The sequence below is a fragment of the Pseudomonas sp. Sample_11 genome (assembly GCF_004307505.1).
GTDB lineage: Bacteria > Pseudomonadota > Gammaproteobacteria > Pseudomonadales > Pseudomonadaceae > Aquipseudomonas > Aquipseudomonas atacamensis.
The window spans coordinates 1-55,582 of the sequence record NZ_RCOD01000071.1; the positions used below are offsets into that span (position 1 = coordinate 1).

A 55,582-nucleotide genomic window follows, 5' to 3' on the forward strand; every position below is an offset into this window, starting at 1 on the left:
ATCCGCAAAGGGTAATTTCCTGGCCTTCCAGGCTTTCGTTCAGTTGGCCGCAATAGTGGCTGCGCATCATGGTGTGGTTCGCTTCTCGTAATTCGAAATTCGGTGGAGATCCCGCCGCCATCAAGCAAGGCGGAAACTCACGCGTGTCGTTCGTTCAGGGTTGGAACCCTAGTCAGCTTTGTCGCCACCGGCCAGATTCTTCTTGGCTCCGGTCTTGAAGTCGGTCTCGTACCAACCGTTGCCGCTGAGGCGAAAACCCGGCATGGACAGCTGCTTCTTCAGTTCGGGCGCCTGGCAGGCAGGGCAATCGACCAACGGTGCGTCGCTGATCTTCTGAATGGCTTCCAACTGATGACCACAGGAAGCACATTGGTAATCGTACATTGGCATGGAGGTGTCTCGGCGATCAGATTGCTGCCGCGCGCAGGGCTTTGCGGCGAAAGCGCGGGATTATATCGATTAAATGCAGGCTGTGCAGCCGTAACGCTGCACAGCCTGCAACCTCGTTGCAACCGCCGTTTCAGCGCGAAACGGCGGGTGCGAGATCTTTGATCCCGTTCATGACACAAACCACCCGCACCAGCGCACTGAAATTCTTCACCCCGCCATAACGCAGATGCACCTCGCGATCGACGTGGGATAACAGTGTGCTGACCGAACAATGATTGTCCTCGGCCATGCCGCCGAGAATATTCCAGTAGACCTGCTCCAGGCGCAGGCAGGTCGCAAAACCGTTGAGGCGAATCGATCGCGACAGCGGCCGGATCAGATTCATGTCGAACTCGCTGACGAACGGGTCGACTTTAATTACGTGCCGCGAAGCCGACATCCTGTCGCTTCGCCTGTCTCCTTCTACCATAGCGTTGACACTCCTTTGCCATGACTGCTGATTTATAAGGCAACATCCTGCGCCTTCATAAAAACCCAGTGACAAAGTTAGCGCCATACGACTTGTTGACCAGCCTCGTAGGATAAGCCAACGACAACGGTAAGAGTCTGGAGAGCATGCGGACGACCTCACGCCGTCCGCAGCGTCTGGATCATTCCTCGAGCAGTGCGCGCAGCATCCACGCAGTTTTCTCGTGCACTTGCATGCGCTGGGTCAGCAGATCGGCGGTCGGCTCGTCGCTGACCTTGTCCAGCAGCGGGAAAATGCCGCGCGCGGTACGGGTCACCGCTTCCTGGCCTTCGACCAATTGCTTGATCATGTCTTCGGCGCTCGGTACACCGACTTCTTCTTTAATAGAAGAAAGACGCGCGTAGGTCGCGTAGGCACCCGGCGCCGGGAAGCCCAACGCACGGATACGCTCGGCGATCGAATCGACAGCCAGCGCCAGCTCGTTGTATTGCTCTTCGAACATCAGGTGCAGCGTGCGAAACATCGGGCCGGTGACGTTCCAGTGGAAGTTATGGGTTTTCAGATACAGCACATAGGTGTCCGACAGCAGCCGCGACAGCCCTTCGACGATGGATTTGCGGTCTTCTTCACTGATACCGATATCAATTGCCATGCTTACCCCCTAACAGTGATTGAATTCATCCAGCAGGTTCAGCCCCACTTTAGCAAGGCAAGCGCCCGCTCGCAGCTATCAATCCGTGATTTGACTGCGACAAATCGACCGTTTCTCTGCCGCTGGCCGGGCTGATTTGAGTAGCCGCAGGCTTTGCTGTTAAATAGGCAGTGTGTCGCCATGCCCTATTTTCCGGGGCGTTGCGCATAGGCTGATGCCGTGTACGTGTCCACCGCCTCTTATTTTGTCCTGAAGCGAACCGTGCGCCTTCAGCTCTTCCTTGTGAGCCGTCATAACGTGAGCCAATCAAAATGTTGAAAATCGTCCACCTGCTAATGGGCGCAGCAGCCTTGCTGCTGTCGTTCATACCCAGCCTGAAAGCCGAAGCCGTTCCTTACCTGCAACAGCCCGATGCACTTTACCTGGCCTTTTTCGGCCTGCTGAACCTGGTCATCGCTCCAGTAATTCCCTACTGGAACAAAGGCCCGCGCCAGCATCTGCAAAATCTGGTCAGCGCCCTTCTGGTACTGACTGTCGTCCTGCAAACCTTGACCCTGATCGCGCCGATGCCGGTCATCGCTGGCCAGCCGGCGGTGTTGTTCAGCCTGGTGATCGCCCTGGTTGCCGTGCTGCTGCATTTGGCTGTCAGCTTCTACAAATCGTCACCGGCCGCTGCGCCGACTACCTATGACATGAGCAATCGCGATACCGGCACCGTGAAGTGGTTCAACACCTCCAAGGGTTTCGGGTTTATCTCCCGGGATTCCGGCGATGATATTTTCGTGCACTTTCGCGCCATTCGTGGCGAAGGCCACCGTGTTCTGGTCGAAGGCCAGCGCGTCGAGTTCTCGGTGATGAACCGCGACAAGGGCCTGCAAGCCGAGGACGTGATCGCCGCTCTGCCACGTCGCTGATCCAAAGCAAAAAAAAACCGCGAACAGCCTGGCTGTCCGCGGTTTTTTTATGCCTGCCGAATGGCTCAATAATGCGGCGGTGGCGCATCTTCTTCAAAAGCACCGAACTGCCCGACCATTTCTTCGTGACGCTTGATCAGCGCTTCCATCTGCAATTGCAGGCGCTCGATGACTCTCTGCTGGGCCACCAGCACATCGTTCAAAGCCTGAATGGTGTCATCTTGAAAGGCCAGACGGCTTTCCAGATCGGTAACGCGTTCTTCAAGGCTCATGACTCAGCCCTCCACAAAGGTGAATTCTTCGGTCAGCACCAGACGCAAGCGCTCGCGAATGGCTGCTACCTGTTCCGCGCTGTACGGCTTGGCCGGGTGCCTGCCCCAGACCGGCGCCGGCCAGGCGGCATCGTCACGCTTACGCACAATGACATGCATGTGTAACTGACTGACAACGTTACCCAGGGTTGCCACGTTCAGCTTGTCGGCGTCGAACGAATCCTTGAGTAACTCGGCAAGGGTGGTGGTTTCCCGCCATAGCTGTTGCTGATCGGCGACATCCAACTGAAACAACTCGCTGATATCCTCGCGACGAGGTACCAGGATGAACCAAGGGTAATTGCTGTCGTTGGACAGCAACAGCCGGCACAACGGAAAGTCGCCGATGACCAGGGCGTCCTGTTGAAGTCGTGAATCCAAAGCAAACACTGTGAGCACTCCCGCTGATCCTATGACTCAGCTTAGCGGCGGCGCCGTAAGAGCAGCGCGCCAAGCGACAGAACGGCAGCATACCTGCGAATGCAGCGGGCTTCACGCTTCCCTCCGACAGTAATTCAGTAAGCGCGCCGACATAAGACATTTATCTCGCCGACGCACCAATACAGCCCCGGACATGAGCCTTGACGTGAAGATCCGCATGAAAACCCCTGATCTGTCGACCCTCGAATCGGACGGCGCCAGTTTTACTCGGGCCCGATTGTGATTTTTTTGCACCAAAACTGCACAACACGTCTACGCTCAGTGGGTCGGGCATCCGCCAAATACTCAATGCGGGGTGAACCGGTAACGTTTTTGGTTGTCCTGCGCAGCTTTGGTGCGTTGCAACACCATTGGGGGATCGTCGTCAAGCCCGTAACAAAACAGCCCCGAGACCCCGTTTTCACAAGGTTTTCACATATCCGGACGCCCAGAAAAAAAATAACCGCAGCGATTTTGCGGTTTGTGCACGCTTGTTGCATTCGTAACGGTATGGACTATAAGCGCACCACTGGAAGTGGTCGCCTGAAGCCAATAAAAACAGTGGCAGGGTTGCCCGATGGAGATTCAAGTGTTTTGCCAGGGACTCTTTTTTAGCGATGCAAAAAGGCCCGGAAACAGCGATAAAGTTGTCAGCCCGGTTGCATCGGTACTGTGGATTTGCGACATCCAGCGCTCCTTCTGCGACAACGCCGTAAAGAAGCTGAAAGGTTGATTTCGCAAGTATCGCCAACAATGTCGGCGTGATATAAGTTTGCGCCGACACAAAAAGAAAGAGCCGCCCAGATAATAAAACAGGTGGGACGGCAGTACTCTTCTAAAAACCAAAGGAGCAAATCACGATGCGCGTGATGAAGTGGAGCATGATCGCCCTGGCTGTTGCAGCAGGCACCTCGCAGTTCGCAATGGCGTCTTCTCAGGATGAAGCCAAAGGTTTCCTGGAAGATCAGAGCCTGAAACTGAAGACTCGTTTCGAATACATGAACCGCGACTACAAAAATGGCGCGGGCAACGTTTCCAACGGTGACGGCACTTTCAAAAGTGGCTATCGCCAGGATAGCGGTCTCAGCCAACTGCTGACTTACGAGTCGGGCTTCACTCAAGGCACCGTAGGCTTCGGTCTCGACGCCATGGCCATGGGTTCGGTAAAACTGGACGGCGGTTCGGGTCGTCGTGGTAACGGCTTGTTCGCCAACGACAGCGATGGCAACCCTGAGAAATCCCAGGGCAAGGTCGGCGGCGCAGTCAAATTCCGTGTATCCGACACCGTTCTGAAATACGGTCAGCAATTCGTTGCCAGCCCGGTTTTCGCCACTGACGACAGCCGTCTGCTGCCAGAAGTCGCCACCGGTACCCTGATCACTTCCAAAGAGATCAAAGGCTTGGAACTGAGCGCAGGTCGCTTCACAGCGCTGAGCAAGCAGACCGGCATGGGCCGCGACAGCATCGGTGGTCTGCCGGATGAAGATGGCAATGGCGGCAAAGGCCTGACCAGCATCAACATTTTCGGCGCCAGCTACTCGTTCACCGACAATTTCACCGGTGCACTGGCCGCTTCCGACGCTGACGACTACTTCAAGAAGTACTACGTCAACCTGAACTACACCTTGCCGATCAACGACGAGCAGTCACTGAACTTCGACTTCAACGGCTACCACACCAAAGGCGACAGCCGCGGTGATCTGGTTGACGCAATTGGCGATGGCACCACCGGTGTAGACAACAACCTGTGGTCCTTGGCTGCTGCGTACAGCATCGGTGCCCACAAATTCACCCTCGCTCACCAGCGTTCCAGCGGTGACAACGCTTACTACTATGGCGTTGACGGCAACAGCACCATCTTCGTCGCCAACTCCATTCAGATCTCCGACTTCGTGGGCCGCGACGAGCGCTCTTGGCAAGCTCGCTACGACCTGAACATGAAAACTTACGGCGTACCTGGCCTGAGCTTCATGACCCGTTACGTAATGGGTGACCACATCACCACCAACGGTCTGGGTGAAGGTAAAGAGAACGAGTGGAACGCCGAGTCCAAGTACGTGGTTCAGGAAGGTCCGGCCAAAGACCTGTCGTTCCGTCTGCGTTACGCCATGTACCGCTCCAACGGTGCCTACAGCGGTTACTCGTCTGATAACAACGACACCCGTCTGATCATCGAGTACCCACTGAACATCCTCTAATAAGGATGCGAAGCTGACGTACTGTAGAGCTCTGCTCTAACAAAACCGCCCTCCTGAATCAGGAGGGCGGTTTTTTTATGGATGAATAACTGAGCAAACAGAAAAAACATTAGCCAGCTACTTATTAGCCAGCATAGTTTTATCCCGCCGATAAAAAACCCGAGAGTGTGCACACTGCTCGGGTTTTATATTTGTTGCTGACTGCCAAGCCAACTTCAAAGACGATTACTGCGTGGCAGATTCCTGCACTACGCGTATAACTCGCTGCGGAAACGGAATATCAATCCCGGCAGCCTTCAAACGATCTCGCGCCTGTTCATTGAACATGAACATCACATCCCAATAGTCCGCAGTTTTAACCCATACGCGCAGGGAAACAGTGATCGAACTGTCGCCCAATGTCGAAATCACTGCCTGTGGCTCCGGGTCCTGCATGACGCGGGGATCCTTTGCCAGATCCAGCAATACCTGACGGGCCTTCTGCAGATCCGCTTCGTAATCCACGCCTACGTCGAACACGACTTTGCGGGTTGGCTGACGGTTGGTGTTGGTGATGATGCCGTTCGACAGGTTGCCGTTGGGCAGGATGATGGTCTTGTTGTCGCCGGTACGCAGCACGGTGTGGAAAATCTGGATGCTGTCGACGGTACCCGCCACGCCTTGGGCTTCGATCCAGTCACCGATGCGGAACGGGCGGAACAGCAGAATCAGCACGCCGCCAGCGAAGTTCGCCAGGCTGCCCTGCAAGGCCAAGCCAATCGCCAGACCCGCAGCACCGATGGCCGCGACGAACGAGGTGGTTTCGACGCCGATCATCGACGCGACGCTGACAATCAGCAACACCTTGAGAATGATGTTGGCCAGGCTACTGATAAAGCCTTGCAGCGCGAGGTCGGCATTGCGCAGGGCGAGCAGACCGCCGAGTTTTTGCGTGACCTTGTTGATCAGCCACCAGCCGATCGCCAGGGTAATCACTGCCAGCAGTACGCGGCTGCCGTATTCCATGATCATCGGGATCCACGCCTGGGACGCCTTGACCAGGTGGTCCACTTCCGCATTCAAATCCATGTTCTATCTCCTGATTTCCGGCTTCCCCGGGTGTATTCAAAACAACTGTGGGAGCGAGCCTGCTCGCGAATGCGGCGTGTCAGTCAACTTTTCGCTGAATGAAACACCGCATTCGCGAGCAGGCTCGCTCCCACATAGCCTTCAGACCAAGCTTAGTCGCGGAAGTTGTTGAACTGCAGCGGCATGCCGAATTCCTTGGCACGCAGCGCCGCGATGGCTTCCTGCAAATCGTCGCGCTTCTTGCCGGTGACACGCACCTGCTCGCCCTGAATGGCGGCCTGGACCTTGAGCTTGGCTTCCTTGATGTGGCCGACGATCTTCTTCGCCAGCTCTTTGTCGATGCCTTCCTTGAGGATGGCGTCCTGCTTCATCAGCTTGCCCGAAGCGTAGGCGTCCTTGACCTCGAGGCATTGCACGTCGATCTTGCGCTTGGTCAGCGCCAGCTTGAGGATTTCGATCATCGCTTCGAGCTGGAAAGCGGCTTCGGCGGTGAGGCTGACGGTCAGGTCTTTTTCCTTGAACTCGAAGCTGCCTTTGCCTTTCAGGTCATAACGACGATCGAGTTCCTTCACGGCGTTCTCGACCGCGTTGGTGAGTTCGTGTTTGTCCAGTTCGGATACCACGTCGAACGACGGCATGTAATCTCTCCAATAAAAAGGCGCGCTCGATGTGGATGGAGCGCGCTTGGCTTGCGGTTAAAATCGGGCTCATTATAACGGGTCTTTTCCTACCGATACGGCGAGCCGCACATGCCTGCAAGCAATCGAGCAAAAAACTGATGTCGACCACCTGGCACGTACTTGGCGCCGGCAGCCTCGGCACGCTCTGGGCAACCCGTCTGGCCCGCGCCGGCTTGCCGGTGCGCCTGATCCTGCGTGATGCGGCGCGCTTGCAAAGCTACGAGGCAGTGGGCGGATTGACCCTGGTAGAAAACGGACAAGCTCATACCTATGCAGTTCCCGGCGAAACCCCGGACAGCCCCGAGCCGATTCGCCGATTGCTGGTTGCGTGCAAGGCCTATGACGCCGAAGAGGCCGTCGCCCGCCTCGCTTCCCGCCTCGCGCCGGACGCCGAACTGATCCTGCTGCAGAACGGCCTCGGCAGTCAGGACGCCGTCGCCGCGCGGGTGCCACAGGCGCGCTGCATCAGCGCCTCCAGCACCGAGGGCGCGTTCCGTGACGGCGATTGGCGCGTAGTGTTCGCCGGTCACGGGTTCAACTGGCTGGGCGATGGCGCAAATCCGCTGGCGCCGGTCTGGCTGGACGATCTGCAAGCGGCGAACATTCCCCATGAATGGAGCGCCGATATCCTTACTCGCCTGTGGCGCAAACTGGCGCTGAACTGCGCGATCAACCCGCTGACCGTGTTGCACAACTGCCGTAACGGCGGGCTGAGCGAGCATCACTGCGAAGTTGCCACACTCTGCGCCGAACTGGCGGAACTGCTCCAACATTGCGGCCAGCCGGCTGCGGCGGACAATCTGCAAGCGGAAGTCGAACGAGTGATCCACGCCACCGCCGCCAATTACTCTTCGATGTATCAGGACGTCGCCAACCAGCGCCGCACCGAGATCAGCTATCTGTTGGGCCACGCCTGCAAAGTTGCCGAGCGCCATCAGTTGCATCTGCCGCATCTGCACCAGTTGCAGCAACGTTTGGTGGCGCATCTGCGCAAGCGTGGATTGCCCAGTGACTGAGCAGCCGCTAGGCTGACGACTTGTTCCCCTGCTGCGATAAACCTGATGCCATTGCGCCAGCGCCTTGAAAACCTGCCAGTCGGCCAGAAACTGCTGGCCGCCCTGCTGGTGTTGTTGACCACGGTTCTGCTGGTCGCCAACCTGACCTTTATCAGCGCCGCCTACTACATTTCTCAGGAAAGCATGGCGCCTCAGGCCCTGCAGACCATCGGCCGGTTGATTGCCAATCCGAGTCTGGTCAGCGATGCGCTGGAGTCGCCGCGCAGCGCCGAGCGCCTGCTCAAGGAGCTCGACAGTTATTCACCGCTGCGCGCCGCCGCCCTGTACGACGGCAAAGGCGAACGCCTTGCGCAAGTGCAGCGCGGCGAAAAACTCAGCCTCCCCGAGCGCTACCGCCACGTCGAAGCCTGGCAACTCACCGAGTTTCGCAGCAATCAACTGATCACCCTGCCCCGCCCCGGTGCCGCGCCGGGGCATCTGTTGCTGGTCGCCAGCAGTGAACTGCCGATGGCGTTCTACACCGGTACCCTGACCGCCAGCCTCGGCATCCTGATCTTCAGCGTACTGCTGTGGCTGGTCATCGCCCGGCAGATCAAGCGCCTGATTACCCGGCCGATTCACCAGCTGGAGGAATTGTCCCGGCAGGTCACCCGCGAAGAGAACTACGCCCTGCGCGCCGCGCGCGGCAACCACGACGAAATCGGCAGTCTGGCCGAGGCGTTCAACACCATGCTTTCGCGCATCGAAGCCCGCGAGCAGCAGCTCAAACGCGCACGCGACGACTCACAGGCCGCCTACGATCAGGCGCAGGGGCTGGCCGAGGAAACCCGCCACACCAACCGCAAACTGGAGCTGGAAGTCCAGGTGCGCAGCAAGATCGAGAAGAAACTCACCGGCTTTCAGAATTACCTCAACAGCATCATCGACTCGATGCCCTCGGCGCTCATCGCTCTCGATGAGCAGCTTTACGTCACTCAATGGAATCAGGAAGCCAGCGCCCTCTCCGGCACACGCCTGGATGAGGCGCTGAACCAGCCGATCTTCCTCGCCTTCGAACCGCTGAAACCGTTTTTGCCGCAGCTCAAGGCCACCGTCGAACAGCACACCGTGGCCAAAGTCGACCGAGTGACGTGGTTCAAGGACGATGAACCCAAGCATTACGCGCTGACGTTTTATCCGCTGATGGGCGGTGCCGGGCGTGGCGTGGTGATCCGTATCGACGACATCACTCAGCGTCTGTCGCTGGAAGAAATGATGGTGCAGTCGGAGAAGATGCTCTCGGTCGGCGGCCTTGCGGCCGGCATGGCCCACGAAATCAACAACCCGCTCGGCGCGATCCTGCACAACGTGCAGAACATTCGTCGGCGTCTGTCGGCGGATCTGCCGAAGAACATCGAGACCGCCGAGCAACTGGGCATCGAACTGGACACGGTCAACCGCTACCTGCAAGGCCGCGAAGTGCCGCAACTGCTCGACGGCATTCAACAGGCCGGCGCCCGCGCGGCGAAGATCGTCACGCACATGCTCAGCTTCAGCCGCCGCAGCACCCGGCAAATGGCGCCGTGCGATCTGCCGGCGCTGATCGATCAAGCCGTGGAAATCGCCGGTAACGACTTCGATCTGGCCATCGGTTTCGACTTCAAGGGCCAGGCGATCATCCGCCAGTTCGACCCTGCCCTCGGTCCGGTGCCGGGCACCGCCAACGAGTTGGAACAGGTGTTGCTCAATCTGCTGAAAAACGCCGCGCAGGCCATTCATCAGCGCGAAGACGACAGCGAGCCGGGCCGGATCATTCTGCGCACCAGGCTCAATCCGCCGTGGGCCGAGATCCAGGTCGAAGACAACGGCATCGGCATGAGCGAGAACGTGCGCAAGCGTACCTTCGAGCCGTTCTTCACCACCAAAGAAATCGGCCAGGGCACGGGGCTTGGTCTGTCGGTGTCGTACTTCATCATCACCAACAATCACAAGGGCCAGATGGAAGTGCAGTCGGCGCCCGGCCAGGGCACTTGCTTCACCCTGCGTCTGCCGCTGGCGCAACCTGCGCCGCTGACCACCGAAACCAATCCACTACCGAGGTAACCCATGGGCTTTCGCTTGTCGAAGATCTACACCCGCACCGGTGACAAAGGCGAAACCGGCCTCGGTGACGGCCGTCGCGTCCCCAAGGATCACCCGCGCATCGAGGCGATCGGCGAGGTCGATACGCTGAACAGTCAGGTCGGCGTGCTGCTCGCCGGTTTGCTCGCCGAGCGCGCAGTGCATCCGGGGCTGAATGAGATCATCGAAGTGCTGGCGCCGTGTCAGCATCGCCTGTTCGACCTCGGCGGTGAACTGGCGATGCCGGAATATCAGGCGTTGAACGAGGCTGAAATCGAGCGGCTGGAAGCGGCGATCGATGTGTGGAATGAAGAGCTGGGGCCGCTGGAAAACTTCATCTTGCCGGGTGGTTCGATGCTGATTGCGCAGGCGCATGTCTGCCGCAGTCTGGCGCGCAGTGCCGAGCGCCGCTGTCAGCATTTGAACTCGGTTGAGCCATTGGCCGGGGTTGGCCTGGCGTATATCAATCGGTTGTCGGATTTGCTGTTTGTTGTGGCGCGGTTGATTGCGCGGCGGCAGGGGGTGGCGGAGATTTTGTGGCAGCCGGCTGCGAAACCTGGAGGAAAGTAGCGCCTGATATACCGCCATCGCTGGCAAGCCAGCTCCCACAGGGATCCAGATCGTTCACAAACGTTGTGTACACCCATAACCTGTGGGAGCTGGCTTGCCAGCGATGGGGCAAGCAGCCCTTACACTGGATCAGGCCAGAACGCCCGAATCCCCGCCACACCCTGAGCCCCAACACCCCAGGCTTTCTCGCGCTCCGCCGGGCCTACTCCACCGAGCAGAAACACCGGTTTACTGAAACCGTCGATCAACGCCTGCGCCTGCTCCCACCCCAACGGCTGTGCATCCGGGTGCGTCAGCGTAGGCTGTACCGGCGACAGGGTGACAAAGTCGACACCCATCTGCTCGGCCAGCGCCAGCTCTTCAGCGTTATGGCACGACGCCGCGAGCCAACGCTCCGCCGGCAACGGACGCCCAGCCGCCGCGTATTTACGCAGTTGTGCAGCAGTGATGTGCCAACCGGCAGACGGGAAATCACCGAGCCATTCGAAGGGCCCTTTGATCATCAACTGTGCCTTGCCGGCGCACAGGCCCACCGCATCCACCGCCAGATCACGGTATTTCGGGTCGTAGCCGTTGGGTGCGCGCAGCTGGATCAATTTGATGCCGCCGGCAATCGCTTTCTGGATGCCGCGCAACAAGGCCGGGCCTTCCAGATCTTCCGGAGTGATCAAGTATTCGGCAGGCAAGCGCGCCGCCGCGACGATCGGCTGATTGGCCGCCGGGAACTCATAGTTGATCAATTCCCTGGCAGTGACCCAAGCCAGTGGCTGGCCTTCAGCGCCGTGGGGTTCGCCGCTGAACGCCGAGACTTCCCAGACATCCAGCAAGACCTGTTTGTCCGGGTAATCGTGGCGAACCTTGATCAGCGGGCGAGCAGCATCAACGACGATGCCCAGCTCTTCATGCAGCTCGCGAGCCAGTGCCGATTGGACTGATTCGTCAGCCTCGACCTTGCCACCGGGGAATTCCCACAAGCCGCCTTGATGCTGGGTGTCGGCACGGCGGGCGATAAGAATTTTGCCGGCACCGTCACGGATGACGGCAGCGGCGACGTGGACGCGTTTCACGGATTCAATTCCTCCAGTCCAGCCTTTTGCCACGCTTTGAAGGCGGGCCATTGGTAGATGGTTTCAACATACGCTTCGTCGACTGCCGGCAACTTCACCTGATAGGTGCGCAAGCGCACGGCGATCGGCGCGAAAAACGCGTCGGCAAGACTGACACGACCGAACAGGTAAGGCCCCTCTTCCGTGGCTGCCGCGCGGCATTCGGCCCATAGCGCGAGCATGCGTTCGATATCGACCTTCACTTCTGGCGGCACCGGGTTCAGCGGTGCGTCCTGGCTCAGGTTGAACGGCATGTGGTTACGCATGGCGAAGAAGCCGCTGTGCATTTGTGCGCAGGCCGAGCGGGCCTGGGCGCGGGCAAAGGTATCGCTCGGCCAGAGTTGCTCGGACGGAAACTGTTCGGCGAGATATTCAGCGATGGCCAGCGAATCGGCGATGGTGCCACGGGTGGTTTGCAGCAGCGGCACCTTGCCGGTCGGCGAATGCTTGAGCAGGCGCTCGCGGGTGTCGGGCTTGCCGAGCTTGATCAGCTCTTCGCTGTAGGGTGCGCCGGTCAGGTCCAGCGCCAGTGCCGCACGCAGGGACCAGGAGGAAAGCAGTTTGTCGCCGATGATCAGGTGCAGGGACATGGTGTGGCGCCTTTTCGTCAGAGGAATGCTTCTGAATGGGTTGTGTCCGGATCGCCGCTTTCGCGAGCAGGCTCGCTCCCACAGAGAACCGAGCTGCAGCGAGAATACCCTGTGGGAGCGAGCCTGCTCGCGAATGGAGCGGCTCGGTCCCGGATCAGGTCAAGTACGGTATTCAGCGTTGATCTTCACGTACTCATGCGACAGGTCGGTGGTCCAGATGGTTTCGCTGCAATCGCCACGGCCCAGTTCGATGCGGATGGTGATTTCTTCCTGCTGCATCACTGCCGAGCCCTGGGCTTCAGTGTAGGTCGCGGCGCGGGCGCCACGGCTGGCGATGCACACGTCGCCGAGGAACACGTCGATCTTGCTCACGTCCAGGTCCGGAACACCCGCACGACCCACGGCAGCGAGGATACGGCCCCAGTTCGGGTCAGAGGCGAACAGCGCGGTCTTGATCAGCGGCGAGTGGGCCACGGTGTAACCGACGTCCAGGCATTCCTGGTGGTTGCCGCCGCCGTTCACTTCAACGGTGACGAACTTGGTCGCGCCTTCGCCGTCACGCACGATGGCCTGGGCGACGTCCATGCACACTTCGAATACCGCCTGTTTCAGCTTGGCGAACAGCTCGCCTTCAGCGCGGGTGATCTCAGGCAGCGCGGCCTTGCCAGTGGCGATCAGCATGCAGCAGTCGTTGGTCGAGGTGTCGCCGTCGATGGTGATGCGGTTGAACGACTTGTTCGCGCCATCGAGCATCAGGTTGTGCAGCACCTCGCGGGAGACTTTGGCGTCGGTGGCGATGTAACCCAGCATGGTCGCCATGTTCGGGCGAATCATGCCGGCGCCTTTGCTGATGCCGGTGACAGTGATGGTCACGCCGTCATGCTCGAACTGGCGGCTGGCGCCCTTGGGCAGCGTGTCAGTGGTCATGATGCCGGTGGCGGCGGCTTCCCAGTTGTTCTCCGACAGGTCGTCCAGCGCGGCTTGCAGTGCGCCTTCGATCTTCTCGACCGGCAGCGGCTCGCCGATCACGCCAGTGGAGTACGGCAGAATCTGGCTGGCATCGACGCCGGTCAGCTCGGCCAACTTAGCGGTGGTGCGCTCGGCAGCCGCCAAGCCAGGCTCGCCGGTGCCGGCGTTGGCATTGCCGGTGTTGGTCAACAAGTAACGCACGGCGTTCTGTACGCGTTTTTTCGCCAGGATAACCGGCGCGGCGCAGAACGCGTTCAGGGTGAACACGCCAGCCACGGTCGAACCTTCAGCACAGCGCATCACCACTACATCCTTGCGCCCCGGGCGCTTGATGCCGGCCGAGGCGATACCGAGTTCAAAACCGGCAACCGGGTGCAACGTTGGCAAAGGACCAAGACCAACAGCCATGAATGCGCTCCTTACTCAATGATGTCAGCACCGCCACGGGAAAGGACGGTGGGATAAATGGCAAAACGCCGCGACGGCAGGAGCCGGTCGCGGCGCGGGGTGTTCAGCGATTGAAACGGGTTTTACTGGATCTGCCCGTGGCAATGCTTGTATTTCTTGCCCGAACCGCAGTAGCACAGTTCGTTGCGGCCCAGCTTCTGCTCGTTGCGAACCGGGGCAGCGGCGGTGGCCAGTGCCACATCGACCTCTTCACCCAGCGCTTCCGGCTGATCCAGCCCAGGCGCTTCGGCGTGCTCGAACTGCATGCGCGCCGCCAGTGCTTCGGCTTCCTGACGCAGGCGTTGCTCTTCGGCTTCCGGATCTTCGCGGCGGACCTGAACGTGCGACAGCACGCGGATCGAGTCGCGTTTGATCGAGTCGAGCAGTTCGGAGAACAGCGTGAACGACTCGCGCTTGTATTCCTGCTTCGGGTTCTTCTGCGCATAGCCACGCAGGTGAATGCCGTGACGCAGGTGATCCATGGTCGACAGGTGGTCTTTCCACAGGTCGTCGAGTACGCGCAGGACGATCTGCTTCTCGAACGAGCGCAGCGCCTCGGCACCGGCCTGGTCTTCTTTCTCGTTGTACGCCGCCATCAGCTCGGTCATGAGCTTCTCGCGCAGGGTTTCTTCGTACAGGTGATCGTCTTCGTCGAGCCATTGCTGGATCGGCAGTTTCACGCCGAAATCGCTTTCGATCGACGCTTCCAGACCGGCCACGTCCCACTGCTCTGGCAGCGATTGCGGCGGAATGTGCGCGCTGACGGTAGCGTTGAGCACGTCCTGACGGAAATCGGCGATGGTTTCGCCGATGTTGTCAGCGGCCAGCAACGTGTTACGCATGTGATAGATCACTTTACGCTGCTCGTTGTTGACGTCGTCGAACTCGAGCAGTTGCTTGCGGATGTCGAAGTTGCGGCCTTCAACCTTGCGCTGCGCCTTCTCGATCGCGTTGGTCACCATGCGGTGCTCGATCGCTTCGCCCGGCTGCATGCCCAGGGCTTTCATGAAGTTCTTCACCCGGTCGGAGGCGAAGATGCGCATCAGGCTGTCTTCCAGCGACAGGTAGAAGCGGCTCGACCCGGCATCGCCCTGACGGCCGGCGCGGCCACGCAGCTGGTTGTCGATACGGCGCGATTCATGACGCTCGGAAGCGATCACCTGCAAGCCGCCGGACTCCAGCACTTGCTGGTGACGCTTCTGCCAGTCGGCCTTGATCTGGGCGATCTGCTCAGGGGTCGGGTTCTCCAGCGAAGCGACTTCCACTTCCCAGTTGCCGCCCAACAGGATGTCGGTACCACGACCGGCCATGTTGGTGGCGATGGTCAGCGCACCCGGACGACCGGCCTGAGCGATGATTTCAGCTTCTTTTTCGTGGAACTTGGCGTTGAGAACCTTGTGTTCGATGCCTTCTTTGACGAGCAATTCGGACATGTGCTCGGAAGTTTCGATGGTCGCGGTACCCACCAGCACCGGACGACCGGCGGCCATGCTTTCCTTGATGTCCGCGACGATCGCCGCGTATTTCTCTTCGGCGGTGAGGAACACCAGGTCGTTGTAGTCTTTACGCGCCAACGGCTTGTTCGGCGGGATGACCATGACTTCCAGACCATAGATCTGGTGGAATTCGAACGCTTCGGTGTCGGCGGTACCGGTCATGCCCGACAGCTTGGTGTACAGACGGAAGTAGTTCTGGAAGGTGGTAGAGGCCAGGGTCTGGCTCTCGGCCTGAATGTTCAGACCTTCCTTGGCTTCGATAGCCTGGTGCAGGCCTTCGGACAGACGACGACCCGGCATGGTACGACCGGTGTGTTCGTCGACCAGTACGACCTGACCGTCCTGCACGATGTATTCGATGTTGCGGTTGAACAGCTTGTGCGCACGCAGACCGGCGTAGACGTGGGTCAGCAGGCCAAGGTTGTGCGCCGAGTACAGGCTCTCGCCTTCGGCCAGCAGGCCGACGCGGGTGAGCATTTCTTCGATGAACTGGTGACCGGCTTCGTTGAGTTCGACCTGACGGGTCTTTTCGTCAACGGTGTAGTGACCGGCCTTGGTGACCTGGCCTTCAACTTCCTCGACGTGCAGTTCCAGCTGCGGGATCAGTTTGTTGATCTCCATGTACAGCTTGGAGCTGTCCTCGGCCTGACCGGAAATGATCAGCGGAGTACGCGCTTCGTCAATGAGGATGGAGTCGACTTCGTCGATCACGGCAAAGTTGAGTTCGCGCTGGAATTTTTCATCCATGCTGAACGCCATGTTGTCGCGCAGGTAGTCGAAACCGAATTCGTTGTTGGTGCCGTAGGTGATGTCGGCGGCGTAGGCGGCGCGCTTCTCTTCCGGCGGCTGGAACGGCGTTACGACGCCGACGGTCAGGCCGAGGAATTCATACAGCGGGCGCATCCAGTTGGCGTCACGGCGGGCCAGGTAGTCGTTCACGGTCACAACGTGCACGCCCTTGCCGGACAGTGCGTTGAGGTAAACACCCAGGGTGGCCACGAGGGTCTTGCCCTCACCGGTGCGCATTTCGGCAATCTTGCCTTCGTGCAGGGTCATGCCGCCGACGAGTTGCACGTCGAAGTGGCGCATGCCCATCACACGCTTGCCGGCCTCGCGGGCTACGGCGAAGGCTTCCGGCAACAGCTTGTCGAGGGTTTCCCCTTTGGCGATACGGGCCTTGAACTCGGCGGTCTTGGCGCGCAATTGATCGTCCGAAAGGGCCACCATTTGCTCTTCGAAGGCATTGACGAGCTGCACCGTCTTGAGCATGCGTTTGACTTCACGCTCGTTCTTGCTTCCAAAAAGTTTCTTTAACAAAGGCGCAAACATATCGGCAGGATCTTCCACACTAAAGGGATGGAGGGCGGCCCCGTGAGTCGCCCGTGCAGCCCTCATGGCCGCATGCGAACGAGCATTCTACCCGGAAACGGTGGTGAGGAAAGTGGCGATGTTCCACGATGCTGGCACTGCGCTTTGACGGGGCTCACTTAAAATAGGGGCGTTTTGCTCAACTTCAACCCGTCGGGGGAAAGAAGTCAGGCGTTGATTTAATGAGCAAATCAGGGACAAAAGCAATGGCCCAGAGGTTCCGCAGCTTTCTGCTACCATGGCGCCTCTGTTCCTTCAGGTGTTCGATCATGGCGTTTCGCCCTCTCACGGCCAGAGCACCCGCCGTTCTGTTACGCGAAGCCAAACCGCTGAAAGCCATCCTCGGCCATGCCCAGCGTCTGGAGCATTTGCAGCGCCTGCTCGAAAGTCAGCTGCAACCGGCTGCCCGCGAGCATTGCCGGGTGGCCAAGTGGCGCGAAGGCGAGCTGTCGCTGGTGGTCACTGACGGCCATTGGGCAACGCGCCTGCGCTATCAGCAGAAACGTCTGCAACGACAACTGCAATTGTTCGAAGAGTTCGCCAACCTGACGCGGATCAAATTCAGCGTGCGCCCGCCGATCATCCAGCACCGGGCGGTTGGGCACACGATGGATCTGTCGAGCAGTGCGGCGGAGACGATTCAGTCGACGGCCGACGGGATCAGCGATCCGGGATTGCGCGCGGCGCTGGAGCGGTTGGCGGCGCATGCCAAAGGTAAAGCCTGAAGCAAAAGCAAAAGCAAAAGATCGCAGCCTGCGGCAACTCCTACAGAATGAATGCATTTCAACTGTAGGAGCTGCCGAAGGCTGCGATCTTTGCTTTTTAGCGGCGCTTGCTGCCTCCGAGCAGAGACCCCATCAACCCGCGCACCAACTGCTTGCCAAGGTTATTGGCCGCCTGGCGCATCGCTGATTTCAGCGCCTGCCCTGCCGCCGTGCCGAGGAATTCGCCAGCGCGGTCAGCCAGGCTCGGCTCTTCGGCCGCAGCTTTGCCCGCTGGTGTTTCAGCCTCGGGCGCCAGCCCTTTGCGTCCCATCAAGATTTCATAGGCCGACTCGCGATCGATCGGCTTGTCATAACGGCCCTTGAACGGTGAGCCGGCGATCAGCGCGGTGCGCTCGGTTTCAGTCAGCGGACCGATCCGCGATTGCGGCGGTGCCACCAACACACGCTGGACCATTTCCGGCGTGCCCTTCTCGGTCAGCGTGCCGACCAACGCCTCACCAATACCTAACTCAGTCAGCACCGACAGACTGTCGAACGCCGGATTCGGCCGAAAGCCATCCGCCACGGCGCGCAGAGATTTCTGCTCTTTGGCAGTGAACGCACGCAGGCCGTGTTGAATGCGCAAGCCCAACTGCGCCAGCACGTCATCCGGCAGATCCGCCGGCGACTGGGTGACGAAATACACGCCAACACCCTTGGAACGAATCAAACGCACCACTTGCTCCAGGCGTTCCTGCAAAGCCTTGGGCGTGTCGCCGAACAACAAGTGCGCCTCATCGAAGAACAGCGCCAGCAGCGGCTTGTCAGCATCGCCGCGCTCGGGCAGTTGCTCGAACAACTCGGCCAGCAGCCACAGCAGGAACGTTGCGTAAACCTTCGGCGCCTCGTGCACCAGACGGCTGGCGTCGAGCAGATGGATGCGTCCCCGGCCATCGGCGCCCGGTTGCAGGATGTCTTCAAGTTGCAGCGCCGGCTCGCCGAACAGGGCTTCGGCGCCCTGCTGTTCCAGCGTCGCCAAACGGCGCAGCAGCGCCTGGCTGGAACCGGTGGTCATCAGCGCCGCGTCTTCGCCGAGCAACTGCGGGTTGTCCTTGAGGTGATTGAGCAGCGCTTTCAGATCCTTGAGATCCAGCAGCAACAGCCCTTCGCGATCCGCCACTTTGAAGGCCGCGTACAGCGCCGACTGCTGACTGTCGGTCAGCTCGAGCAGGCTGCCGATCAGTAGCGGACCCATTTCGCTCAGCGTGGTGCGCAGCGGATGACCGGATTCACCGTGGATGTCCCACAGCGTGACGGGATAAGCCTGCGGCGTGTGACCGAGCCAGGGCATGCCGGCGATGCGCTCGGCCACTTTGCCCTGCGGGTTGCCGGCAGCACCGAGGCCGCACAGGTCGCCCTTGATGTCGGCGGCGAACACCGCCACACCGGCGTCGCTGAACGCTTCGGCCAGACGCTGCAAGGTCACGGTCTTACCGGTGCCGGTGGCGCCAGCGATCAGCCCGTGGCGGTTGGCCAGGCGCATGGCCTGAGCGATGGGTTGCGCGGCCGGATCAGCGCCGATAACGAGTTGCGAAGAGTCAGGCATTTTCTCACCCAATGGTTAATCTTTGATGACACATGGCCGATACATAAATTGGATAGACCCATCAGAAAATCGGGTCGGACATTTCCCTAAGGAGAGCCGGAAATATCAGTTTTTCAACCTTGCCCATAGTGCGCGTCTCTATCAAAGCACGCCCAGGACATTAAGACCTTAGCGGAACCCCAAGCCATGAACAAAAACCTGCGCTTCAGCCATAAGATTTTGCTTGCCGCCGCTCTCATCGTCGTTGCCGCTTTTGCCTCGTTCACGTTGTACAACGACTGGCTGCAGCGCAATGCGATCCGCGATGATCTGAACAACTACCTCAATGAAATGGGCGAGGTCACCGCCGGCAACATCCAGACCTGGCTCAGCGGGCGCATTCTGCTGATCGAGAACGCCGCGCAGAACATCGCCATCAACCCGGAACCTGCCACGGTCGCCAGCCTGCTGGAACAGAAAAGCCTGACCTCGACGTTCATGGCCACCTACCTGGGCGATGCCACCGGGCATTTCACCATCCGCCCGGACGTGAAGATGCCGGACGGTTTCGATCCGCGCGTACGCCCTTGGTATAAAGGTGCCGAAAGCAGCAGCACGTCGACCCTGACCGAACCCTACATCGATGCGGCCACCGGCCAGTTGATCATTTCCATCGCCACCGCGTCGAAAAAGGCCGGGCAGAGCGTCGGCGTGGTCGGCGGCGACCTGAGCCTGCAATCGCTGGTCGACACCCTCGCCGCACGGGATTTCGACGGCATGGGCTATGCGTTTCTGATCAGTGCCGACGGCAAGATCCTCGTCCACCCGGACAAGGCTTTGGTGATGAAATCGCTGAAAGAAGCCTATCCGCAGGACACGCCGCGCATCAGCAGCGATTTCAGCGAAGTGAGCGTCGACGGCAAAACCCGCATCGTCACCTTCGCTCCGATCAAAGGCCTGCCGTCGGTGAACTGGTACATCGGTCTGTCGATCGACAAGGATCAGGCGTACTCGATGCTCAGCGAATTCCGCACCTCAGCGGTAATCGCAACCATCATTGCCGTGGTAATCATCATTGCCCTGCTCGGCATGCTCATCCGCCTGCTGATCCAGCCGCTGCACGTGATGACCCGCGCCATGGAAGACATCGCCGACGGCGAGGGCGACCTGACCAAACGCCTGAACATCGTCAATAACGATGAATTCGGCATCCTCGGTACCGCGTTCAACCGCTTCGTCGAGCGTATTCACGGTTCGATCCGCGAAGTGTCCTCGGCCACCGGTCAGGTCAACGAAGTCGCGCTGCGCGTGGTCGCTGCGTCGAATTCGTCGATGTACAACTCCGACCAGCAAGCCTCGCGTACCAGCAGCGTTGCCGCCGCGATCAATCAGCTCGGCGCCGCCGCCCAGGAAATTGCCCGCAACGCCGCCCAAGCGTCGAATCAGGCCAGCGATGCCCGGGGTCTGGCCGAAGATGGCCAGCAGGTGGTCGAGCGCAGCATCAAGGCGATGAACCAGTTGTCGAGCATGCTCAGCGCGTCCAGCACCAACATCGAGTCGCTGAACAGCAAGACCGTCAACATCGGCCAGATTCTCGAGGTGATCACCAGTATTTCCCAGCAGACCAACCTGTTGGCGCTGAACGCGGCGATCGAAGCGGCGCGCGCCGGTGAGGCCGGTCGTGGTTTCGCCGTGGTGGCCGACGAAGTGCGCAACCTCGCGCACCGCACTCAGGAATCGGCACAGCAGGTGCAGACCATGATCGAGGAGCTGCAAGTCGGCGCCCGGGAATCGGTGAGCACCATGAGCGACAGCCAACGCCACAGCCAGGACAGCGTCGAGATCGCCAACCTTGCCGGCGAACGCCTGAACAGCGTGACCCTGCGCATTGGCGAGATTGACGGGATGAACCAGTCGGTGGCAACCGCGACCGAGGAGCAGACTGCGGTGGTTGAGTCGATCAACGTCGATATCACCGAGATCAACACGCTGAACCAGGAGGGTGTAGAGAACCTGCAAGCGACCTTGCGCGCCTGCTCGGATCTGGAGCAGCAGGCTTCGCGTCTCAAGCAACTGGTGGGCAGCTTCAGGATTTAAGCTGCGGCGACTGGCCACTTCGCGAGCAGGCTCGCTCCCACAGGGAAAATGCATTCCATTGTGGGAGCGAGCCTGCTCGCGAATATCTACCTTTCAACGAAACCCGACTGACAACCCACCGCGCAATCCCGACCGAACATCTATTCTGGATAAAGGTCAATCAAGGGAGAACGACACAGCGGAGGGTTGCTCACCGTGCATATCGCCGACATCACCATGTTCTACGCCCCGGCCAGCGGTGGCGTGCGGACTTATCTGGATGCCAAACACCGTCGCCTTGGCGAGCGCAACGCCATTCGCCACAGCCTGCTGATCCCCGGCGCGCGACTGGGTGAACATGACGGCATTTTCACGGTACCAGCGCCCGCCCTGCCCTTCGGCAAAGGTTATCGCTTCCCCCTGCGCCTGGCGCCATGGCGAAACGTCCTGCAGGATTTGCAGCCGGATCTGATCGAAGTCGGCGACCCCTACCTCACCGCATGGGCGGCGCTGGATGCGCGGCGGCAGCTGGATGTGCCGGTGATCGGCTTTTATCACTCGGATCTGCCGCTGCTGGCGGGCAATCGCATGGGCCATTGGGTCACGCCGAATGTCGAGGCTTACGTGACTCGTCTGTACGGCAATTTCGATCGTGTCCTTGCCCCGAGCCAGGTCATGGCCGACAAGCTCATCGGGCTTGGCGTACGCAATGTCCATGTGCAACCGCTGGGCGTGGATCTGCACACTTTCCATCCCGACGCCCGCGATCCTGGCTTGCGGGCTGAGCTGGGCATTGCCGAAGACACCCGCCTGCTGATCTTTGCCGGGCGCGGTTCCAAGGAGAAAAACCTGCCGGTGCTGCTCAAGTGCATGCAACGGCTTGGTCCGCGTTACCACTTGCTGCTGGTCGGCTCGTCGATGCCCGCAGCGGTGCCGGACAACGTCAGCGTTATCGACGAATTCTGCCCGGCGCTGAAAGTCGCGCGGCTGATGGCCAGCGCCGATGCGCTGCTGCATGCCGGCGACCAGGAAACCTTCGGGCTGGTCATCCTTGAGGCCATGGCCTGCGGCATTCCCGTGGTGGCTGTGGCGGCCGGGGCGTTTGAAGAAATCGTCAACGATTCCTGCGGCCTGCTCTGTGCGCCGAACAATCCCCAGGCCATGGCCAATGCTGTGCGTGAGCTGTTCAGTCGTGGCTGCGATCGGCTCGGTCAGCAGGCGCGTCAGCACGTCGAACGGCATTACGCCTGGGACACCGTTGTCGACAGTCTGCTCAGCCACTATCACGCGGTGCTCGGCCATACGCTGCCACGGGTGGCCAATGGTTGAAGAAATGAAAGCTGTTTGCCTGGTATTGCATGATGTGGCGCCCTCGACGTGGGCGGATTACCAGCCCTTCGTCGAGGCCGTCGATGCCTTGGGTGATGTGCCGATGACGTGGCTGGTTGTGCCGGACTTCCATCGCCACGATGCGCTAGACGCCAACCCGGCGTTTCGCCGAGTGCTCGATGCCAGGGTCGCCCGAGGCGATGAACTGGCGCTGCACGGCTACTACCACGACGATCAGGAACCCATGCCGAACAACCCGCGCGACTGGTTCATGCGCCGGGTCTACACCCATGAAGGTGAGTTCTATCGCTTGTCCCGCGAAGCAGCCCTGGCCCGCCTGCATGCGGGTCTGGAGATGTTTCAGCGCTACGACTGGCCGGTGCAGGGTTTCGTCGCTCCGGCCTGGCTGATGAGCGACGGCACCCGCCAGGCCTTGCGTGAATTGCCGCTCAGCTACACCAGCAGTCCGCAGCATCTTTATCGCTTGCCCGACTTCAGCGCCATCGCTGCACCGGGGCTGGTGTGGAGCGCGCGCAGTGCCTGGCGGCGCGGCTTGTCGAAAATCCTCAGCGACCAGCGTGAACAGCGCTGGCGCGAGGCATCAGTGATTCGTCTGGGGCTGCATCCGGTGGACATGCGTCACCGCTTTTCTCGCGATTACTGGTTGCACACGCTGCAACGCCTGCTGGCGGAAGGACGCGTGCCGCTGACGAAAATCGACTGGCTGGCCCGACAGCGCGGACAACTGGAACGCGCAGCATGAAGCGCAGTCTGTTGTTGCTGATCGGCCTGCTGGCGGCGGTGCTGATTCCGGTGCTGCTCGGCGGCGGCGAAACCTGGGCGCGCCTGCGCAGCTTCCCGCTGAACTGGCTGTTGATCATGTTCGGCATGATTCTGCTGTGCTGGGGCATCAATACGCTGCGCTTGCGTTTGTTGCTCGGCGACCAGCGAGAAAAAGTCGCGCCCTTGAAAAGCCTCGGCGTGGTGATGGCGGCCGAGTTCGCGTACTGCGCCACGCCGGGTGGCAGCGGCGGGCCGCTGACGATCATGGCTCTGCTCGCCCGTTGCGGCGTGCGTCCGGCGCGAGGCAGCGCAGTGTTTGCCATGGATCAGCTCAGCGATCTGCTGTTCTTTCTCTGCGCCCTCAGCGGGATTCTGATCTATGCGCTATTCCAGCACCTCAGCGATCGCCTCGAGTGGCTGCTGACCGTCAGCGCCGTTTCGCTGTTTGGCGGTTTGTTCAGTTGCGTGTTGATCGCCCGTTATCACCGAGCGTTGATTCGCCTGAGCGGGCGGCTGTTGGCGGGGATGAACATCACGACAAGTACTCGCCGTCGCTGGGCGCGCAAGTTGCTGCACTTTCTCGCGGCATTTACCGATACCTTGAAACTGCCCTGGCAAACGCTGGTTCAGGTGTTCGCCCTGACCTGCGTGCACTGGCTGCTGCGCTACAGCGTGCTGTATCTGGCCCTGCGCGGGCTCGGCGCGGATTTGCAGTGGGCGTGGAGCTTTCTGGTGCAGATGCTCTCGCTCGGCGCCGGCCAGTTCAGCCTGTTACCCGGCGGCGCGGGAGCCGCAGAATTGACCTCGGCCGCGCTGCTCGCACCCATGGTCGGCAAGTCCACCGCAGCGGCGGCGATCCTGATCTGGCGCGTGGTGACGTATTACTTCTATCTGTTGGTGGGCGGGCCGGTGTTCGTGTTGATGCTGGGCAAGCCGTTGCTGAAGAAGTTGATGAACGTCAGGCAGGCTTCTTAGGTCCGTCCTGCTCTTGTTGGAGCTGCTCCCAAAGCTCGGCGGCCCCGGGGAATTCGGTGCCGTCGTCCGGGCTCATGTCATCCGGATCGTAGCGGCTGAGGCAACCTTCACCAAGAGTGGCGGGGGCTTTGGAAGTGGCTTTGTCCAGCGGATCGCTCATGACTTTTCCTCGGGCTCAAATGACAAGGGCCTGAGCGATTCAACGCCCAGGCCCCTGGTTTTTCAAGCGTGGCGTGCTCGATCAGAACACGACTGTCTTGTTGCCGTGCACCAGCACGCGGTCTTCCAGGTGATAACGCAGGCCGCGGGCCAGCACCATCTTCTCGACGTCACGGCCGAAACGCACCATGTCTTCGATGCTGTCGCTGTGGCTGACACGCACCACGTCCTGCTCGATGATCGGGCCGGCGTCCAGCTCTTCGGTCACGTAATGGCAGGTTGCGCCGATCAGTTTGACCCCACGCAGCGACGCTTGGTGATACGGCTTGGCGCCGACGAACGATGGCAGGAAGCTGTGGTGGATGTTGATGACTTTGTGCGCGTATTCGCGGCACATGTCCGGCGGCAGGATCTGCATGTAGCGCGCCAGCACCACCACTTCGGCGTCGTGCTGTTTGACCAGGCGCGACACTTCGTCGAATGCCGGCTGCTTGTCCTGCGGGTTGACCGGCACGTGGTAGTAAGGGATGCCGTGCCACTCGACCATGCTGCGCAGGTCGTCGTGGTTGGAGATCACGCAGGCGATTTCGCAATCCAGTTCGTCGCTGTGCCAGCGGTGCAGCAGGTCGGCCAGGCAGTGGGATTCGCGGCTGGCCATCAGCACTACGCGTTTTTTCTGCTCGGTGTCGGTGATGCGCCAGTCCATCGAGAACTCTTCGGCGATCGGCGCGAACTTCTCGCGCAACTCTTCAATACCGAACGGCAGCGAGTCGGCACGGATTTCGTGACGCATGAAGAACCAGCCCACTTGATTGTCAGAGTGGTGGCTCGCTTCGGTGATCCAGCCATTATGAGAGGCCAGAAAATTACTGACTTTGGCAACGATGCCAACGCGGTCCGGGCAAGAGATCACCAGCCGAAAAGTGCGCATGAGGGGGAAACTCCAGAACTTCACAAAGGCCGCCATTCTAGCGACTGCGCAGGAAAACTGCAGTACGCATACGCGCCGGGTGGGACAAAGCATGGCGAAACGGCTTTCTGACGCAGGTCTTACGTCAAGACCGTGACGCTTTAGCGGGGCTTTTGTCAGACAACTGTAAATATCTGTGCTGACTGCATCACATTATTTAACTGAACATTCAAAGCGCGGCTAATTCCTGTAACTCATTTAAATAAAAAGCCGATCTAAATGTTTACTTGATGAAACAGCCTGACTATTATTGCGGCACTGTCCCCTGTCATTCAGCATTCTACAAAAGGTAGTACTCATGTCCTTGATCAACGAATATCGCGCCACCGAAGAAGCCATCAAAGAGCTGCAAGCCCGTCTGAAGAACCTGTCCGAAGACGACAAACTGCAAGCCGAACTGGAATTCGAAGGCAAACTGCGCACGCTGATGGGTGAATACTCCAAGTCGCTGCGTGACATCATCGCGCTGCTGGATCCAGAAGCCAAATCCAAGGCTCCACGTGGCGGCGCAGTAAAAACTACCGGCACCAAGCGTGCACGCAAAGTTAAGCAATACAAAAACCCGCACAACGGTGAAGTCATCGAAACCAAAGGTGGCAACCACAAGACTCTGAAAGAGTGGAAAGCCAAGTGGGGCGGCGACGTGGTTGAAGGCTGGGCTACCCTGCTGGGCTAAGCCGCGACGCTTTCGCAGAGCGATCCGCGAACAAAAGAACGCCAGCTAGCGCTGGCGTTTTTTTATGCCCGTAATTTATTGTCCGGGCATGTTGGATTTCACAGATTCAAACGTTTGCGTAATGCCTGGACATAATTCTGCCAGTCATTGAGCACCTCTCGCTGCATCGGTGACGCACTAAGCGACCATTGCTCGGCGGCCTCGATAAATGACTGCACGGTATTCGGCGCACCTGCCTCGGGTTGCGTCAGGCGCTGCTGACAGAATAATTTCCAGCGCTCTTGCTCGGCCACATCCAGGGTGTCCGGAAAGTTGCGTGCTCGATATCGAAAAAGTAATTCAGGCAAACGTTCATCATCGAAAGGCCACTGCTCTTGCGCCAATTGCGCAGGGTCGGCCGTTCGAACTTGTTCGCATAAACGACGATCACGATCACCGATAAATCCATCGTACAACTGCTGCTCGGGATCTTCGCTGGGAGTGAAATCTTCGCTGGCATAAATCGCCGCGACTTTATCTTTCCAGACTTGTTGTGCGTCAGTTAGTCGCACTGTCCGCTCCTGATAAAGCGCCATGTCCAGCCCAAGGCGCTGCTGGTCTTGTGCGCGCAATACCGCCAGCGGCGCTACGACCGGGCAACGATTGATATGGATCAGCTTGAGCGGTACCGGTAACTCACCTTCGGCCAACTCATCGCGACGGGTATAAAGACGCTGACGTAGGGCTTGCGCATCGAGGTCCAGTAACCCTTGCGGATCAAGATGCAGATCACAGACGATCAGGGCGTTGCGATTCTTCGGGTGCCAGGCCAGCGGCAGCACCACGCCGACATAACTGCGCGCCGCCGAGAAACGCCCGGACACATGCACCAGTGGCTGCAACAGGCGGATCTGATCCATCACCTTCTGTTTGCTGCGCAACTGGAACAGCCACTCGTAGAGCTTGGGTTGTTTCTCGCGAATCAGCCGCGCCAACGCAATGGTGGCGCGCACATCCGACAGGGCTTCGTGAGCGTGGCCGTGATCGATATTGTTGGCCGCCGTGAGGCGTTCGAGCTTGAGGGTCACGCGGCCTTCATCATCAGTCGGCCAGACCAGACCATCCGGGCGCAATGCGTAAGCGGCGCGCACCACATCAATCAGATCCCAGCGACTGTTGCCGCCCTGCCATTCACGGGCATAGGGGTCGAAGAAATTGCGATACAGGCTGTAGCGGGTCATCTCGTCGTCGAAACGCAAGGTGTTGTAACCGGCGCCACAGGTGCCCGGAGCGGCCAGTTGCGCATGTACGCGAGTCATGAAATCGGCTTCGCTCAGGCCTTTTTCAGCGAGCTGGCCGGGGGTGATGCCGGTGATCGCGCACGCCGCCGGGTGCGGCAGGATGTCTTCGCTGGGCTGGCAATAGAGGTTGACCGGCTCGTCGATTTCGTTGAGCGCATGGTCGGTGCGAATCCCGGCCACCTGCAGCGGTCGGTCGTTGCGCGGATTGATGCCAGTGGTTTCGTAGTCGTACCAGAAGATTGAAGTCACGGGCGAATCCTGAACAGAAGATCGGCGAAGTCTAGGCGTTTCAGGGCTGCCACGGCCAGCCTGGTCGCCCTCGAACAGCAATTTCTCCAGATTCCTACAACTGGAATGGATTGCCCTTGTGGGAGCAAGCCTGCCCGCGAAGGCGTTCTGTCAGTTGCCCACAGGCTGACTGACCCACTACATTCGCGAGCAGGCTCGCTCCCACACCCGAGAGGCTGCTAGCATCAGGCGCACTTGCACCCCGAACAGGCGAAGATCAGGTAGCCCATGCTCGAGCCCACAGCACCGCGAAGGAAAGCACCGCTGGATACGCGCCATCAGGTCGAAACGCCGGAAGGCATCGACCTGCCACTGCGCCCCGCCGGGTTGATGGTGCGCGCCGTGGCGTTTGCCATCGATCTGGGCATTCGCGGCTTGATCCTCGCTGTGCTGTTCATCGCGCTGGCATTTCTCGGCAAGCTCGGCATGGGCCTCGGTTCTTTGCTGCTGTTTGCCATCAGCTGGTGGTACATGGTGTTGTTCGAGGTGCTGCGTCAGGGCCGTTCGCCGGGTAAGCAATGGCTGGGTTTGCGCGTGGTGCACGATGACGGCACGCCGATCGGCTGGTCGGCCTCGCTATTGCGCAACCTGCTGCGCTTTGTCGATCTACTGCCCTTCGGCTATTTCCTCGGTGCGCTCAGTTGCCTGCAACACCCGACCTTCAAACGCCTCGGCGACATTGCCGCTGGCACCTTGGTGGTTTACAGCGAACGGCCGCTGAGCCGCCCGCAACTGCCTGACGCTGAACCTCGCCGCTGCCCCGTTCCACTGACCTTGAGCGAACAACGCGCGGTACTCGGTTTCGCCGAGCGTCAGGCCGAACTCTCTCCCGCACGGGTCAACGAGCTGGCGGCATTGCTGGCGCAGCCGCTGCACATCTCTGCGCCCAAGGCCGTGTCTGAACTCAACGGCATCGCGCGCGGTTTGTTGGGGCCGACCCCATGAAGCAGAGCCTGTTCGAAAGTCGCCACAAGGCCGAATGGGAGCGCTTCGCCGTGGCGCTCGAACGCCTCGAACACGGCAAGGATACGGCGCAAGTCAGCGATTTCCCCAAGGCATACCGACGTCTCTGCCAACATCTGGCTCTGGCCCAGGCGCGTGGCTACAGCAGTTTTCTGATCGATTCATTACAGCAGCAAGTGCTGCGCGGCCATCAACAGCTCTATCGGCATCGCAGTCGCCTCGGGGCGCTCATCATCAGCTTTATCCTCGCCGACTTCCCGCGACTGGTGCGCGAACAATGGCACTTCGTTGCGGCCGCCAGCCTGTTGTTTTTCGGCAGCCTGATCGGTTTCGGCGTGCTGGTTTATCTGTTCCCGGAACTGATCTACAACCTGATCCCGGCCGAACAGGTGCGCGAGATGCAGGGCATGTACGACCCCGTTGCCGGCCACCTCGGACGCTCGGCCGAACGGGCGGCCAGCGAAGACTGGGTGATGTTCGGCTATTACGTCATGCACAACACAGGCATCGCCTTTCAGACATTCGCCAGCGGTTTGCTGATGGGCGTGGGCAGCGGATTCTTTCTGCTATACAACGGCATGATCATCGGCGCGGTGGCCGGGCATCTCAGCGAGATCGGTTTCGGCCAGACCTTCTGGTCGTTCGTGATCGGCCACGGTGCGTTCGAACTGAGCGCCATCGCCCTCGCCGGAGCGGCGGGCCTGAAGCTGGGCTGGGCGCTGATCGCCCCCGGACGCCTGACATGGGGCGAGGCGCTGCGCCTGGCCGCGCGCAAAAGCGTGTTGCTGGTGTGTGGGGCCATGCTGTTCCTGTTGATCGCAGCCTTTATCGAGGCTTATTGGTCGTCGAAAACCAGCGTAACGCCGCTGACCAAATACGCCGTCGGCGCCGCGCTATGGTTGGCCGTCGCGGTTTATCTGTCGTTGGCCGGAAGGATTCGTCATGCGCCTGAGTGACGCCAGCGTAGTGATCCGCCCGCGCACGACCTGGGAAGCCATGGACCTGGGCGTGTTGATGAGCCAGCAGCATCGGCGGTTGTTGATGAGCAGTTGGGCGATCGTCACCCTGCCGCTGTTCGCCCTGCTCAGCCTGTTGCTGTGGGATTCGCCATCGCTGGCGGTGTTCATTTTCTGGTGGCTGAAACCGGCCTACGAACGCCTGCCGCTGTACATCCTCTCCAAAGCGCTGTTCGGTGAAACGCCAACCCTCAGACAAGCCTTGCGCGAGTGGCCGCGCCTGCTCAAGCCGCAACTGCTGGCCAGTCTGACCTGGCGCCGGCTGAGCCTGAGTCGCAGCTTTGTGCTGCCGGTGACGCAACTCGAAGGTCTCGACGGCGAGGCCAGACAACAACGTCTGCAGGTGCTGCTGCAACGCAACGGCGGCGCCGCGCAATGGTTGACGATTATCGGCGTGCATCTGGAGACCGCACTGTGGATCGGCTTGATGCTGCTGTTCTACATGCTCTTGCCGCAGCAGATCGAGACCGACTGGGACTGGCAATCGCTGCTGCTAGCCGCCGATCAGGATTGGCGCTGGCTGGAGCACCTGACCAACGTTTTTTATGCGCTGATCCTGGTGGCCTGGGGACCGGTGTATGTCGCCTGCGGTTTCAGCCTGTACCTGAACCGCCGCACACAACTGGAAGCCTGGGACATCGAGCTGGTCTTCCGCCGTCTGCGCCAGCGCTTGAACAACGGCGTGCTCGGCGTGTTGCTGGCGGCGTGTCTGCTGCTGCCGAACCTGCAACCGGTGTGGGCCAGCGATGCGCCGGATGCTCCACGGTTGCTCAATCAGCCGCTGACCAGTCAGGCATCGCGCGACAGCATTGAGTCGCTGCTCGAACAACCGCCGTTCAAGAACAAGGAAAGCGTCACCCGTTATCGCTTTGGCGACGACCCGGCAAGCCCGGCCAAAGACGCGCAAGCGGGTGAGGCACCGCAGTGGTTGAAAACCCTGCTCGGTTGGCTCGACGGTCGACACCTTGATGCCTTGGCGAACGTGATTGAGGTGCTGTTGTGGGGCGCGCTGATTGCCGCGCTGGGCTGGCTGGCCTGGCGTTATCGCGAATTCCTCGGGGCTTTCGTCAGCCGCCGCCCGAACCTGCCTGCGCGCAGCAAACCGCCGGCGTCGCCACAAGTCTTCGGCCTCGAACTGAACCGTGAAACCCTGCCGGATGACATTGCCAGCAGCGCCGAACAATTGTGGCTGAGTGAACCTCGCGCCGCGCTGGGCCTGCTCTATCGCGGCCTGCTCAGCCATCTGTTGCATGACTTCGACCTGACGCTGAAAGCCGCCGACACCGAGAGCCAGATCCTCAACCGCATTGAGCAATTGCAACGCCCGGACCTGCTCGCCTACAGCCGCAACCTCACTGTTCACTGGCAGAACATGGCCTACGGACACCGACTTCCAGCTGCGCACCTGCAAGCAGAGCTGTGCAACGGCTGGCGTGAATTGTTCGGCAAAGGATCCAGGCATTGAACCGGCGCATCGGCTGGTCGATGGCTGCGCTGGCGCTTGTGCTGCTGGGCGGCTTGAGCCTGTTCCTCTACCTCAAGGCCCGGCCCTATCAGGAAACCGTCGATCACGGCCCCTCGCCTGCCGCACAAGCCAATCCTTATCTGGCGGCGGAAATGTTCCTGCGCGAGCGTGGCCTCGCGGTCAGTCACGCCGAGACCCTGGCGGTGCTGCCGCAGATTGATCCGCACAGCCACACCTTGTTGTTGTTCGGCGAGCGCGCGCGGATGACGCCGCGTGAAGTCGATCAGGTGCTGAACTGGACTCGCGCCGGCGGACGCTTGGTATTTGTCGCCGAGTCGCTGTGGGATGCGCAAACCGGGCAAAGCAATGATCTGCTGCTCGACAAGGTGCAACTGCACCAATCGCTGAGCAAGGACTTGAAAGATCCTCCCGAGAAAGTGGAAAAGGACCGCTTCCCGAAACTGACCAAACTGTATCTGGAAGACGAAGACGCACCGGCCTACGCCGGTTTCGACACCGACTTCCACCTCGACGACCCGAATAATGTCGCGCAAGCCTGGGCCAACAGCGCCAAAGCCACGCACATGATGCAACGGGTGTACGGCCTCGGCACGATCACCGCGGTCACCGATGCCGAGCTGTGGAAAACCGGCGCTATCGGCAAATACGACAACGCCTGGCTGCTCTGGTATCTGAGCGCCGACACCGACGTCACGCTGATTTACAACACCGCGCACGATGGCTTGTGGACCTTGCTCTGGCGCTACTTCCCGCAGGCCATCGTCGCCCTGCTCGGCTTGATCGGCCTGTGGTTGTGGCAGGCCGGCGTGCGTCACGGCCCGGTGCAAATGCCAGCGCCAGCAGGTCGCCGCCAACTGCTGGAGCATCTGCGTGCCAGTGCCGACTTCCTGCTGCGCCACAACGGCCAGCAGGCGCTGCTGCAAGCCTTGCAACAAGACATCCTGCGCCGCGCCCGCCGCCGCCATCCCGGTTTCGATCAATTGAATGTGGCCGAGCAATGGCTGGCGTTATCGCGCCTGACCCGGCAACCCACCCGCGCCATCAGCCAGGCCCTGAGCCCACGACCGAAGCAGCGTTTGTCCAGCGCCGAATTCAGCCGTCAGGTCGCTCATCTGCAAACCTTGAGGAACGCGTTATGACTGAACAGATCGAGCCCGGCAGCGTGACGCACGCCGCCCAGCAGCGCCAGCGCGCCAGCCAGTTGGCGCAGGCGGTGCGCAACGAATTGAACAAGGCGCTGATCGGCCAGGAAGCGGTGGTCGACGATGTCCTGACCGCGCTGATTGCCGGCGGCCATGTGCTGCTCGAAGGCGTGCCCGGGCTGGGCAAGACCTTGCTGGTGCGGGCACTGGCGCGATGCTTCGGCGGCGAGTTCGCGCGCATCCAGTTCACCCCGGATCTGATGCCCAGTGACGTCACCGGTCACGCCGTGTACGACTTGCAGACCGAGCAGTTCAAGCTGCGCAAAGGCCCGCTGTTCACCAACCTGCTGCTGGCGGACGAGATCAACCGCGCCCCGGCAAAAACCCAGGCGGCATTGCTTGAAGCCATGCAGGAGCGTCAGGTGACGCTCGAAGGTCGCGCCCTGCTCATCGCGCAACCGTTCATGGTTTTGGCGACGCAGAACCCGATCGAACAGGAAGGCACCTATCCGCTACCGGAAGCCGAGCTCGACCGTTTCATGCTCAAGGTGCGCATGGATTACCCCGACGCCGATCAGGAGCTGAACATGGTCCGTCAGGTCTGTCGTTCGACCCGCGCCGACATGCTCGATGTGCAACCGCTGCGCACGGTGTTGCAAGCCAAAGACGTGCAGGCGTTGCAGCGTATTGCCAGCGATCTGCCGCTGGACGATCAGGTCCTTGATTACGCCGTGCGCCTGGCGCGCAGCACGCGCACCTGGCCGGGGCTGACCCTCGGCGCCGGGCCACGCGCCTCGATTGCATTGGTTCGCTGTGCCCGTGCCCGGGCGTTGTTGCGCGGCGGCGAGTTTGTAATCCCGGATGACATCAAAGGCTGCGCGCTGGCGGTGTTGCGCCATCGCGTGCGCATCGCGCCGGAGCTGGATATCGAAGGCCTGCAGGTCGATCAGGTGCTCACGCAATTGCTCGATCAAGTGCCGGCGCCGCGTCTGTGAAACCCTCGCGTCTGCTGCTGATCTGGCTGGCGCTGCTGCTATTAGTCAGCATTGTGCTCGGCGCCTTTCAGGCACTTGGCAGAGAGCTCCCGTCGAGCCTGATTTCGATCAACTGGGGGTTGCTGCTGGCGCTGTTGGCCTTGGCGGTTATCGACGCCGTACGTCTCAGACGCCTGCCCTCGCCGCGCATCAAACGACAGATGCCCGGCAGCCTGGCGCTCGGGCGCTGGGGAGAGGTAAAGCTGCAAATCGCCCATGAGTTTGCCGAGCCACTGAAGATCAATTTCTTCGACCACGTACCCGACGGCCTCGCGTTTGAATATCTGCCAACAGTTGTCGAGCTTCAACCCGGCCATGTCAGCCAGCTCACCTACCGTCTGCGACCTCTCGAACGCGGGCATTTCTGCTTCGAACAGTGCGAAGTCAACCTGCCCAGCCCCTTGGGATTATGGTCCGGCAAACGCCTGCTCAGCGTCCGCGATGAGACCCGTGTCTACCCGGACTTCGCCCGGCTTTACGGCGGTGAGTTGCGCGCCGTCGACAACTGGCTCAGCCAGCTCGGCATACGTCAGCGACAACGTCGCGGTCAGGGTCAGGAGTTCCATCAGTTGCGCGAATTTCGCGAGGGCGACAGCCTGCGCCAGATCGACTGGAAAGCCACCGCCCGCCAGCGCACGCCGATTGCCCGCGAGTACGAAGATGAACGCGATCAACAGATCATCTTCCTGCTCGATTGCGGCCGGCAGATGCGCAGCCACGATGGTGAGCTGTCGCACTTCGATCACGCGCTCAATGCCTGCCTGCTGCTTAGCTATGTGGCGTTGCGCCAAGGGGATGCGGTGGGCATGAGTACCTTTGCCGGTGATGAGCCGCGCCATGTCGCGCCTGTCAAAGGCAGCGGCCAATTGAATGTCTTGCTCAACGCTGTTTATGACCTTGGGAGCACCCAGCTCCCTGCTGATTACCAGGCTGCCGCCAACCAGTTGTTGGCCCGCCAAAAGCGCCGGGCGCTGGTAGTGCTGGTGACCAATCTGCGCGATGAAGATGATCAAGTGCTGGGCGCGGTCAGACGGTTGAGCGTGCAACATCGGGTGCTGGTGGCGAGCCTGCGCGAGGAAGCGCTGGATACGTTACGCCAGACGCCAGTGCAAACACTGCCCGAAGCATTAGCCTACTGCGGCACCATCGATTTTCTCAATGACCGCTCGCAACGCCATGAGCGGCTGACTGCCCATGGCGTTGCAGTGATGGATGTTCGGCCCGCCGAGCTGGGGGCCGGACTGGTGACAAGCTACATGAGTTGGAAAAAGACCGCTGCGATCTGACAGATTCGATCAGTTGGTGACTGCAACATACACAGCGTCGCTGTCCGAAGTGCCGTCGCTGTTTTCTACTTTGACGACCAGTGAAATCTGATCCGTAAGGCTCATCGGCCGCCAGTGAGCCTGGTATCGCCCGCTGTGATCGGTAAACGACTCAGTGAACGGTGCTCCATTAGTGGAGACAAGGATTTTCCGTCTGGGCATGGGCTCTCGCCCCTCCTTGGCCACAATCAGCGCGGTCATGGAGACGTAGGTCTGCAAGGGGACCGGATTAGGCGACGCAACAACGGATTCCACCGCTGCTGGACGCTCAGTGACGGTCAACCAGAGCGTTTTTACCACCCAGCCAGCCAAACCACCCTTTACCGACGCCCGCAACGCAGCCTCGCCTGCTCCTTCCAAGACAATGCGCGCCGTTGCCTTGCCTTCGGCATCCGTCAGGGTTGTCGGCAGCGAGGTGCGGTCGTACTCCCACATCACTTCGACATTGGCCAAGGGTTGCGCGGTACTCGCTGACACTACCAGGACTTGCGCGGTCATCTGTTGCCCCGGATACCCGCTCGGATCATCGTTGACCAGTTCCTTGATCTCCCGGGGCTCGTGCAGCAAAAACGCTAAGGAAATCGACTCCGAATACAGCGCATCGCCCACCGTGGCGGTCAGTTGCGCCGCACCCGGTGTTGTCGGCACGAACCGTATCCGCGCTTCACCGTAGAAGTTGGTAGTGGTGGTCACCTCACCAAGGTCCGGGCTGCGCCAGACAACCTTCATCCCCACCATTGGCCTGTTACTGATGGCCGAAACAATGACGACCTGCTCCGACACCGCCTCGCCCCAGAGCAGTGTCTGACTGCTTCGCGAACGCTCGGCGATCTTTACCACCTGTTCGCCTTGCCCCAGCGACATCGCAATAACTGGAGAAAGCCTGGCCAACCGCGCCGAGGCAAAGCGCAGGCCGAAACTCCCGTCCTTGAGGTCGCCCGCGTTGAACCGATAGGTCATTCCAGCTTCCGAAAAAAACCTGGGATCACCCAGACGTGGTTCCTCGAAGCGCAAGCCCAATTCCGCCGGCCCGGTGCCGGTCATGCCCAGTGTCAGATATTGGTCATGCAGCGCACTGCCAGCCGGAGCACTCACGCTCAGTTGATGCTGCCCCTTGCGCCGGGGGAATTCAGCGCTTTGACCCAGCGGCTGAAACGGTCTGGAGTCGAAACTGTATTCGAATCCGTCCCACGGATCCCCTTCCAGCGCTAGAACCTGCATGGAGCGGCGCTCTTCAAAACGGTCATAAGGGCTGATAACCGCCGCTGTCACCACATGCTCACCTGCCGTGGTTGGCGCAAAGGGAAAACCACTCCAGCCGTCGGCCCCCGTCCCGTGCACTTCGGTGCTGCCGTCGGCTGTCCATTGAACAGCCACTTGCTCCAGAGGGAGGTCGGGACGATAAGGGGAGCGTACCTTCAGCCACATCCACGCAGGATCCTGCCCAATGACCGGATCCACCGCAGATGCACGGACGTCTTCGATCGTGATTTTATTGTGGGCCAGGGTCATCGTATTGATGTCGCTCAAGCCATGGGTACTGATAATGAACTGAAGTTTGAAAACCCCGGGTTTGGTACTTTTTGAACAGTCCAGCGTCCAGGTAAACCCGCTGTCGTCCACAACATTTTCGCTTTTGGGGGGTGGGCTCAACTCGATTCCGAGCTCTGCCGCCGGGCTTCCCCTCCACATCAGATCCATGGGGATACCCACTAAAGGACTCAGCGCATTGGTGCGGAAGATATAGCGATGTATAGCGCCAATACACGGAAAGAGCGGCTGCCCCCTGAGATCGGTCATCTGATCCAGGACCACGGTCATTTCTTCATGGAGGTCAGGTGATAACAGTCGGCAAGAAAAATCCTTGTTCGTGAGAGTGTCGGTGAGCAAACTTACCTCGAAAATACTGCTGGTACTTTCGATACGATCAGAGCTGAACAACCAACTCAGATCTTCCCCTTCGCGCAATATTCTCGGCATATCAAGGTCGCTCACCGCAAGCCCGATCTCTGGCTTTGCGTTGCGCCAACCGAGCGTAATTGCCTCGCCAATCAGCGGGCTGTTCTCATATGCACGGACCGTCAGGATGTGCGTCTTGCCTCGCTTGCAAGCGATTCCGTCACTGGAAATTTGAAAGCCATCAAACGTGATCCTGACCTTGTCCTTCCACTCGTCTCGTGCAAACGCCGTGACCGAAAACGTGTGTCCATCTGCCGGCCCGCCTTCGTAGGCTCTCACACTGGCGGTAATCGTCTCGTTGCTCAAAGCCTTCAACGGCCAGTAATACAGGCTGGCCCAGCCACCGCTGCCAGTACGAGACTTGACAATACCCTCGGGGGTTTGCCAGTCGACGAACGCATCAATTACTGGCTCACCGGCACCTTTGTCAGTGACATGCACCACCTGCACTCGCATCAAGGTCTTTTCGTAGTTCTCGACAACCGGCGAAATATTCGGGCCGCGCGTGTCAGCGATCCTGACCTTGTTGCGCGCCAGCGACATGGGTTTACGCGGCGATGGCAGTAACAACTTCGAGCAGACCAATGACAGTTCGAAGCGACCATCCAGCCAGTCCTCGCAGGCCAGCGTCCAGAGACTATCGTCGCCATTGAAAGCGACCGGTTGCTGGAGTGGCGGGTTGACCGTGACCTTCAACTCTTCATGCCCGACGCCGCTCCAGTGCAGCGATAGATCAGTCGCCAGCAAAGGGCTGTCGGCGGGCAAGCGCACGATGAAGGGGTAATCAGTGCCGCGATTGGGATAACCGGTCGCGCCCCACAGGGTTACCTGCTCTTCGACAACGCAATGCAAGTCGCGCCATGGGTCGGTCGCCAGCACCGTGACTGGAAATTCGTGAGTCACCTCGCCATTGCCGTAATAAGCGCTGTCGACCGACGCTGTGATGACAAAATCGCCGGCTTGCTCAGGGACGAAATCGAAGTAAGCCAGGCCCTGTTCATCAGTGACTGCGGTGCCCTGCACGCCCTGCCCGATACTCGTCCACCTGACCTCTCGACCATCAAGCGAACGGCCGGTGTAGAACGAAAGGACCTGCACGCCCAACCGGACGCTTTGTGCATACTCGAGGACGGGGTAATACGCCGCAGTCTGCACTTCGCGAAGCGCCAATCGATGATGCCCCAGCGACACGTCAATCGCATAAGGCTCGGTGTTGTACTGGTTCACCAGGTTTATTGTGAAGTCATGACTTTTCTCTTCTCCCATATCCGGGCAGTCGAGCGACCATTGCGACAGCAGCGGTTGATCGACTCCCCAGTCAGGGGTTGCCTTGACTGCTTCCAATGGGTTGCCCTGAATGATCAGTGCGATATCCGTACCCAGCCAGACGCTGCCGTCTACAGGGGTAAAAGACAGTCGATGCGCAATGTACAAAGAGCCGTCCGGGTCATCGCCAAGGGAAGCGCCCAGGCAAAGGTGTAACGTCTGGCCTGGTGACAGAACTTCGTCATCCAGTCGCACCGTCTGCAGTTGCAACGGTTCAAGCTTCAGTTGCAGGTCGATTCGAGTGATGCAGATTGTCGAACTACGGTCGCCCGCGTTGCGCGGGACACCGCTGACCTCGAAGCTCAATTCGTCATCTTCGACGAACGCCAATTGATCCAGTGATCTTTGATACACCCGGGGCTTGAATTCCAGCGGCTGCTCCGCCCCCAGTCCGGCGTCTTCGTGCACCTGTTTCCGGCCTTCTTCTGCCGTGAGTTCGATGCTCATTAACACATCGCCGCTCTTGCGGATGTGCAACCAGCCCGATTCGCCCGACCATGAAACTCCGGGCCGCAGTTCGCACAGAAACGTCAGTTCGTAACCCGCGCGGGCGCCGGGGGTCTTGGGTGCCTTGATTACCTGTGTAGCCGAAGCCCCGACACCGACCTCCATGAAATTGACTAACTCGTCAGCATAGAATTCTCTCGCCAGGCCAACCATCCCGCTGGGGCGCCACTCTTTGAGCCGATCGTTGAAGTCACCATTGAGCACCAGATTCTGATTGTTTTGCACCACGGGATCACTCATGGTCGCCTGCTCCTTCGACTGGCATCTTCAAACTGGCGTTTTCAGCCTTGGTAACCAGGTCTGTGACTTTTTGGGCGAACGTCGGCTCGCCGGCTTTGGCGGTGTAGCGCACGCGGATAATGATATCGGTCAAGGATTTGAGCATTGCAGCTTGTGGCTGTTTTAGCGGTCGAGGAAAACTCAGTCGCCAGTGGGAAACCGCACCCGTGCATTCAAACGGGTTGAGTAAACCTTCATCAGGTTTCTGGTGGGTCAGGCCACTGTCGGAAAGCCCTACCGATAAAACGATCTGCTGAGCGCTGCGCAGGTTGAACACCAGATCGCCAGGTACACCTGAGGTCGGCGTATGCAGGTACTGCACAGACTGTGTGGTGGGCCGGGTCGCCGTCACGCTACTGATCTGCAGCAAGGTTGCCCGGACATCCTCGTAAGGACCGGTCAGGACAGGCAGATCCACCTCCACTGAACTGATCTGCCTGCAGAAATGGCCGGGGTAATCCCGGTCGAACAGCAACTGGGTCAGTCTGAACTCCAATACACCTGTTGCCATCAATTGCTGGTGTGCATCTGCCCAACTGCTCACGCCCTCTTGAGGCTCGATGCCGTCGTCGCACAACTGCCGCAAGGAAACTGTTTTGACCAGCTCCAGCCGCCGCTCGTAGCTTTGCAAGCGCCTGCGTTCCTGGTCCAGCAGATACATGTGCAACTGTTCGCCAGAGCCCAGACCATAACGGTGATCGAGCCAGGCCTGAGGCAAAGGGACCGGTGCATCATAATCGCCGGTTTCAGCAGCCAGCGAAGCCTGCGCACTGAGGCACAGACTGACGACCGCGTCGTACGCCTGGTAGTGCAGGGCTTTTAGCTGGCCAAGCATCCAGCCGAACAACTCGGCATTGCTCGCGCGTTTCTTGAGGAAGTTGAACATGGTCAACGCTTGACTGTTGGCCCGAAGCGTCTGTTCAAGGCTGGATCTTGCTGCGTTGACCGCATGGCTTTGCGCTTCGATCTGCGCATTGATTGCGCCCACCTCCGCCAGCGCCTGATCGCGTTGCAGCGCCCATTCAGTGCGGCGGCGACGATAGCCTTCGGTCGTGGCTTGTCGGTCGGCGTCGATTTGCAGCAGTGACGAAGAGACGTCAAAACCGAAAGCCATTGCATCGAATGCGTGTTCGGGCTTGAAGCCACCGTTGGAAGTACCATAGATTTTCGGCAACGCCGCGATGACGCCCCCTGCCACTCTGACGGCTTTGGCCTGCAGGGCTGATGTTTTCGACTGCTGCAGGCTGGCCATGACCTGGTACTCGATCGGCGAAACGTTCTCGTTGTAACGCGTTGCATAGGCATCGGCCCGCTCCTGCGCCATTGCCCGGCTTTGCTGAAGCGCTGTTACATTCGCCTCCAGTTGAGCGATGGATTGTTCCTGCACCGTTTCGGCGTAACGGCCCAACTCCAGCAAATGGTTCTGCTGCAGTTCTTCTTGTTCGGCACGGTCGCGTTGTTCAAGCAGTCGCAGCACCAGACTGCCGAAATCCCGCAGACTCTGTACCCCACGCAGTGCGACTTCGAACGTGACACGCCAACGGTAGGCATTGACCACCAGCCGCCCCCCCATCGGTCTGGGTCCGGCCGCGCTGCCAGCGGCCAGATCGCGGAGCAATTGCCTGGGATCCGTCATCGGGCTGAACAGCAATATGTCCAGCGGTTTGCCATCGATGGTGAGATTGTCGCGCAGGTAACCGAGCCGTTGCTGCGGCCTTGCAAACAGGTCGAGCAGCGATTGATTGATCGGAATTTCAAAAGGTTTGCTTGCCAACAATCCCAGCATCGGCGGGGTATCGGAAGCGATCGGGTAATCCGCCAGGTTGAAATCCTGCGTATCTTCAAGCGCTTCAAGAGGCGGTCGTGAATCACTCTGGGCCAGAAGGTTTTCAACGGTGGCGGTCTGCCAACGAGTCGCTGTGTCGGCGGTGGGCGCCTTGCCCATCAGAAACCCGGCCTGGACGTAGCAGAGCTTGGCGGCCACCAGACTGTCACGGGTCAATTGGCGGTAATACCAATCGCCCCACGCCATCAGGTTTTCCACATACTCAGTGAACATCAGGATCTGAAAATGCGCGGGCGCGGCATAGCCAATGGCATCCGGATCAGAGGGATTCTGGATTTCCCACCCCGGATTACTTCCCGCCCCCTCTATATCCAGAGGCCGGCAACGCCAGTACGCCGGTTTCGGGTTCATGATCGGGACCGGCGGATCTTTCCGATCCTGGGTTGCCTGTGGATCGAACACGTAATGCAGCCAGTCCTGCGCTTCCTGGAAGCGCTCTTCATCACGCAACCGGGTGGCTATCAAATGCGGCAGGTGAAAAAACAATTCCCAGAAATTCAGACCGTTGGCACCGTTGAAGGGACCATTGAGTTCAACAAATTCTGCGCCGGTCGGCGACGGTTCGAGAATGAACTGGTTGGACCAGTCCAGCACGGCGTCCACGGAAATATTCGAACGCCTTACCAGTTCCGAACCGAATAATGAATTGAGCCGAACGTATTTCAACGCCAGTCCAGCTTGATTGAATGACAGGAACTGTGCCGTGCCTGCACTGCTCCTGTGCAGAGTTGGCGGGACGAAGTCCATGAGATCGACAATCGTCAGGTCGAACTCTTTCTGTCCTGTAGGGGAACTGGGAGAGGCGAATAAGACCGTGACTGGCGTAGCCCATGTGCCTTTCGCCCGCCGGGAAGTCCACGCTTGAGTTGTCCAGCCACCGCTTGCATCCTGGAGTTCACTAATCGGCGGCGGATCGATATCAGACGATCCCGTCACTTGCAGCACCATATTCAACGTAGCGCTTTCAAGTCCCGTGGGACTGCAGAAACCCTGCACCGTCAGCACATCGTTGTCATCGACGCGCGTTGCCATAACGTTCAGACCAAGATAGGGAGTCAGGGAACCATGGTTCGTTATGCGAGGGACAGCAGTAACCTGAATGTCGAGCGGGTGCTGAACCGTATCGCTGCTGACGAATCGCTCCTTGAGTGCCAGATCCAGCCACGCGCCACCGTCCAGAAGGGGGCGCATCAGCACGTCGTAAATCGCATGCACTGTCAGATCCGTTTCAGCAGAATCTTCCGGTGGAGAATCTGCGGGTGACTTCTTAGAGAACTTGCCACTTAACAGAATCCCCAACTTGCCCTTCGGATTAAGGTAATCAGCATGCACAGTCGCAATCAGTCGGGGGGGGCTCGCCAAAAGCTTGTCCTTGCACTCTGAACTGTGCACACACAACGGCGCCGACCACTGCCCGTTCTGTGTCATGAATGCCAGATTGATCACCAATTTGCTCGGGCTGAAAGCCTCCGCTGCGCTGCCGACGACCGCGTCACGCCATTCGGCCCAGACCACACATAACCGGCCATTCCAGAACACCGGGCGGATATCCAGCACCTGATTGGTGGTGGGGATTTCCACCGCTTGCCATTCACTCCAGGCCGCCGGGTTGACCGCCGCGCTGGCCGGGCTCAGTTCGATCTCGGCCTTGCGCCAAAAATACTGAAACGGCTGCACTCGCTGCCGCCCCAGGAAGTAGTAATCGGCTTTGGCCGGTGTCATGCCATCCATGAAACAGCTGATCACATCGAGATCGCAGATTTTTTCGAATGCCTGTAGATACTCCTGCAGCGCAGCCTGCACGGTATCGTTGTTCAAACGGGCCTGGTTAAGGTTGTTTTCCAGATTTCTGAACAGACTGGTTTTGCGCAGTCGCACTGATGGAATGATGAAGTTTTCCGCATAGCATGGAATTTTTTGCATCGCCGCCCAATCGGAATAATTGCTGTAAAAAATCCATTCGTGCAGATGACGCTTGTCGAACTCATGATCTCCAAAGCCTGGCTCCAGCTTTCGATACACCGCATGAATGTACTGCTGCACACAGCTTGTCGCTTCGGCAACTCTGGAACTCTTCACCTGATAAGTGTCAAGCGGGTCGATGCGCAGCAATTCAAACAGATCTTCAGGCGTTTTCAGAAACGGGTACCGGGTATTGGCCACTTGACCAATGCAGTATTCGAGCAGGGCCGAGCGACGTTTTTCCAGCAGCCCGCCAATGTTATTCAGTGCCATGATCTCGCTCCTTGGAATATGGCCCGGGGACAAACGTTCGCCAGGCAGTACGCAACGTCCTGCCACTAGCTCCGGGCGAACGTGATGGCATTGGTGAATATTCTTTCGCTTTCCCCAGACTGAGTGCGAACACTGAACACGAATGTGCCGCCCGTCCTGCTTGAAACAAAAACCCGTGTAAGCCCCTGCTGATCAGTAAAACCCTGCGCCGGCCGAATAGTGACGGCATCCCTCTTGGCGGGCGCTTCGATTGTCCAGAACCACTCCACCAGCGAGTTCTGTCCGCGGTTTCCGTAGGCGTCTTCCAGCACCGCATAAAGTTCTACTTCATGGCCGTATTCCACTGTATCCAGAGGCGTAGGTGAAAGTTCCTCAAGCGGGAAAAACAGCGTAGCGAAATCGGCCGTGATCTCGATGGAAGGGGCATATTGCGGTTCGAACAAATCCAGCCAGAGCAATGGCGTGTCGTGACCCATGACATTGCCGGGAATAAACTCGGCCACAAGCGTCCCGTCGATCAGGGTGGTGTCGTCCTTAATGGTGCCCAAAGTGGCGCGCCAATGGACGGTGACGCCACTCAGCGGCTCCCCGTTGGCGTCTTTGAGGGTCACCTTGTAAGTGACTTTTTCGCCTGGCTTATTGGCCACAACGGTGCTGTTATCCACCACTTCGCACGTCATCGTGACCAGCCCTGTGACGTCGCCCGGTGCATGCACAATTGGCGCCTGCGCACTGGACTCGCCGAGCAGGGCATGTTCAGCGGCCTTGGCGTAGGAACTTTTGTCGACCGTCTCGGGCAGATTACCGATGAGAAAAATCGTTAACGCATCCATACCGGTCGCGGTGGACAGCGTCAGCACGCGCATCAACAAATCGAGCTGGCTGAGGTTCTTCAGAATCCCGTCGGCATCGATGCGGCTGACACATTCGCGTACTTCCTGCACGCTCCAGCCAAAAAAATTCGCCAGCTTGATGGCAGACGCCTGTTGCGCAAGCCTTTTCGCATCACCGCTGACTGCCGGCAATGCGTTGACCTGACGCAGGTAATCCAAAAGCTTCTGTGGCGATTGGCCGCTCGCGGTTGAAGCGAGGGCAAAAGCGCGAGTGAGCGTCGTCAGGTAATAAAGAGTGCGCACCGTCAACGTATGTTTGTCGGCCTGAACAAGCCAGTCCTTGTAGCCGCTATCCAGATATTCCTGCAACAGCGCGGCGCTTAACCCAAGTGTCGACACCACCTCACTGCGCCGGCGAATTTCAGCCAGCAGATCAAATGATGCGCTTGCGGCTCGGTCACGTGTACGGCCGGACGCCTCGGCTTGCATATCGGTTCGCTCCAATACATGCAGGAGTAATTGATGCACCGTGACGCCTGCCCAATCCAGGACCAGCAACGCTTGATCCACACCCACGCCGGCGTATGCCGCCAGCGTCTCCCTTACCAGCGAAGTCTGAGCATCGCGCATCTGTAGAAAAGCACTGACCATGCTGGTGATGATGTTCTGCCGCAATGCTGGCTCGATCTCACCCAAGGCGCTATTGACCGCCCATGAGATCTTTTGAAGGACGAAGGCCGGATACGTCTCAGCGCCTTGCTCATAGGGCAGGATCAGACCATACAAATCGGTTATCGGCCCCAGGCTGTCGGCGGACGTCGCGAGGAATTCGATCCAGTCAGTAGCACCGGCGGTCGGTACGCCAGCCATAAGGAAAGTGCTATTGGACAGCTGTGCCGTCGGCAGCAAATTGCGAATCTGCTCGAAAAACTGCTCATCCTGTTCGGACAGTTCCTGTACCGGTGGCGCGTCGACCGCATGCTGCAACATCCACGACACCGGCAGACTGTTTTGCGCGCACCACTGCACGCAACTTTGCATAGCCTCGATCAGTTCCAGCGCATCCGGTAAACCGTCCGGAACATCGTGAATGACAGGGACACCGGCAAAGCGGTTGATCCATTCATCGCCGCCCAGCATCGACAGCATCAGTACACCTTCAACCGGTGTGATGTTCAACAGCCGGGGCAGCGACACCAAACGATAAAAACTTGAGATGATCGCTGCGTTGCGATTCAGTGTTTCGGTCAAGCCATAAGCCTTGGCCACTGTTTTCGCCAGAACGTAATAAGTCTGCGGATCAATCGCCAGGCCACTGCAGAGCTGGCTGATCGTCAGATCCACCATGCCAGGCACAGGTGTTACCGCAAACGCACCGTTGTCGAGCTTGAAAGGTTCGCGATAGCCTGATTCGAAATTGAACAACTGATCGAACTGCGAAAGCGCTTCGCCGCGGCCATAAACCGACATCTCACCGATAAAAACCGCGAAGTCCGCGGCAGTGCATTGGTAGCGCTCGCGCAACTTTTGAAACAGGCCAAGTGCATGCACGACGCCATTGGTTATTTCCATTTTGTCTGAAGAGTCTTCAGGCCGATTGCCGAGCGCTGTCGCCCTGATGGCAGCTGCCAACACTACGTCTACCTGATCGAACGGCAATCCGGTCCAGCTCGCCAGGCGCACCATCCGATTCAGTCGGTCATAAAGATTGAACCCGATGGACTCGTCGGGATTTGCCGTCAATCGATGCCGAAGCTCGCTTGCATTATCGATACGCACCGCCGGCGCAGTGTTGTCATTGATATAGATTGACCCCGAGCGCTCGCTTTCCGGATGCTCGGGCTTGTCATCTATATAGGTGACATTGCTCGAGCGCACCGGAGCAAAGTCGCCAATCGACAGCAGGGCTTCGATCTGCCGACTGTCGAGCTTGGTGCGCTCACCCAGGAACACCACCTGATTGAGGAACCGGTATTCGTCGAGCTTGGTGGTACCAAAGTTATGCGCAAAGAAACTTTCGCGATCTTCGAAATCCGCTCGGGTTTCTGTCAGCAACAGGCGCTGATAAGGGCCAAGCCGCGAAGCGTGGGCGAAACCCTTTGCAGTATTGGCACCCCGACCATTGGTTTGCAGAAAATACGGATAAGAGAGGTCGACCCGGTGCTCAAAGTCGCCCACCGACAGATCATGAACCTGCGCGATACCATCAATCGTGACCCAATGCTGGTAATAAGGCAGGCCGTTGGGGTAGCGAGCTGCGATCAGCGCGTCTTCGATCGAATCGACATCCGTGTTCGCCGCAATGAATTTCTCCAGCACCTCGACGATGATGTCCACAGACGAGATCGACTGATAAACCGCATTGAAGTCGACGCTCAGTGCCAGCAAATCCGTGCGCCGGTTATGCAGCGCATATTTTTCTTCCTTGTTGATGCCCTCCAGACGGTCACGAACCCAGCGCAACAAGTCGATCAGATAGGCTACTGGCGACCAGATGGACTCCAGCGCATCTGGCGGGCACAGCGCAGCAAAATCGGTACCGATCAGAGCGTGATAATTGGGACCGTCCACGATCGATAGCAAACCGCTGGAGCTGCGCTTTGGCGCGTCCCTGTTCCCCCTCAGCGTCCTCTCGATAAACTGGCGCCGCTGAGACGTGGCTATGCTGTTGGCGCCGCGCCAGAATTGTTGCGCTTGCTCAAAGCTGAGTTGCGAGTGCTCCTGGAGCATGCCTTGAACACCCTTTTCAACCAGTGGATAAATTGATCCACCGTTTTCCAGGTAAGTCTCGAGGTTCTGCAGTCCGACGTCCTGTGCTCGTTGTTTCTCGCTGAACAACTGGTCGAACAGTTGCAGGGCGGGACGGCGCGAATCAACCATGATCAGATTCCTTTAGGCGACAACTGGCCCGCACAGCCCGACATCCTTCGTCGGGCTGCACATTCAGTAAGTACGATTTAGCGCTGCGAAAGCCGTTCAGTCCACTGTCATTTATGACAGGTTTGATAACCGTTCGTCGGAAGTCAGGCTTCAGGAATTGTTCTGGAAAGGCGCGCGCCTTCGACTTCAAAACGCGCACTATCGGCCCAATCGGACATCGTTGCGTCATCCGCTGCGTCAGTCAGCGTCTGCCGGAATCGGTACCAGTTACCCGCCAGAGGCAGTTCCCTTGTCGCCTCCCCGCGCCAGTGCTCATCGACCACAGGTACCTGAGCCAGCCACTGCACGTCCGGGTTGTACCAACTCACGACGGCGCCCACGCCCGGACGGCCCTTGCCGCTGAACTGCACTGGCTGAGTGACCCAGCGTCCCGCCGCCGGCTCGTCGAGGACAGGCACAAAAGTACCCAACATGACCGAGCGCAGTGTTTCAAACGATTCGAAACCGTCCCGGGATGCGAATGCCTCCAGCCGGTAAAGCCCCCCGACCAGCGAACTTGCATCGAGCATCGCTGACCAGGTGCGATTTTCCTGCACGATTCCACTTGCCGGCTCTGAGCGCGTGGCACCGACCAGCGTCACCGTAACCGTATCGCCCGGCACGCCAAAACCGCACACCACCACCTGCTGCCCGATGGCATCGTCCTCGATCGGGGTTTCAATGAAGGGGGCGGCCGGCACGACGTCAAAGTGCAGCGGCTCGCTGTCTTTCGACTCCTGCAGTGTGCCGCTTTCATCCATGTACCTTTGCCGAGCCCAGATTGTTTTGCTGCCCACCGGCAACGTCACTTCGGCTTGCCAAATGCCGTGCCAGTCGACATCGACATTACTGAGCAGAGGTTCGGTGAGCCCTAGCAGACAGACTTCGACAACCCCGCCCCTCATGCCGGTACCCTCGAGCAATGCAGTTCGTGGCAACTTGCCGTTTGGTATCGGCTGGAGAAATTCTGGCGGCAGCAACACCACCGTCAATTCATGCTCGTCACTGTACAGCGACGGTCGACCGTCCAGTGTCTGCTGTGCGTCGAAGGTGTAGAGCCTGAATTCCAGAAGGCTCAGGTCAATCGACCAGTCGCCGTCCTGGCTCAATACTTTCGGCTCTCCCAACGGACGGCCAAACCGTTTGTCACGCAGTTGCAAGGTAGCACCCACCATTCCCATCGTGCCCTCGACCGTTACGACACGGCCGACTTCCGAGCCGTCCGGCGGCTGAGTAATCACTGGCGTGACCATCGGCCTCCTGACAATAAAGGTCGTGGATGTCGGCTGCGAAGTTTGCTGCGCGGCAACTTGGGTTACCGTGACGGTATGTGTGATATCCAGGGCAAATTCTTTGTCGCGCCTGAACTGCCACGTGCCAGCACTGACGATGCCCTTGTGCACAGTGCCGGTTTCGTCGCTGTACTCAATGTTCACGGTTGCACCCGGCCAGCACGTGCCGCTGAACCTGGGCGAAAGTCCGTCATCTTCAGGCTCGTTCAGGCCAGGGGCCTGCGGCGCGATGGTGACTTTCAGCACAAACCAGTTTGGCGACTGATGACCGTCGAGAAATTGCTTTATGTGTACCTCACGCTCGAACGACGGTCCCCAGACCGTTGAAGCCTTGGTAGACCATCGCCCGCCGTCGACCTCAGCTTCAGGCGCTTCGAGGTATCCGCTATTGGGCCTGTTTGGATGCACCATGGCGCCGTTGAAGCCTTTGCCGCTGAAGGTCGGTTGGTAGTCGTTGGTGAATTGCACGTCACTGACATCGGGGAGGATGTTTTTGACTTCGAAGGTCAGCGGGAGCGACTCGATCCAGCTGCTGGCGTTGTCAGCGATTTTTTGAATGACGGTAACGTTGTAGGTACCGACAGTCCATTCCTGCGCTGCGGTGCTCCATGTGCCACTCGGCATCACTTCGGCATTTGCGGGCGTGGGAACTTGCACCGCCCCCCCCCTGACGGTGAACTGGATTTCAGATTTGCGTTTGGAATCGTAATAACCCTTGCCGGAGAAAGTTACTGTAGTTCCAGCGAAGGTGACGGTGGGCTGTTGCAGGGTGGGCGGGCGAATCCTGAAGGCCTGTGGTGCACTGCGTCCGGATGACACGCCATCCAGATCCTGTTCGACAACAAGGCTGATCGCCCCTGGCGGCACTTTGATCATCCCCTCCCACGGCCCGTCTACATCGCTAACGACTTCCCAGCCAGGAACGGAATCATTCGTCAGATCGAAAAATGCTCTCAATCGCGCGCCAGCCAGGCCGTTGGTTCCTTTCAGGAGGAAGTCTGGATCATGGATTGCCAACTCAGGTGGTTCGGATATTGACGGCACACCCATGACTCTGAAAGTCGCGGCCTCGGTATAAAAATGACTGATATTCGGTGATTTGAGTTCAGCGGTAACCGAGATCGTCCCACTTACCGGGACCTTTGTTGCCTTAGCCTCCCAACTCGTACCGGCATCTCCGACAGTAATAACGTCGCTCCAGTTCTCATAGTGATTTGAGTGCCCAACTACTCTGATATCAGTACCCGACGCAGCAATACCTCTGAAACCAACCACATCCTTTGCCAACATCAAAGCATTAGCTGCCGGGAAAGTAATTCGAGCGCGGTAGACTGTTATATAACCCGTCCGCTCGGAAACCCTACCACCGTACATTTGATATGCTTGAAACATTAGAGAGTTTTTGTTTTCTGCCACGGTGACTGGCACTGACCAAGGATCGTAGAAAGCCTCTTCTGCCCCAATCGTACCGCGCCCATCGTCCAGTACAACAGTATAACGGTATATTGCCCCCGTACCCTTGACAGCGAAAGTTGAAGATGTGAAGTTTCGGATTGCACTGATGGTTGGAATGGGCATCCGATAATTGGCGATCTTGTAGGTTTTCAGAACCGGATCACTTGCGTTATCTACATCATAAATATAATCGAACCCCACTGTTACGTTTCTCTGATTGGCGATAATCATTTCTCGATAGGGTTCATCAAGATCGATCCACTCACCGGTCTGGCGAGCACTGCCCGTCAGTTCTCTTACATTACCTTCACCGCTAACCAACGAAAGATAGAATTTTACATTCCCTTCATAACGTCGATTCTCTTTTGCTCTGTACGCTGACACGATGCAAGTAAATGTCGAACCATCGTAGGAGTAGGCATAGCTCACTCGAAGCTGCGCCCACCTACCGTCTTCTTCCGCGTGCAGCTCATGGGTTACAAATGCTACATCCGTTCCGATCTCCTCAGCGCAGACTACCTCTTGTTTCGGGGGGAAGCTGTCGGAAGGATCTTTAATACCATCATCTTGTTCCATGGCCGGATCTCAGAAAGGGCAAGCTGGCTGATAGATAAAACAGGTCACATTCATTGAATACCGATGCGTCGCATCGCTACACCTGTAAAACCTGACAGTCCCGACCAACGGTAACTATTCCACGCCTTAATATGCTTGCGTCCTTCAGCCATTAAACGCGACTGCATCAGCTTGCGTTGTTGCCACACATCACTCAGAGTTCACCAACTTGTACATATGAAACGCCGCCCGGCATGGCTGATCAGGCGCGCGGCTTCGACTTCAAAACGCGCACTGTCCGCCCAATCGGACATCGTTGCGTCATCCGCTGCGTCAGTCAGCGTCTGCCGGAATCGGTACCAGTTACCCGCCAGAGGCAGTTCCCTTGTCGCCTCCCCGCGCCAGTGCTCATCGACCACAGGTACCTGAGCCAGCCACTGCACGTCCGGGTTGTACCAACTCACGACGGCGCCCACGCCCGGACGGCCCTTGCCGCTGAACTGCACTGGCTGAGTGACCCAGCGTCCCGCCGCCGGCTCGTCGAGGACAGGCACAAAAGTACCCAACATGACCGAGCGCAGTGTTTCAAACGATTCGAAACCGTCCCGGGATGCGAATGCCTCCAGCCGGTAAAGCCCCCCGACCAGCGAACTTGCATCGAGCATCGCTGACCAGGTGCGATTTTCCTGCACGATTCCACTTGCCGGCTCTGAGCGCGTGGCACCGACCAGCGTCACCGTAACCGTATCGCCCGGCACGCCAAAACCGCACACCACCACCTGCTGCCCGATGGCATCGTCCTCGATCGGGGTTTCAATGAAGGGGGCGGCCGGCACGACGTCAAAGTGCAGCGGCTCGCTGTCTTTCGACTCCTGCAGTGTGCCGCTTTCATCCATGTACCTTTGCCGAGCCCAGATTGTTTTGCTGCCCACCGGCAACGTCACTTCGGCTTGCCAAATGCCGTGCCAGTCGACATCGACATTACTGAGCAGAGGTTCGGTGAGCCCTAGCAGACAGACTTCGACAACCCCGCCCCTCATGCCGGTACCCTCGAGCAATGCAGTTCGTGGCAACTTGCCGTTTGGTATCGGCTGGAGAAATTCTGGCGGCAGCAACACCACCGTCAATTCATGCTCGTCACTGTACAGCGACGGTCGACCGTCCAGTGTCTGCTGTGCGTCGAAGGTGTAGAGCCTGAATTCCAGAAGGCTCAGGTCAATCGACCAGTCGCCGTCCTGGCTCAATACTTTCGGCTCTCCCAACGGACGGCCAAACCGTTTGTCACGCAGTTGCAAGGTAGCACCCACCATTCCCATCGTGCCCTCGACCGTTACGACACGGCCGACTTCCGAGCCGTCCGGCGGCTGAGTAATCACTGGCGTGACCATCGGCCTCCTGACAATAAAGGTCGTGGATGTCGGCTGCGAAGTTTGCTGCGCGGCAACTTGGGTTACCGTGACGGTATGTGTGATATCCAGGGCAAATTCTTTGTCGCGCCTGAACTGCCACGTGCCAGCACTGACGATGCCCTTGTGCACAGTGCCGGTTTCGTCGCTGTACTCAATGTTCACGGTTGCACCCGGCCAGCACGTGCCGCTGAACCTGGGCGAAAGTCCGTCATCTTCAGGCTCGTTCAGGCCAGGGGCCTGCGGCGCGATGGTGACTTTCAGCACAAACCAGTTTGGCGACTGATGACCGTCGAGAAATTGCTTTATGTGTACCTCACGCTCGAACGACGGTCCCCAGACCGTTGAAGCCTTGGTAGACCATCGCCCGCCGTCGACCTCAGCTTCAGGCGCTTCGAGGTATCCGCTATTGGGCCTGTTTGGATGCACCATGGCGCCGTTGAAGCCTTTGCCGCTGAAGGTCGGTTGGTAGTCGTTGGTGAATTGCACGTCACTGACATCGGGGAGAATGTTTTTGACTTCGAAGGTCAGCGGGAGCGACTCGATCCAGCCGCTGGCGTTGTCAGCGATTCTCTGTATCACCTCAACTGCATAAGCGCCTAACGACCAGCCGGTTGCAGTGCTTTGCCAGGTTCCGTCCTGCTGTATCGTGACATTAGGGGGCGTGGCCGGTGGCTCTGCGCCCGGGTGACTCTTGATAGTGAATTGAATCTGCGTTTCGAGCTTCGGATCGTAATAACCACTACCGGAGAATGTCACCGTGGTTCCAGAGCTAATGATGATGGGCTGCTGTAAGGTAGGCGGACGAACTTTGAAAGCACGCGGCGAGCCACGTGGGTAGTCAACACCATTTATATTCAGAAAGACCACCAATGAATTCGGGCCTGGCGGCAGCGTAATAGAAGTGCTCCATATCGTTGTGGAAAGTACAGGAGTCCTTCCAACGACTCCGCTGAACTCCTTATAAACAATAACGCTGCCTCCCCTCCAGGCATCAATACCTGCAAGCGTAAAGGTTGTCTGCTGGATACCTTCAGGTGCAGTTATTACAGGAATATAACTTGGAATATGGATCGGAGCGCTATATGTAGGAAGCAGTCGAAAATAACTAAACTCGTATTTCATCTCGGCGAGGATAGACCCACCACTCAAATGCTCTGAGATTGCTATTTCCCACTTACCGTCACCGGATATTTGTGTGGGCTCGCTCAAATATTCTTTGGTGAGGTTGTTCATCAATCTGACCGCAGTACCCGGCGCGCCGCCCCCCTTGAAAACCGGAAAACCGGTAGCGGAAAGATCTCCGCCCCACTCCTCAACAGCGGGAGGCGACCCGGTCCAGAAAAAAACCGAGGTAACAGGGCTTGGATTTGAATCGACCGAATACCGCCCCACCAACTCTCTGAGCATCGCTGGAACAGGAAAGGGACCGGGGTCCTGCCACGCTTCCCAATGATGGGTGGTCATTCCTTGGTACCACCCCTGCATAGTGTCTTTTCCTACGTCGTTCTCCCGATAGACGAGACTGACCCCTACGCGGGCATCCAAGGGGATGTAAAAAGCAATATCTCCCACGCCAGTGTAGAACTGTGCTCTCGTTAATTCTGGAAATTGAATGGGGCGCAGTGAATTTGAGCGGTCCGTAGACATGGTCAATACCTTGGATGTTATTCGTTATCCAAAGTAGGTCGCTTCAAATATTGGTACACCTGTCAACTCTGACAGTCCCGACCAGCGGTAACTATTCCCACGCCGCAACATGCAGACGTCCTTCAGCCATTAACACGCGGCTACATCGGCTTGCGCCGTTGCCTACACATCACTCAGAATCCGCCGGCTTGTGCGCTTTGAAGCTGCCCCGTAACTTGATCCGTGCCGCTGCCAATCAGTGGTCGGGTTTAGTCGCCCGGGTCGTGCATTGCGCATAAGCGTCATCAAGTCGGGTAATCCCTATCCCCGCACTCGATGGTGGCTGTTCGCAGGGCGCCTCAGGGCGCGCCGGTTTGTGCACTCCCGGTCGACTAACCTGCTTACAGCCGCCACCCTTTCGTTTAGTCGCGAAGAGGTGGATGCCCCAACTATGAGTGTGCAGACAATGATCAAACCAACACCCAATCCCCCTGAAACCGAAGACTCGACCTCCCCCTACGCTTCCCCCGATTCCACCAGACTCCACGAGGCCGCTGAAAAAGCCCTCGATCACTACCTGAAAAAACCCGGCGCTGCGCCGTCGTGCAATTCCGTCGATCGCGGCATGCAGATGTTCATGGTCGCGCCCGACATCAACCCCGAAGCGATGGCCATTCAAACCTACGAAACCTTTTCTTCGGTCAGCATTCTGCTGCTCGACCTGGCGGACAGCCTCGAGGACAAGCCGCGACATCTGGCGATGGCGATCTATCAGTTGAGCGAGATGGGGTTATTGCTGGCGGAGAAGGCGCTGGATCAGGAGCGGGCGATCGCGGTGGCGTGACGTCAAGATCAAAAGATCGCAGCCTGCGGCAGCTCCTACATCTGGAATGCGTTCCCCTGTAGGAGCTGCCGAAGGCTGCGATCTTTTGTTGTTCAGGCAGAAGCCGGCAACGGCTGAAAACTGAAGTACTGCTTCAGCGCCAGCACCAGCTCGCCGAACTCCGCCGGCGCACGCCGCAGGATGAAACCAGCGTCGTAATGCAGCGGTGTGGCGTCTTCATGGCACCACACGCAGCAGGCGCTGAAATCGATGATTTGCTGGCTGCCATCGCGGGCGGGGACTTTGAGGCGTAACTGGAAATCTGCGCCGATCATCATCGGCAACTGGCTGATCAGCATCAGCCCGTCCGCAGACACGTTGCCGAGAAAGCCGACGGGTTTGTCGGTGATGCTATTGAACACTCTGAGGTAATACGGCAACTGGTGCCGTTCGATCCGGCGGTCGGTAAACATGATGTGCTGTACGCCATGCAGGGCTCCGCCAGGGAGCCGCACCTGTGCTTCGGAACGAGCCTGTAGGCAGGCCCGCTCTCCCCGCTTCCGGTGTGACGGTCGCGACAATCGCCGTCACTTTTACCACTGCCAGTCGCAGGTGTTGCGCCGCCATCGAGACAAGCCTCGCAAGCGGTTTCCTTGACTATAGCGGAGCTTGTACAGACGGCCAGATTTTGTACGACAGTACCGTCAGAAGCGTGTCGGCCGCACCACCGCAGCGGCGCTGCGTGTCGGGTAATGGCCCAGGCTCTGCAAGGTTTCCAGACGCGCGCGGGCGCGGTAGGCGTATTCGCTGTTGGGGTACGAAGCGATGATGAACTGGTAGGTCTGCACCGCGTCGATGTACAGCTTCTGCCGTTCCAGGCACTGGCCGCGCATCATCGACACTTCCGGCCACACGTACGGGCGGGCGCGGCTGGCACGTTCTACTTTGGACAGTTCAAGCATGACCTGCTCGCAATTGCCACGTTCATAGGCGCTGTAGGCGTTGTTCAAATGATGGTTCATCGACCAACGGGTGCAGCCCGTCGCGGCGAGGACGCTGAGGGCAAGGGCGGCAATGGGCAACAATCGCATGGGGGTTCTCCTGTCTTGTGCTCTGTATCGACCCCTGGTCGAAAATCTTCAGGCGCGTTTGTCCCGAAGTTGCCACGTTCAATAAAGAAAACGATAAGTAGTGCATTCGAACAATGACTACACCCTTCGAGCATAGTAGCCTCTGCCTGCGCTTGAACTCAGGAGTCTTTGCATGTCCGTCCGTCGTACCAAAATCGTCGCTACCCTTGGCCCGGCCAGTAACTCGCCGGAAGTTCTCGAACAGCTGATTCTGGCTGGTCTGGACGTTGCCCGTCTGAACTTCTCCCACGGCACCCCCGACGAGCACAAGGCTCGCGCGAAACTGGTGCGTGACCTCGCTGCCAAGCACGGCCGCTTCGTCGCCCTGCTCGGCGACCTGCAAGGCCCGAAAATCCGTATCGCCAAATTCGCCAACAAGAAGATCGAGCTGAAGATCGGTGACAAGTTCACCTTCTCCACCAGCCATCCGTTGACCGAAGGCAACCAGCAAGTGGTCGGCATCGACTACCCGGATCTGGTCAAGGACTGCGGCGTGGGCGACGAGCTGCTGCTCGACGACGGCCGCGTGGTGATGCGTGTTGAAACCGCCACTGCCACCGAGCTGCATTGCGTGGTGACCATCGGCGGCCCGCTGTCCGACCACAAAGGCATCAACCGTCGCGGTGGTGGTCTGACCGCGCCGGCCCTGACTGAAAAAGACAAGGCCGACATCAAGCTCGCCGCCGAAATGGAAGTCGACTACCTCGCAGTGTCCTTCCCGCGTGACGCCGCCGACATGGAATACGCCCGTCAACTGCGTGACGAGGCCGGCGGCACAGCCTGGCTGGTGGCGAAGATCGAACGCGCCGAAGCCGTGGCCGACGACGAAACCC

The 55,582-nt window shown here is 59.0% G+C and carries 42 protein-coding genes; 19 read left to right on the forward strand and 23 right to left on the reverse strand.

All coding sequences use genetic code 11. The annotated features are described in order from the left end of the window. Positions 1 to 168 precede the first annotated feature (168 nt). From D8U60_RS19355 to D8U60_RS19365, 3 genes are all read right to left on the reverse strand, one after another. Entirely contained in the window at positions 169 to 390 is a 222-nt protein-coding gene (locus tag D8U60_RS19355) for a zinc ribbon domain-containing protein (protein WP_016773499.1), read from the reverse strand. Between the two features lie 130 nt (positions 391 to 520). Then, the gene (locus tag D8U60_RS19360) at positions 521 to 859 is read right to left on the reverse strand and encodes a ribbon-helix-helix domain-containing protein (protein ID WP_038861040.1); all 339 of its coding nucleotides are present in this window, start codon (positions 857 to 859) and stop codon (positions 521 to 523) included. Positions 860 to 1,040: 181 nt separating this feature from the next. After that, positions 1,041 to 1,511 carry a Dps family protein gene (locus D8U60_RS19365; protein WP_016773497.1) on the reverse strand — a complete coding sequence of 157 codons (471 nt, stop codon included), beginning with the start codon at positions 1,509 to 1,511 and terminating at the stop codon, positions 1,041 to 1,043. A gap of 311 nt (positions 1,512 to 1,822) precedes the next feature. Between D8U60_RS19365 and D8U60_RS28000 the strand changes: the two genes are divergently transcribed. Next, a complete protein-coding gene (locus D8U60_RS28000; RefSeq protein ID WP_016773496.1) occupies positions 1,823 to 2,425 on the forward strand; it encodes a cold-shock protein in 603 nt (200 codons plus the stop codon). Positions 2,426 to 2,490: 65 nt separating this feature from the next. On the opposite strand, the gene D8U60_RS19375 is transcribed toward D8U60_RS28000, so the two are convergent. From D8U60_RS19375 to D8U60_RS27690, 3 genes are all read right to left on the reverse strand, one after another. Further along, positions 2,491 to 2,697 carry a SlyX family protein gene (locus tag D8U60_RS19375; RefSeq protein ID WP_016773495.1) on the reverse strand — a complete coding sequence of 69 codons (207 nt, stop codon included), beginning with the start codon at positions 2,695 to 2,697 and terminating at the stop codon, positions 2,491 to 2,493. A 3-nt stretch (positions 2,698 to 2,700) separates the two neighbouring features. Continuing rightward, on the reverse strand, positions 2,701 to 3,126 hold the full coding sequence (locus D8U60_RS19380; RefSeq protein ID WP_016773494.1) for an HIT domain-containing protein: 426 nt from the start codon (positions 3,124 to 3,126) through the stop codon (positions 2,701 to 2,703). Between the two features lie 451 nt (positions 3,127 to 3,577). Next, the gene (locus D8U60_RS27690; protein WP_177435482.1) at positions 3,578 to 3,940 is read right to left on the reverse strand and encodes a hypothetical protein; all 363 of its coding nucleotides are present in this window, start codon (positions 3,938 to 3,940) and stop codon (positions 3,578 to 3,580) included. Between the two features lie 76 nt (positions 3,941 to 4,016). Between D8U60_RS27690 and D8U60_RS19385 the strand changes: the two genes are divergently transcribed. Beyond that, a complete protein-coding gene (locus D8U60_RS19385) occupies positions 4,017 to 5,354 on the forward strand; it encodes an OprD family porin (protein WP_016773493.1) in 1,338 nt (445 codons plus the stop codon). A 225-nt stretch (positions 5,355 to 5,579) separates the two neighbouring features. On the opposite strand, the gene D8U60_RS19390 is transcribed toward D8U60_RS19385, so the two are convergent. Together D8U60_RS19390 and D8U60_RS19395 are read right to left on the reverse strand one after the other, a co-directional pair. After that, positions 5,580 to 6,422, reverse strand: coding sequence for a mechanosensitive ion channel family protein (locus D8U60_RS19390; RefSeq protein WP_016773492.1), 843 nt, complete (start codon positions 6,420 to 6,422; stop codon positions 5,580 to 5,582). A 152-nt stretch (positions 6,423 to 6,574) separates the two neighbouring features. Next, on the reverse strand, positions 6,575 to 7,060 hold the full coding sequence (locus D8U60_RS19395; RefSeq protein ID WP_016773491.1) for a YajQ family cyclic di-GMP-binding protein: 486 nt from the start codon (positions 7,058 to 7,060) through the stop codon (positions 6,575 to 6,577). A gap of 140 nt (positions 7,061 to 7,200) precedes the next feature. Between D8U60_RS19395 and D8U60_RS19400 the strand changes: the two genes are divergently transcribed. From D8U60_RS19400 to D8U60_RS19410, 3 genes are read left to right on the forward strand one after another with little or no spacing between them, the layout of a single operon-like run. Then, positions 7,201 to 8,118: a putative 2-dehydropantoate 2-reductase gene (locus D8U60_RS19400; RefSeq protein ID WP_130900700.1), complete on the forward strand. Its 918-nt coding sequence runs from the start codon at positions 7,201 to 7,203 to the stop codon at positions 8,116 to 8,118. 45 nt (positions 8,119 to 8,163) lie between these two features. Next, positions 8,164 to 10,200, forward strand: a complete 2,037-nt coding sequence (locus tag D8U60_RS19405; RefSeq protein ID WP_016773489.1) for a HAMP domain-containing sensor histidine kinase — start codon at positions 8,164 to 8,166, stop codon at positions 10,198 to 10,200. A 3-nt stretch (positions 10,201 to 10,203) separates the two neighbouring features. Then, positions 10,204 to 10,788 (forward strand): cob(I)yrinic acid a,c-diamide adenosyltransferase, encoded by a 585-nt coding sequence (locus D8U60_RS19410; RefSeq protein WP_024014094.1) that lies wholly within the window; start codon positions 10,204 to 10,206, stop codon positions 10,786 to 10,788. A gap of 119 nt (positions 10,789 to 10,907) precedes the next feature. On the opposite strand, the gene D8U60_RS19415 is transcribed toward D8U60_RS19410, so the two are convergent. From D8U60_RS19415 to secA, 4 genes are all read right to left on the reverse strand, one after another. Further along, on the reverse strand, positions 10,908 to 11,855 hold the full coding sequence (locus D8U60_RS19415) for a Nudix family hydrolase (RefSeq protein ID WP_130900701.1): 948 nt from the start codon (positions 11,853 to 11,855) through the stop codon (positions 10,908 to 10,910). After that, positions 11,852 to 12,484: a glutathione S-transferase family protein gene (locus D8U60_RS19420; protein ID WP_024014096.1), complete on the reverse strand. Its 633-nt coding sequence runs from the start codon at positions 12,482 to 12,484 to the stop codon at positions 11,852 to 11,854. Before D8U60_RS19420 ends, D8U60_RS19415 begins: the two co-directional genes overlap by 4 nt. Positions 12,485 to 12,643: 159 nt before the next feature. After that, on the reverse strand, positions 12,644 to 13,861 hold the full coding sequence (argJ, locus tag D8U60_RS19425; RefSeq protein ID WP_016773485.1) for a bifunctional glutamate N-acetyltransferase/amino-acid acetyltransferase ArgJ: 1,218 nt from the start codon (positions 13,859 to 13,861) through the stop codon (positions 12,644 to 12,646). A gap of 122 nt (positions 13,862 to 13,983) precedes the next feature. Next, on the reverse strand, positions 13,984 to 16,725 hold the full coding sequence (secA, locus tag D8U60_RS19430; RefSeq protein ID WP_038861039.1) for a preprotein translocase subunit SecA: 2,742 nt from the start codon (positions 16,723 to 16,725) through the stop codon (positions 13,984 to 13,986). Between the two features lie 308 nt (positions 16,726 to 17,033). Between secA and D8U60_RS19435 the strand changes: the two genes are divergently transcribed. Then, positions 17,034 to 17,489, forward strand: coding sequence for a DciA family protein (locus tag D8U60_RS19435; protein WP_110646619.1), 456 nt, complete (start codon positions 17,034 to 17,036; stop codon positions 17,487 to 17,489). 97 nt (positions 17,490 to 17,586) lie between these two features. Here the strand turns inward: D8U60_RS19435 and D8U60_RS19440 are convergent, their stop codons facing one another. Beyond that, the gene (locus D8U60_RS19440; RefSeq protein WP_130900702.1) at positions 17,587 to 19,074 is read right to left on the reverse strand and encodes a helicase HerA-like domain-containing protein; all 1,488 of its coding nucleotides are present in this window, start codon (positions 19,072 to 19,074) and stop codon (positions 17,587 to 17,589) included. A 186-nt stretch (positions 19,075 to 19,260) separates the two neighbouring features. Between D8U60_RS19440 and D8U60_RS19445 the strand changes: the two genes are divergently transcribed. The 4 genes from D8U60_RS19445 (at position 19,261) to D8U60_RS19460 (ending at position 24,216) form a co-directional block, all read left to right on the forward strand. Beyond that, positions 19,261 to 21,150, forward strand: coding sequence for a methyl-accepting chemotaxis protein (locus D8U60_RS19445; RefSeq protein WP_130900703.1), 1,890 nt, complete (start codon positions 19,261 to 19,263; stop codon positions 21,148 to 21,150). A 216-nt stretch (positions 21,151 to 21,366) separates the two neighbouring features. Then, positions 21,367 to 22,458, forward strand: a complete 1,092-nt coding sequence (locus D8U60_RS19450; protein ID WP_166554498.1) for a glycosyltransferase family 1 protein — start codon at positions 21,367 to 21,369, stop codon at positions 22,456 to 22,458. Further along, positions 22,451 to 23,221 (forward strand): DUF2334 domain-containing protein, encoded by a 771-nt coding sequence (locus D8U60_RS19455; RefSeq protein WP_130900705.1) that lies wholly within the window; start codon positions 22,451 to 22,453, stop codon positions 23,219 to 23,221. The genes D8U60_RS19450 and D8U60_RS19455 overlap by 8 nt, the downstream gene beginning before the upstream one ends. Continuing rightward, positions 23,218 to 24,216 carry a lysylphosphatidylglycerol synthase transmembrane domain-containing protein gene (locus D8U60_RS19460; protein ID WP_122700304.1) on the forward strand — a complete coding sequence of 333 codons (999 nt, stop codon included), beginning with the start codon at positions 23,218 to 23,220 and terminating at the stop codon, positions 24,214 to 24,216. Before D8U60_RS19455 ends, D8U60_RS19460 begins: the two co-directional genes overlap by 4 nt. Here the strand turns inward: D8U60_RS19460 and D8U60_RS27695 are convergent. Together D8U60_RS27695 and purU are read right to left on the reverse strand one after the other, a co-directional pair. Beyond that, positions 24,200 to 24,376, reverse strand: coding sequence for a hypothetical protein (locus tag D8U60_RS27695; protein ID WP_177435483.1), 177 nt, complete (start codon positions 24,374 to 24,376; stop codon positions 24,200 to 24,202). The genes D8U60_RS19460 and D8U60_RS27695 overlap by 17 nt on opposite strands. An 81-nt stretch (positions 24,377 to 24,457) precedes the next feature. Next, positions 24,458 to 25,306, reverse strand: coding sequence for a formyltetrahydrofolate deformylase (gene purU, locus D8U60_RS19465; RefSeq protein WP_041479808.1), 849 nt, complete (start codon positions 25,304 to 25,306; stop codon positions 24,458 to 24,460). Between the two features lie 337 nt (positions 25,307 to 25,643). Here purU and mvaT point away from each other — a divergent pair, with 337 nt between their 5' ends. After that, entirely contained in the window at positions 25,644 to 26,021 is a 378-nt protein-coding gene (mvaT, locus tag D8U60_RS19470; RefSeq protein ID WP_016773476.1) for a histone-like nucleoid-structuring protein MvaT, read from the forward strand. 98 nt (positions 26,022 to 26,119) lie between these two features. On the opposite strand, the gene sbcB is transcribed toward mvaT, so the two are convergent. After that, entirely contained in the window at positions 26,120 to 27,550 is a 1,431-nt protein-coding gene (gene sbcB, locus D8U60_RS19475) for an exodeoxyribonuclease I (protein ID WP_073471968.1), read from the reverse strand. A 267-nt stretch (positions 27,551 to 27,817) separates the two neighbouring features. Here sbcB and D8U60_RS19480 point away from each other — a divergent pair, with 267 nt between their 5' ends. From D8U60_RS19480 to D8U60_RS19505, 6 genes are read left to right on the forward strand one after another with little or no spacing between them, the layout of a single operon-like run. Beyond that, complete coding sequence (locus D8U60_RS19480) at positions 27,818 to 28,534, forward strand: RDD family protein (protein ID WP_130900706.1); 717 nt, start codon at positions 27,818 to 27,820, stop codon at positions 28,532 to 28,534. Next, a complete protein-coding gene (locus D8U60_RS19485) occupies positions 28,531 to 29,508 on the forward strand; it encodes a stage II sporulation protein M (protein ID WP_130900707.1) in 978 nt (325 codons plus the stop codon). The genes D8U60_RS19480 and D8U60_RS19485 overlap by 4 nt, the downstream gene beginning before the upstream one ends. Beyond that, on the forward strand, positions 29,495 to 31,033 hold the full coding sequence (locus D8U60_RS19490) for a DUF4129 domain-containing protein (RefSeq protein WP_130900708.1): 1,539 nt from the start codon (positions 29,495 to 29,497) through the stop codon (positions 31,031 to 31,033). Before D8U60_RS19485 ends, D8U60_RS19490 begins: the two co-directional genes overlap by 14 nt. Further along, complete coding sequence (locus D8U60_RS19495; protein WP_130900709.1) at positions 31,030 to 32,193, forward strand: DUF4350 domain-containing protein; 1,164 nt, start codon at positions 31,030 to 31,032, stop codon at positions 32,191 to 32,193. The genes D8U60_RS19490 and D8U60_RS19495 overlap by 4 nt, the downstream gene beginning before the upstream one ends. Further along, positions 32,190 to 33,191, forward strand: coding sequence for a MoxR family ATPase (locus tag D8U60_RS19500; RefSeq protein ID WP_130900710.1), 1,002 nt, complete (start codon positions 32,190 to 32,192; stop codon positions 33,189 to 33,191). Before D8U60_RS19495 ends, D8U60_RS19500 begins: the two co-directional genes overlap by 4 nt. After that, positions 33,188 to 34,516 carry a DUF58 domain-containing protein gene (locus D8U60_RS19505; RefSeq protein ID WP_130900711.1) on the forward strand — a complete coding sequence of 443 codons (1,329 nt, stop codon included), beginning with the start codon at positions 33,188 to 33,190 and terminating at the stop codon, positions 34,514 to 34,516. Before D8U60_RS19500 ends, D8U60_RS19505 begins: the two co-directional genes overlap by 4 nt. 9 nt (positions 34,517 to 34,525) lie before the next feature. Here D8U60_RS19505 and D8U60_RS19510 read toward each other — a convergent pair whose 3' ends face one another. From D8U60_RS19510 to D8U60_RS19530, 5 genes are all read right to left on the reverse strand, one after another. Then, a complete protein-coding gene (locus tag D8U60_RS19510; RefSeq protein WP_130900712.1) occupies positions 34,526 to 38,587 on the reverse strand; it encodes an Ig-like domain-containing protein in 4,062 nt (1,353 codons plus the stop codon). Continuing rightward, positions 38,580 to 42,707 (reverse strand): neuraminidase-like domain-containing protein, encoded by a 4,128-nt coding sequence (locus D8U60_RS19515; RefSeq protein WP_130900713.1) that lies wholly within the window; start codon positions 42,705 to 42,707, stop codon positions 38,580 to 38,582. Before D8U60_RS19515 ends, D8U60_RS19510 begins: the two co-directional genes overlap by 8 nt. Positions 42,708 to 42,772: 65 nt before the next feature. Then, entirely contained in the window at positions 42,773 to 46,420 is a 3,648-nt protein-coding gene (locus D8U60_RS19520) for a Tc toxin subunit A (protein WP_130900714.1), read from the reverse strand. A 143-nt stretch (positions 46,421 to 46,563) separates the two neighbouring features. Then, positions 46,564 to 49,782, reverse strand: coding sequence for a hypothetical protein (locus D8U60_RS27940; RefSeq protein ID WP_241663556.1), 3,219 nt, complete (start codon positions 49,780 to 49,782; stop codon positions 46,564 to 46,566). A gap of 200 nt (positions 49,783 to 49,982) precedes the next feature. Then, positions 49,983 to 52,817: a hypothetical protein gene (locus D8U60_RS19530; RefSeq protein ID WP_241663557.1), complete on the reverse strand. Its 2,835-nt coding sequence runs from the start codon at positions 52,815 to 52,817 to the stop codon at positions 49,983 to 49,985. Positions 52,818 to 53,262: 445 nt separating this feature from the next. Between D8U60_RS19530 and D8U60_RS19535 the strand changes: the two genes are divergently transcribed. Then, positions 53,263 to 53,640: a DUF6124 family protein gene (locus tag D8U60_RS19535; protein WP_024014114.1), complete on the forward strand. Its 378-nt coding sequence runs from the start codon at positions 53,263 to 53,265 to the stop codon at positions 53,638 to 53,640. A 92-nt stretch (positions 53,641 to 53,732) separates the two neighbouring features. Here the strand turns inward: D8U60_RS19535 and D8U60_RS19540 are convergent, their stop codons facing one another. Beyond that, a complete protein-coding gene (locus D8U60_RS19540; RefSeq protein WP_016773462.1) occupies positions 53,733 to 54,092 on the reverse strand; it encodes a PilZ domain-containing protein in 360 nt (119 codons plus the stop codon). 231 nt (positions 54,093 to 54,323) lie between these two features. Further along, the gene (locus D8U60_RS19545) at positions 54,324 to 54,710 is read right to left on the reverse strand and encodes a hypothetical protein (protein WP_016773461.1); all 387 of its coding nucleotides are present in this window, start codon (positions 54,708 to 54,710) and stop codon (positions 54,324 to 54,326) included. Positions 54,711 to 54,882: 172 nt separating this feature from the next. Between D8U60_RS19545 and D8U60_RS19550 the strand changes: the two genes are divergently transcribed. Further along, on the forward strand, positions 54,883 to 55,582 hold a 700-nt coding region (locus D8U60_RS19550; RefSeq protein ID WP_241663558.1), incomplete at its 3' end, for a pyruvate kinase.

Excerpts from the sequence above, each read along its gene's own strand:
- D8U60_RS19385 (WP_016773493.1), top strand. The coding sequence starts at position 4,017 with ATGCGCGTGATGAAGTGGAGCATGATCGCCCTGGCTGTTGCAGCAGGC.
- D8U60_RS19530 (WP_241663557.1), bottom strand. The coding sequence starts at position 52,817 with ATGTCTACGGACCGCTCAAATTCACTGCGCCCCATTCAATTTCCAGAA.
- D8U60_RS19455 (WP_130900705.1), top strand. The coding sequence starts at position 22,451 with ATGGTTGAAGAAATGAAAGCTGTTTGCCTGGTATTGCATGATGTGGCG.
- D8U60_RS19355 (WP_016773499.1), bottom strand. The coding sequence starts at position 390 with ATGCCAATGTACGATTACCAATGTGCTTCCTGTGGTCATCAGTTGGAA.
- D8U60_RS19360 (WP_038861040.1), bottom strand. The coding sequence starts at position 859 with ATGGTAGAAGGAGACAGGCGAAGCGACAGGATGTCGGCTTCGCGGCAC.
- purU (WP_041479808.1), bottom strand. The coding sequence starts at position 25,306 with ATGCGCACTTTTCGGCTGGTGATCTCTTGCCCGGACCGCGTTGGCATC.
- D8U60_RS19445 (WP_130900703.1), top strand. The coding sequence starts at position 19,261 with ATGAACAAAAACCTGCGCTTCAGCCATAAGATTTTGCTTGCCGCCGCT.
- argJ (WP_016773485.1), bottom strand. The coding sequence starts at position 13,861 with ATGGCTGTTGGTCTTGGTCCTTTGCCAACGTTGCACCCGGTTGCCGGT.
- D8U60_RS19375 (WP_016773495.1), bottom strand. The coding sequence starts at position 2,697 with ATGAGCCTTGAAGAACGCGTTACCGATCTGGAAAGCCGTCTGGCCTTT.
- D8U60_RS19480 (WP_130900706.1), top strand. The coding sequence starts at position 27,818 with ATGCTCGAGCCCACAGCACCGCGAAGGAAAGCACCGCTGGATACGCGC.
- D8U60_RS19535 (WP_024014114.1), top strand. The coding sequence starts at position 53,263 with ATGATCAAACCAACACCCAATCCCCCTGAAACCGAAGACTCGACCTCC.
- D8U60_RS19500 (WP_130900710.1), top strand. The coding sequence starts at position 32,190 with ATGACTGAACAGATCGAGCCCGGCAGCGTGACGCACGCCGCCCAGCAG.
- D8U60_RS19365 (WP_016773497.1), bottom strand. The coding sequence starts at position 1,511 with ATGGCAATTGATATCGGTATCAGTGAAGAAGACCGCAAATCCATCGTC.
- D8U60_RS19540 (WP_016773462.1), bottom strand. The coding sequence starts at position 54,092 with ATGTTTACCGACCGCCGGATCGAACGGCACCAGTTGCCGTATTACCTC.
- D8U60_RS19490 (WP_130900708.1), top strand. The coding sequence starts at position 29,495 with ATGCGCCTGAGTGACGCCAGCGTAGTGATCCGCCCGCGCACGACCTGG.
- D8U60_RS19460 (WP_122700304.1), top strand. The coding sequence starts at position 23,218 with ATGAAGCGCAGTCTGTTGTTGCTGATCGGCCTGCTGGCGGCGGTGCTG.
- mvaT (WP_016773476.1), top strand. The coding sequence starts at position 25,644 with ATGTCCTTGATCAACGAATATCGCGCCACCGAAGAAGCCATCAAAGAG.
- D8U60_RS27940 (WP_241663556.1), bottom strand. The coding sequence starts at position 49,782 with ATGGAACAAGATGATGGTATTAAAGATCCTTCCGACAGCTTCCCCCCG.
- D8U60_RS19410 (WP_024014094.1), top strand. The coding sequence starts at position 10,204 with ATGGGCTTTCGCTTGTCGAAGATCTACACCCGCACCGGTGACAAAGGC.
- secA (WP_038861039.1), bottom strand. The coding sequence starts at position 16,725 with ATGTTTGCGCCTTTGTTAAAGAAACTTTTTGGAAGCAAGAACGAGCGT.
- D8U60_RS19545 (WP_016773461.1), bottom strand. The coding sequence starts at position 54,710 with ATGCGATTGTTGCCCATTGCCGCCCTTGCCCTCAGCGTCCTCGCCGCG.
- D8U60_RS19390 (WP_016773492.1), bottom strand. The coding sequence starts at position 6,422 with ATGGATTTGAATGCGGAAGTGGACCACCTGGTCAAGGCGTCCCAGGCG.
- D8U60_RS27695 (WP_177435483.1), bottom strand. The coding sequence starts at position 24,376 with ATGAGCGATCCGCTGGACAAAGCCACTTCCAAAGCCCCCGCCACTCTT.
- D8U60_RS28000 (WP_016773496.1), top strand. The coding sequence starts at position 1,823 with ATGTTGAAAATCGTCCACCTGCTAATGGGCGCAGCAGCCTTGCTGCTG.
- D8U60_RS19515 (WP_130900713.1), bottom strand. The coding sequence starts at position 42,707 with ATGGCACTGAATAACATTGGCGGGCTGCTGGAAAAACGTCGCTCGGCC.
- D8U60_RS19450 (WP_166554498.1), top strand. The coding sequence starts at position 21,367 with ATGTTCTACGCCCCGGCCAGCGGTGGCGTGCGGACTTATCTGGATGCC.
- D8U60_RS19400 (WP_130900700.1), top strand. The coding sequence starts at position 7,201 with ATGTCGACCACCTGGCACGTACTTGGCGCCGGCAGCCTCGGCACGCTC.
- D8U60_RS19435 (WP_110646619.1), top strand. The coding sequence starts at position 17,034 with ATGGCGTTTCGCCCTCTCACGGCCAGAGCACCCGCCGTTCTGTTACGC.
- D8U60_RS19485 (WP_130900707.1), top strand. The coding sequence starts at position 28,531 with ATGAAGCAGAGCCTGTTCGAAAGTCGCCACAAGGCCGAATGGGAGCGC.
- D8U60_RS19440 (WP_130900702.1), bottom strand. The coding sequence starts at position 19,074 with ATGCCTGACTCTTCGCAACTCGTTATCGGCGCTGATCCGGCCGCGCAA.
- D8U60_RS19510 (WP_130900712.1), bottom strand. The coding sequence starts at position 38,587 with ATGAGTGATCCCGTGGTGCAAAACAATCAGAATCTGGTGCTCAATGGT.
- D8U60_RS19405 (WP_016773489.1), top strand. The coding sequence starts at position 8,164 with ATGCCATTGCGCCAGCGCCTTGAAAACCTGCCAGTCGGCCAGAAACTG.
- D8U60_RS19420 (WP_024014096.1), bottom strand. The coding sequence starts at position 12,484 with ATGTCCCTGCACCTGATCATCGGCGACAAACTGCTTTCCTCCTGGTCC.
- D8U60_RS19520 (WP_130900714.1), bottom strand. The coding sequence starts at position 46,420 with ATGGTTGATTCGCGCCGTCCCGCCCTGCAACTGTTCGACCAGTTGTTC.
- D8U60_RS19395 (WP_016773491.1), bottom strand. The coding sequence starts at position 7,060 with ATGCCGTCGTTCGACGTGGTATCCGAACTGGACAAACACGAACTCACC.